Source organism: Ruegeria sp., from assembly GCF_965199275.1.
Lineage (GTDB): Bacteria > Pseudomonadota > Alphaproteobacteria > Rhodobacterales > Rhodobacteraceae > Ruegeria.
The window spans coordinates 1-57,671 of record NZ_CBDAQX010000032.1 but is presented as its reverse complement, the minus strand read 5'-3'; the positions used below and the strand labels follow the sequence as shown (position 1 = coordinate 57,671).

At 60.5% G+C, this 57,671-nt stretch carries 47 protein-coding genes and 1 pseudogene (1 of these 48 running past the window's edge); 26 read left to right on the top strand and 22 right to left on the bottom strand.

The window, feature by feature from the left end; all coding sequences use genetic code 11:
• The 6 genes from ACOERD_RS28395 to ACOERD_RS28370 form a co-directional block, all read right to left on the bottom strand.
• Positions 1–8,146, bottom strand: partial view of an Ig-like domain-containing protein gene (locus ACOERD_RS28395; RefSeq protein WP_419741247.1) — the 5' end (the start) only. 10,898 nt of this gene lie to the left of the window's left edge; 8,146 of the gene's 19,044 nt are visible here — the first part of the coding sequence; it begins with the start codon at positions 8,144–8,146; the stop codon falls past the left edge of the window.
• A 464-nt stretch (positions 8,147–8,610) separates the two neighbouring features.
• Positions 8,611–9,918 carry an HlyD family type I secretion periplasmic adaptor subunit gene (locus tag ACOERD_RS28390; protein WP_419741246.1) on the bottom strand — a complete coding sequence of 436 codons (1,308 nt, stop codon included), beginning with the start codon at positions 9,916–9,918 and terminating at the stop codon, positions 8,611–8,613.
• Between the two features lie 7 nt (positions 9,919–9,925).
• Positions 9,926–11,608, bottom strand: a complete 1,683-nt coding sequence (locus tag ACOERD_RS28385) for a type I secretion system permease/ATPase (RefSeq protein ID WP_419741245.1) — start codon at positions 11,606–11,608, stop codon at positions 9,926–9,928.
• Positions 11,609–11,630: 22 nt separating this feature from the next.
• Positions 11,631–14,540: a hypothetical protein gene (locus tag ACOERD_RS28380; RefSeq protein WP_419741244.1), complete on the bottom strand. Its 2,910-nt coding sequence runs from the start codon at positions 14,538–14,540 to the stop codon at positions 11,631–11,633.
• A 77-nt stretch (positions 14,541–14,617) separates the two neighbouring features.
• Positions 14,618–16,741, bottom strand: a complete 2,124-nt coding sequence (locus ACOERD_RS28375; RefSeq protein ID WP_419741243.1) for a UPF0149 family protein — start codon at positions 16,739–16,741, stop codon at positions 14,618–14,620.
• Positions 16,742–17,011: 270 nt separating this feature from the next.
• A complete protein-coding gene (locus ACOERD_RS28370) occupies positions 17,012–17,599 on the bottom strand; it encodes a lytic transglycosylase (protein ID WP_419741242.1) in 588 nt (195 codons plus the stop codon).
• A gap of 159 nt (positions 17,600–17,758) precedes the next feature.
• Between ACOERD_RS28370 and ACOERD_RS28365 the strand changes: the two genes are divergently transcribed.
• Complete coding sequence (locus ACOERD_RS28365; RefSeq protein WP_419737631.1) at positions 17,759–18,940, top strand: ISNCY family transposase; 1,182 nt, start codon at positions 17,759–17,761, stop codon at positions 18,938–18,940.
• A gap of 173 nt (positions 18,941–19,113) precedes the next feature.
• Here ACOERD_RS28365 and ACOERD_RS28360 read toward each other — a convergent pair whose 3' ends face one another.
• Positions 19,114–20,202 (bottom strand): ISAs1 family transposase, encoded by a 1,089-nt coding sequence (locus ACOERD_RS28360; RefSeq protein ID WP_419741241.1) that lies wholly within the window; start codon positions 20,200–20,202, stop codon positions 19,114–19,116.
• Between ACOERD_RS28360 and ACOERD_RS28355 the strand changes: the two genes are divergently transcribed.
• Positions 20,195–21,937 (top strand): IS1634 family transposase, encoded by a 1,743-nt coding sequence (locus ACOERD_RS28355; RefSeq protein WP_419737624.1) that lies wholly within the window; start codon positions 20,195–20,197, stop codon positions 21,935–21,937. The genes ACOERD_RS28360 and ACOERD_RS28355 overlap by 8 nt on opposite strands.
• Before the next feature lie 6 nt (positions 21,938–21,943).
• On the opposite strand, the gene ACOERD_RS28350 is transcribed toward ACOERD_RS28355, so the two are convergent.
• Positions 21,944–22,312 carry a transposase family protein gene (locus ACOERD_RS28350; RefSeq protein ID WP_419741240.1) on the bottom strand — a complete coding sequence of 123 codons (369 nt, stop codon included), beginning with the start codon at positions 22,310–22,312 and terminating at the stop codon, positions 21,944–21,946.
• Positions 22,313–22,599: 287 nt separating this feature from the next.
• Here ACOERD_RS28350 and ACOERD_RS28345 point away from each other — a divergent pair, with 287 nt between their 5' ends.
• The 4 genes from ACOERD_RS28345 (at position 22,600) to ACOERD_RS28330 (ending at position 24,577) form a co-directional block, all read left to right on the top strand.
• Positions 22,600–23,283 carry an AAA family ATPase gene (locus ACOERD_RS28345; protein WP_419741239.1) on the top strand — a complete coding sequence of 228 codons (684 nt, stop codon included), beginning with the start codon at positions 22,600–22,602 and terminating at the stop codon, positions 23,281–23,283.
• Between the two features lie 2 nt (positions 23,284–23,285).
• Entirely contained in the window at positions 23,286–23,630 is a 345-nt protein-coding gene (locus tag ACOERD_RS28340) for a hypothetical protein (RefSeq protein ID WP_419741238.1), read from the top strand.
• Between the two features lie 73 nt (positions 23,631–23,703).
• Positions 23,704–24,054 (top strand): MbcA/ParS/Xre antitoxin family protein, encoded by a 351-nt coding sequence (locus ACOERD_RS28335; RefSeq protein ID WP_419741237.1) that lies wholly within the window; start codon positions 23,704–23,706, stop codon positions 24,052–24,054.
• Complete coding sequence (locus tag ACOERD_RS28330; RefSeq protein WP_419741236.1) at positions 24,041–24,577, top strand: RES family NAD+ phosphorylase; 537 nt, start codon at positions 24,041–24,043, stop codon at positions 24,575–24,577. Before ACOERD_RS28335 ends, ACOERD_RS28330 begins: the two co-directional genes overlap by 14 nt.
• 361 nt (positions 24,578–24,938) lie before the next feature.
• Here ACOERD_RS28330 and ACOERD_RS28325 read toward each other — a convergent pair whose 3' ends face one another.
• The 6 genes from ACOERD_RS28325 to ACOERD_RS28300 form a co-directional block, all read right to left on the bottom strand.
• A complete protein-coding gene (locus tag ACOERD_RS28325; protein WP_419741235.1) occupies positions 24,939–25,229 on the bottom strand; it encodes a HigA family addiction module antitoxin in 291 nt (96 codons plus the stop codon).
• Positions 25,230–25,240: 11 nt separating this feature from the next.
• Positions 25,241–25,522 (bottom strand): type II toxin-antitoxin system RelE/ParE family toxin, encoded by a 282-nt coding sequence (locus ACOERD_RS28320; protein ID WP_419741234.1) that lies wholly within the window; start codon positions 25,520–25,522, stop codon positions 25,241–25,243.
• A gap of 127 nt (positions 25,523–25,649) precedes the next feature.
• Positions 25,650–26,123, bottom strand: coding sequence for a helix-turn-helix domain-containing protein (locus ACOERD_RS28315; RefSeq protein ID WP_419741233.1), 474 nt, complete (start codon positions 26,121–26,123; stop codon positions 25,650–25,652).
• A gap of 44 nt (positions 26,124–26,167) precedes the next feature.
• Entirely contained in the window at positions 26,168–27,205 is a 1,038-nt protein-coding gene (locus ACOERD_RS28310) for an Rpn family recombination-promoting nuclease/putative transposase (protein ID WP_419741232.1), read from the bottom strand.
• 786 nt (positions 27,206–27,991) lie between these two features.
• Entirely contained in the window at positions 27,992–29,023 is a 1,032-nt protein-coding gene (locus tag ACOERD_RS28305; protein WP_419741231.1) for a ProQ/FINO family protein, read from the bottom strand.
• A 210-nt stretch (positions 29,024–29,233) separates the two neighbouring features.
• Positions 29,234–29,629 (bottom strand): plasmid pRiA4b ORF-3 family protein, encoded by a 396-nt coding sequence (locus ACOERD_RS28300; RefSeq protein ID WP_419741230.1) that lies wholly within the window; start codon positions 29,627–29,629, stop codon positions 29,234–29,236.
• Positions 29,630–29,843: 214 nt separating this feature from the next.
• Between ACOERD_RS28300 and ACOERD_RS28295 the strand changes: the two genes are divergently transcribed.
• The gene (locus ACOERD_RS28295; protein ID WP_419737763.1) at positions 29,844–30,875 is read left to right on the top strand and encodes an IS110 family transposase; all 1,032 of its coding nucleotides are present in this window, start codon (positions 29,844–29,846) and stop codon (positions 30,873–30,875) included.
• Positions 30,876–30,881: 6 nt separating this feature from the next.
• Here ACOERD_RS28295 and ACOERD_RS28290 read toward each other — a convergent pair whose 3' ends face one another.
• Complete coding sequence (locus tag ACOERD_RS28290; protein ID WP_419741229.1) at positions 30,882–31,160, bottom strand: plasmid pRiA4b ORF-3 family protein; 279 nt, start codon at positions 31,158–31,160, stop codon at positions 30,882–30,884.
• A gap of 217 nt (positions 31,161–31,377) precedes the next feature.
• On the opposite strand from ACOERD_RS28290, the gene ACOERD_RS28285 reads away from it, so the two are divergent.
• Positions 31,378–31,656 (top strand): hypothetical protein, encoded by a 279-nt coding sequence (locus ACOERD_RS28285; protein ID WP_419741228.1) that lies wholly within the window; start codon positions 31,378–31,380, stop codon positions 31,654–31,656.
• A gap of 27 nt (positions 31,657–31,683) precedes the next feature.
• Here ACOERD_RS28285 and ACOERD_RS28280 read toward each other — a convergent pair whose 3' ends face one another.
• Complete coding sequence (locus ACOERD_RS28280; protein ID WP_419741227.1) at positions 31,684–32,262, bottom strand: hypothetical protein; 579 nt, start codon at positions 32,260–32,262, stop codon at positions 31,684–31,686.
• A gap of 341 nt (positions 32,263–32,603) precedes the next feature.
• On the opposite strand from ACOERD_RS28280, the gene ACOERD_RS28275 reads away from it, so the two are divergent.
• The 5 genes from ACOERD_RS28275 (at position 32,604) to ACOERD_RS28255 (ending at position 34,983) form a co-directional block, all read left to right on the top strand.
• Positions 32,604–33,062, top strand: a complete 459-nt coding sequence (locus ACOERD_RS28275; RefSeq protein ID WP_419738658.1) for a DUF6878 family protein — start codon at positions 32,604–32,606, stop codon at positions 33,060–33,062.
• A gap of 1 nt (position 33,063) precedes the next feature.
• On the top strand, positions 33,064–33,561 hold the full coding sequence (locus tag ACOERD_RS28270; protein ID WP_419738657.1) for a DUF6915 family protein: 498 nt from the start codon (positions 33,064–33,066) through the stop codon (positions 33,559–33,561).
• A gap of 108 nt (positions 33,562–33,669) precedes the next feature.
• Positions 33,670–33,927 (top strand): hypothetical protein, encoded by a 258-nt coding sequence (locus ACOERD_RS28265; protein WP_419738656.1) that lies wholly within the window; start codon positions 33,670–33,672, stop codon positions 33,925–33,927.
• 138 nt (positions 33,928–34,065) lie between these two features.
• Positions 34,066–34,407: a DUF2958 domain-containing protein gene (locus tag ACOERD_RS28260; RefSeq protein WP_419738655.1), complete on the top strand. Its 342-nt coding sequence runs from the start codon at positions 34,066–34,068 to the stop codon at positions 34,405–34,407.
• 273 nt (positions 34,408–34,680) lie between these two features.
• The gene (locus tag ACOERD_RS28255; RefSeq protein WP_419741226.1) at positions 34,681–34,983 is read left to right on the top strand and encodes a ParB N-terminal domain-containing protein; all 303 of its coding nucleotides are present in this window, start codon (positions 34,681–34,683) and stop codon (positions 34,981–34,983) included.
• On the opposite strand, the gene ACOERD_RS28250 is transcribed toward ACOERD_RS28255, so the two are convergent.
• Positions 34,943–35,515, bottom strand: coding sequence for a recombinase family protein (locus ACOERD_RS28250; RefSeq protein WP_419738674.1), 573 nt, complete (start codon positions 35,513–35,515; stop codon positions 34,943–34,945). The two genes, ACOERD_RS28255 and ACOERD_RS28250, sit on opposite strands and share 41 nt — an antisense overlap.
• A 195-nt stretch (positions 35,516–35,710) precedes the next feature.
• Here ACOERD_RS28250 and ACOERD_RS28245 point away from each other — a divergent pair, with 195 nt between their 5' ends.
• The 3 genes and pseudogenes from ACOERD_RS28245 to ACOERD_RS28235 all read left to right on the top strand — a co-directional run.
• Positions 35,711–37,288 carry a DUF4158 domain-containing protein gene (locus ACOERD_RS28245; protein ID WP_419741225.1) on the top strand — a complete coding sequence of 526 codons (1,578 nt, stop codon included), beginning with the start codon at positions 35,711–35,713 and terminating at the stop codon, positions 37,286–37,288.
• Positions 37,289–37,346: 58 nt separating this feature from the next.
• Positions 37,347–39,089: an IS1634 family transposase gene (locus ACOERD_RS28240; protein ID WP_419737624.1), complete on the top strand. Its 1,743-nt coding sequence runs from the start codon at positions 37,347–37,349 to the stop codon at positions 39,087–39,089.
• A 94-nt stretch (positions 39,090–39,183) separates the two neighbouring features.
• Positions 39,184–40,662, top strand: a pseudogene (locus tag ACOERD_RS28235) (Tn3 family transposase); the annotation flags it as partial.
• A gap of 40 nt (positions 40,663–40,702) precedes the next feature.
• On the opposite strand, the gene ACOERD_RS28230 reads toward ACOERD_RS28235, so the two are convergent.
• From ACOERD_RS28230 to repC, 4 genes are all read right to left on the bottom strand, one after another.
• Positions 40,703–40,954 (bottom strand): type II toxin-antitoxin system Phd/YefM family antitoxin, encoded by a 252-nt coding sequence (locus ACOERD_RS28230; protein ID WP_419737617.1) that lies wholly within the window; start codon positions 40,952–40,954, stop codon positions 40,703–40,705.
• A gap of 40 nt (positions 40,955–40,994) precedes the next feature.
• Positions 40,995–41,240, bottom strand: coding sequence for a hypothetical protein (locus tag ACOERD_RS28225; protein WP_419737618.1), 246 nt, complete (start codon positions 41,238–41,240; stop codon positions 40,995–40,997).
• Entirely contained in the window at positions 41,224–41,859 is a 636-nt protein-coding gene (locus ACOERD_RS28220; protein ID WP_419741224.1) for a Uma2 family endonuclease, read from the bottom strand. Before ACOERD_RS28220 ends, ACOERD_RS28225 begins: the two co-directional genes overlap by 17 nt.
• Positions 41,860–42,187: 328 nt before the next feature.
• Entirely contained in the window at positions 42,188–43,651 is a 1,464-nt protein-coding gene (gene repC, locus ACOERD_RS28215) for a replication initiation protein RepC (RefSeq protein ID WP_419741223.1), read from the bottom strand.
• Between the two features lie 491 nt (positions 43,652–44,142).
• Here repC and ACOERD_RS28210 point away from each other — a divergent pair, with 491 nt between their 5' ends.
• The 6 genes from ACOERD_RS28210 (at position 44,143) to ACOERD_RS28185 (ending at position 52,331) form a co-directional block, all read left to right on the top strand.
• A complete protein-coding gene (locus tag ACOERD_RS28210) occupies positions 44,143–45,324 on the top strand; it encodes an ISNCY family transposase (RefSeq protein WP_419737631.1) in 1,182 nt (393 codons plus the stop codon).
• Between the two features lie 673 nt (positions 45,325–45,997).
• Positions 45,998–46,936 carry a TcpQ domain-containing protein gene (locus tag ACOERD_RS28205; RefSeq protein WP_419741222.1) on the top strand — a complete coding sequence of 313 codons (939 nt, stop codon included), beginning with the start codon at positions 45,998–46,000 and terminating at the stop codon, positions 46,934–46,936.
• Complete coding sequence (locus tag ACOERD_RS28200; protein WP_419741221.1) at positions 46,936–48,450, top strand: secretion protein; 1,515 nt, start codon at positions 46,936–46,938, stop codon at positions 48,448–48,450. Before ACOERD_RS28205 ends, ACOERD_RS28200 begins: the two co-directional genes overlap by 1 nt.
• Positions 48,451–48,563: 113 nt before the next feature.
• On the top strand, positions 48,564–50,000 hold the full coding sequence (locus ACOERD_RS28195; RefSeq protein WP_419741220.1) for a hypothetical protein: 1,437 nt from the start codon (positions 48,564–48,566) through the stop codon (positions 49,998–50,000).
• On the top strand, positions 49,997–52,072 hold the full coding sequence (locus ACOERD_RS28190) for a hypothetical protein (protein ID WP_419741219.1): 2,076 nt from the start codon (positions 49,997–49,999) through the stop codon (positions 52,070–52,072). The genes ACOERD_RS28195 and ACOERD_RS28190 overlap by 4 nt, the downstream gene beginning before the upstream one ends.
• Before the next feature lie 97 nt (positions 52,073–52,169).
• Positions 52,170–52,331, top strand: coding sequence for a hypothetical protein (locus tag ACOERD_RS28185; RefSeq protein ID WP_419741218.1), 162 nt, complete (start codon positions 52,170–52,172; stop codon positions 52,329–52,331).
• Here the strand turns inward: ACOERD_RS28185 and ACOERD_RS28180 are convergent.
• Positions 52,326–52,886, bottom strand: coding sequence for a recombinase family protein (locus ACOERD_RS28180; protein ID WP_419737856.1), 561 nt, complete (start codon positions 52,884–52,886; stop codon positions 52,326–52,328). The two genes, ACOERD_RS28185 and ACOERD_RS28180, sit on opposite strands and share 6 nt — an antisense overlap.
• A gap of 128 nt (positions 52,887–53,014) precedes the next feature.
• Between ACOERD_RS28180 and ACOERD_RS28175 the strand changes: the two genes are divergently transcribed.
• The 4 genes from ACOERD_RS28175 to ACOERD_RS28160 all read left to right on the top strand — a co-directional run.
• Entirely contained in the window at positions 53,015–55,777 is a 2,763-nt protein-coding gene (locus ACOERD_RS28175; RefSeq protein ID WP_419741217.1) for a Tn3 family transposase, read from the top strand.
• Positions 55,723–57,180 (top strand): IS1634 family transposase, encoded by a 1,458-nt coding sequence (locus tag ACOERD_RS28170; RefSeq protein WP_419741216.1) that lies wholly within the window; start codon positions 55,723–55,725, stop codon positions 57,178–57,180. Before ACOERD_RS28175 ends, ACOERD_RS28170 begins: the two co-directional genes overlap by 55 nt.
• Positions 57,177–57,356, top strand: coding sequence for a hypothetical protein (locus ACOERD_RS28165; RefSeq protein WP_419741215.1), 180 nt, complete (start codon positions 57,177–57,179; stop codon positions 57,354–57,356). Before ACOERD_RS28170 ends, ACOERD_RS28165 begins: the two co-directional genes overlap by 4 nt.
• Positions 57,357–57,503: 147 nt before the next feature.
• Positions 57,504–57,671: Tn3 family transposase (locus ACOERD_RS28160; RefSeq protein ID WP_419741251.1), on the top strand; the 168-nt coding region annotated here is incomplete at its 3' end.

The window sequence follows — 57,671 nt, the reverse complement described above, 5'->3', positions numbered from 1 at the left end:
CGCCCGCGCGCGGGGTCTCGCCCGCCCGGCTGGCATTGGTGATGCGCACCGCACCAACCGTCGGCTCATCCACATCCGTGACGGTGATCTCGACATCCTGTGTCGCGCTTTGCGTCGTCACCCCGTCCGCCGCCGTGGCCGTGGCCGTCACCACCAGGGCATAGATGTTGTCCGTGTCCGCGTCCCCCGGCGCCTCGTAATCCGGCGCGGCCCGGAAGGTCACAACGCCGCTGCTGGCATCGATCGCAAACCGCGCCGCATCCGCGCCGCCGGTGATCGCATAAGACAGCGTGCCGGGATCGGCCGTCGCCACCGCCCCGTAGCCCGTCGCCACCCCGTTCTCCGGTGTGCGCACCGCCGCCGCGCTGGTAAAGACCGGCACCCCGACATTGTTGTCCGGGGTATCGACATCCGTCACAGTCACGCCAACGTCAGCTACCCGGACCTTGTCATAGCCGCCGCCGGTGACCGCGTGGGTGATCGTGGTGGCCCGGTCCGAAGCGTTATCGATATCATCGTTGACGCCGCTGACCGTGACGGTCTGCGTGGCGCTCCAGTTTTGGGGTGTAAAGGTCAGCGGCCCGCTCACCGTGGCGGCGGTGGTATCGTTGCTTGTCGGTGTGAGTGTCACATTTTCCGTGGGCTGGCTGGCCAGCCTGATCGTGTAGGTTGCCCTGCCGCCATCCTCTGCCACCGTCACTGATTGCGGCGCGACCGTTACGCCAAGCGGCCACGGAACCCTCACCGTATCCGCCGCTACGTTGGGATTGCCGTTGATGTCCCGTGCCGCATCTGCTGCGATGTCGAGCAGCACGTCTCGCCCGCCTGCAGGCGTGATCGTCACGGTCCAGGTGAGGTCCTGGCTGTGACCATCGCGTTGATCCGCCGCCGGCACCAGTGGTGCAGCCGTGCCGCCCACCACCGTGAGGTCGCTCGTCGTGAACCCGGTCACTTCCCTGGAGAAAACTACCCTCACGTCGAAGGGTGTCCTGTCCGTGACCTGCGCCGGCGCGCCTTCAATTGCAACCCTTGGCGGCGCTATGCCACCCAATGACAGCGGGAGGGACGGCTCATTACCGTTACCCTGCGCATCGTAAACCGCATTGGCGGGCAGGCGGATCGAGTAGGTCGCACGAGTGCCCGTAACCTCTGCCCGGTAGAGGAGCCCATTCCATCCCGGAACTTCGGTCAGATTTCTGACCTGCGCACCGTCCGCCTCAAAGTCGCCCACATCAAATCCAACCACCGGCTTGGAGAGGATAATCTCCATATCCCAGGGCATCCCGCTCGGCCCCGGTGATCCCGCCAACGTCACCGTCGGGCGGTTTGTATCCCCCGCACCGCCATAGCCTAATCTGTTGGAGGCGGCAGGGTGGTTCCCGAAGCGGTCGCGAAACGGCGGACGATCCTCCGCCATCATTATGGTGTATGGGGCGCTGCGGAACTCCACTGTGAATACAAAGCGGGTATAATATTTCTTGTTGTCGCCGGCGTAAGTCCAGGGCTCGCCGCGCGGCAACAACGGGCCGGGTCGAGAATATCCCGGGGTAACAACAAGATTTTTGTCCAGGGCCCGCGCAGCCTCTGTTGCGGAGGCATAGTGGTCGATCGTCACCGGATGCGAAAAGTTGATTGTGATCAGCGATTGCTGGCGTTGTGGTGCCAATCCCGCCGCCAGGGACGGTATCGGTCTCGCGCGGCCCATTTCATCGTCAATGACACGCACCGAAACATCAGACACCGCCACATCGCCATAGCCGCCACCGGAGACCGCGTGGGTGATCGTGGCGGTCCGGTCCGAAGCGTTATCGATATCGTCATTGATGCCGCTGACCGTGACGGTCTGCGTGGCACTCCAGTTTTGGGGTGTAAAGGTCAGCGGCCCGCTCACCGTGGCGGCGGTGGTATCGTTGCTTGTCGGTGTGAGTGTCACATTTTCCGTGGGCTGGCTGGCCAGCCTGATCGTGTAGGTCGCCCTGCCGCCATCCTCTGCCACCGTCACTGATTGCGGCGCGACCGTTACGCCAAGCGGCCACGGGACCGTCACCGGATCTGCCGCCACGTTGGGATTGCCGGCGGCGTCCCGTGCCACACCGGCCCCGACGCCGATCTCAAGATCTCCAGTGCCGTCCGGCGTGATCGCCACCGTGTAGGTTTTGACGTCAGAACCCTGGACCGGGGGACTGGCAGCGCCGTTGCTCACGTCGACATCGCCCGCCTCGAATCCGCTCACGGCCTCCGAGAATGTCACCGTCACGGTGAACGGGCGCGTCGTGGTCACCTCATCCGGTGCGCGCGTGATCGAAACCGTAGGCCTGGTGCTGTCCGCGGCATCATCATCGCGGATGGTGAGGGTAAGGCTTGCGATCTCTACCCCGTCATATCCGCCGCCCGTTGCGGTATGTGTAACGATCACCTCCCGCGCGTCGCCGGGATTGTCGACATCATCATCGACCCCGGTCACCGTGACCATCTGCGGCCTGTCCCAGTTTGCCGGGGTGAATATCAGCGCTGCCGGGGCCAGCGTTGCCGCGTCCGTATCGCCGCTGGCGGGCCGCACCGTCACATCGCCCGCAGGCCGGCTTGCAAGCACGATCGTGTAGGTTGCCCTCCCCCCGGCCTCGTCCACGTCCAGCGTGTCCTGCGACAGCGTGACGGGACGCGTCACTGCTGTGACCTGCGCCACCCCGGCACTGTCATTGCCCGCCGCGTCGCGCAGGGCGCCTGCCCGGATGCCGGTGCCGAACGCGCCGTCGGTCACGGGTGTGAGGGTAATCGTGTAGGGCCCGTCCCCGCTGATCTCGGCGGTTGCATTGGTCAGCTCGAGATCGTCCGTTTGCAGGGCTGCGCCGGCAGCAAGACCGTTGGCCTCCGTCACCCGCGCCGTTGTAACCCATGTTCCGTCTGACTGGCGCAGGAGGGCGGAGAGCGTGATGGCGGGGGCGGTTGCATCGTAGCGTCCGATGATCTGGCGGATGGCGATGTTGGAGTTGCCGGCATAATCTGTGAGCGCATCGTCAAGCAGCCCGGCGGCGATCTCTCCATCTGTCCGGGGCGTGAGCGTAAACCTGTAGCCGCGCCCCCGAAGGTTGGGCAGCCTGGTGAAGTTTGTCACCTCTGCGGTATCGCCGAGCACCGCACGCACATCCTCTGCATCGAACCCCACGACCGGTTCGTCAAAGATATACGAAATAGCAAAGGGCCTGTTGGCAAGGGCGGGACCGGTGATCCGCACTCCCGGCGCCTGCCTGTCAATCCCTACAGTCTGTCGCGGGACGGCCTGGCTGGGGTTGCCCGCTATAATGTCCAGCGCCGCCCCCTCGCGCAGGGCCAGGCTCATCAATCGGGTGCCCGTCGGTGTGATTGTTGCGGTGAAGACACGGTATGGTGTGGTCTCGACAAAATCCGAAACCGTTGCCCCCGTCAGGCCTGCGCTGACATCGGCGCTCTCAAAACCCCTTACATTTTCGTCGAAGGTGAAAGTGACGGTAAAGGGGCCCTTGACGAGAAAACGGTCGCTGCCGGGTTCCAGTGACCGGGGGATGCCCGAGAGGGTGGCCCGGGGAGCGGTGATGTCTGATGGGTCAAACACCCCGAACGGCTGGCCCCGGGCACTGTCATTGCCTGCCGCGTCCCGCAGGGCGCTTGCCTTGATAGAGGCGGCAATAGGTGTGTTGTCGAAAACAGGCCGCAACTTGATCTCATAGGGCCCTTTGCCAGAACCCGTCATTTCTGCCGAGGCTAAGGTGAGCTGCAGATCCTCCATCTCCAGCACCGCGCCAGGGGCCAGCGCATTGGCCTCTGTGACGGTGATCTTGCTGATCCAGCTTCCGTCCGACTGGCGGTGCGGGGGACTCGCCGCGATTACAGGCGCGATGTTATCGAGGATGTAGCTGTTTTCGTTCGTGCCTGTGGGCCTTGTGTCCGTCAGGCGGTTGCCGGCCGCATCGGCGATGTCCTGTCCTGGTGCGAGCGCGAGCGTCACGGTTGCGTTGAGGTCGGCGAGATCGCTGCCTGCGACCGTGAGATCCCAGGTGGTCGCCCCGGCCCTCGACCACACCGCGGTCACGGTTGCGGTTGTGCCCCCGACCGTGAAATCCTCCGGCGTGACATTGTCGACCGCCTCGGAGAAGGTGATCCGCCAGACCAGAAGGTCTGCATTTGTCGGCGAGGCCGACGGTGCATGGCGCAGGATCGAGGTGAGGGTCGGGGCGGTGCTGTCTGATGGCAATGCAACCAATACACCTGGGCGTGAGTGCACCTTACCAGAAACATTACCGAGACTGTCCGTGACCTGGACCTCAACTGTAATCTGCCTGCCTGCATCCGCAGCCGTTGTCGTATAGGTTGCTTCCGTCGCACCGGGGATCGGCTGGCCATTGCGGTGCCACTGGAGGGTCACAGTTGGCTCTTTCTCGTGGTTATTGTCCTCGTCTGTAAACCTTACCAGAACGGACAATTCGTCATTTATCCGGATCGGCGATGACAGGCCATGCTGGTTCAGGATGGTCATGTCACCAAAAACCGTCGGGTCATCGGCGTCGGTGATTGTGACTTCGACACTCTGTCGCGTCCTTTTCGCAACGCTGCCATCCAGCGCCGTGGCCGTCGCTTCCACCTCGAAGCGATAGGCATTGTTGCTGTCGCCATCCATCGGGCGTTCGTAGTTGGGCGGCTCCCTGAAGGACACCATGCCGCTGGTGGCATCTATTGAGAACAGGGCTGCATCGGGACCAGCCGGGATCGCATAGGTGATCCTGTAAGGCCACGTGCCCCCTGACACGTCTGCTGCAGCCCTGTAGCCTGTCGCTGTCGTGTTCTCCGGCGTTCGCGCGACCGCTGTGCTCGTAAACAGCAGGATCGGACCCAGTTCCTCGGCCCGGACCGGGTCCACCGCGGCGCTGTCATTGCCTGCCGCGTCGCGCAGGGCGCTTGCCCGGATGGCGAAACTGAACGCACCGCCCCTAATAGGCGTCAGCGCGACCTGATAGGGGCCCTTGCCCGCGCCTGTCACCTCTGCGGTTGCGTTGACGAGCTCAAGGTCGTCCACCTCCAGCGCCGCGCCGGGGGCCAGCGTATTGGCTTCCGCGACGGTGATCTCGCTCACCCAGCGCCCGTCCGACTGGCGCTCAAGGGGGCCTGATGCAAGAACAGGGGCAATCGTGTCACGGGTGTATGTTGCATCATCCGGGCGACTGTCCGTCGGATCAGGGTCGTCCAGAGCTGCGCCTGCCAAGTCGGTAATATTGCGCCGCGCGATAAACTTCTTCGAGAGGTCGATTCTGATATCTCCGTTGAAATCGCGCAGAGAGGCTCCGGACATTGACACCTCCCACACCCTCGCTAGCCCCGCACTGTTTTGGCCAACAGGGTCAGTCCTCATGTTCAGACGCCGGCTATCCAATACTCCTCCACCATAGCTTATCACGAACGCCCTTTTCCGGAAGCCCTTGACCGGATTGTTGAATGTGAGGCGCCAGGTCAGCCGCTCCGCGCCGGTCTCCCTTTCCTGTGGTTCATGGCGGGTGATCGAGACAAGCCGTGGGGGGGCCAGACCCGCCACCACAACCGGGTCCACCGCGGCGCTGTCATTGCCCGCCGCGTCGCGCAGGGCGCTTGCCCGGATGGCGAAACTGAACGCACCGTCCGCGCGCGGTGTCAGCGCGACCTGATAGGGCCCCTTGCCCGAGCCTGTCACCTCTGCGACTGCGTTGACGAGCTCAAGGTCTTCCACCTCTAGGCGCGCGCCGGGGGCCAGCGTATTGGCTTCCGTGACGGTGATCTCGCTGACCCAGCGCCCGTCGGACTGGCGCTCAAGGCGGCCTGGTGCGAGAACAGGGGCAATGCTGTCGCGGGTGTATGTTGCATCATCCGGGCGACTGTTCGTCGGAACAGGGTCGTCCAGAGCTGCGCCTGCCGCGTCGGTAATATTGCGAGACGAGATGACCGTATTCGAGAGGAATAACCTGATATTTCCGTTGAAATCGCCCATATTGGCTCCGGAAGCCGACACGTCCCACACCCTCGCCCGCCCCGCACTGTTTTGGCCAACAGGGTCAGCCTTGAGGTTCAGGCGCTGGACATCCAATATTTCTGTATTTCCAACACGGTCTGTCACGATCGTCCCTATCGGGGGGCCATCGACGGGCTTGTTGAATGTGAGGCGCCAGGTCAGTCGCTCCGCGCGGGTCTGCCTTTCCTGTGGTTCATGGCGGACAAGCGAGACAAGCCGGGGGATCACCCGGTTCGTGGCGGTCGCCGCGACCTGCGCCACCGCGGCGCTGTCATTGCCCGCCGCGTCGCGCAGGGCGCTTGCCCGGATGGCGAAACTGAACGCACCGTCCGCGCGCGGTGTCAGCGCGACCTGATAGGGCCCCTTGCCCGCGCCTGTCAGCTCTGCGCCTGCGTTGACGAGCTCAAGATCCCCCACCTCCAGGCGCGCGCCGGGGGCCAGCGTATTGGCTTCCGTGACGGTGATCTCGCTGACCCAGCGCCCGTCCGACTGGCGCTCAAGGGGGCCTGGTGCGAGAACAGGGGCAATGCTGTCGCGGGTGTATGTTGCATCATCCGGGCGACTGTCCGTCGGCGCAGTGTTGGCCAGGGATGTGCCTGCCGCGTCGATAATATCGCTGCCCGTCCCCGAGAGGAAGAGCCTGATATCTCCGTTAAAACCGGTGAGGGCTTTTCCGCCAGCTGTAAAGTACCACGCCTTTGCCGGACCCCTGATCTTGTGGTCAACAGGGTAAACGTTGGGGCTCAACCCTTTTACATCCAGATCCGAACTGTACTGGGCGGAGAAGTGCCTTTTTTTGAGAGCATTTTTGAGACCATCGACGGGCTTGTTGAATGTGAGGCGCCAGGTCAGTCGCTCCGCGCGGGTTATTCTGTCCTGCGGAGAGGCGCGGGTGATCGAGACAAGCCGGGGCGGGGCCAGATCCGCCACCACAACCGGGTCCACTGCGGCACTGTCATTGCCCGCCTCATCCCGCAGGGCCCCTGCCCGGATGCCGAAACTGAACTCCTGCTTTGCCACAACCGGCCTCAGCGTGACCTGATAGGGTCCCTTGCCCGAGCCTGTCACCTCTGCGGTTGCGTTGGCGAGTTCAAGATGCCGCAGCACCAGCCGCGCGCCGCCGGCCAGCGCATTGGCCTCCGTGACGGTGACCGTGCTTCTCCAGCTTCCGTCCGGCTGAAAGGTGGGAGTGCCTGGTGCGAGAACGGGGCTCGCATTGTCGAACGTGTAGGTCCGGTGTATCGGCGCATTTGAGATCGAAGTTGGAGCCCGGTTGCTCAGGGCGTTGCCTGCCGCGTCATTGATTGTCGCGTTGACTTGGATATCGAGTTGCAGGTTTCGATTGTAATTGGCCAAAGCGCGCCCCGAAAATCCCACATCCCAGGTCGCGGCAAGACCTGTGCCCGTCGGGGATACAGGTCTGGTGTCTATCCAAAGCCCCCCCTGCGAAAAGCTTGGATCCCAGGGATTGGGAACGAAATCGAGAGGGTCCACGTCCCGGACCGGCTTGTCGAAGGTCACACGCCAGATGACTCTGTCCGCACGGGTTACGCCTTCCCGCGGTGAATGCCGGTGTATCGAGACCACCTTCGGTCCCGACGCTGCGTCATCTCCAAAAACTCCAATTTCGGCTATGTTGAGATATTTTCGACCGGGTCCGGGAAGTTGAACCCTGACATATCGCCCGAGCGTGTCCAGCTTCAACCGGGTCGGACGCTGCATCCGCCCGGGAAAGTGTTTCACATACACGCCCGGGGTCTTTTTAAGTATCTCAATTTTGTTGCTTGGGAAAGGTCTCTCGGAGACCAGGACATAAAAGTTGGTCATACGGTCCACGCAGCATGTGTCCGTCCTGTTGTAAAGCAGTACCTCGGTAATCCGCTTGCGACTGCCGAGATCCACCTGCAACCATGGTTCAAAATCGTTGTTGGTATGCGCGACAGACTTGGCTCCAGTGAAACCGTTTGCATCGCCATCGAATGCGCGATGGGCTCCGTTGGCCCCAAAGGTGGAAGACAGGCTTCCCACCACGCCCGGGTCGCGGGCGAGGTTTCTCACCTGTGCATGAGCCAGCGTTACGGTCAGGAGGAGTGCGGCAAGCATCCAGGCAAGCAGTGAAACCAGCACCGCCATTCGCCGCGCCCGGGTACGCCTCCCGCCCGTTGATACGCTATGCACTGCGCCCGGCGTCACGCCTGCTCCGATGCAGAGATTGGAGCCTCACCGATTTCCGGAAATTCTCTAATATATTGATATATAATTGTTTTTTTAAGTGGGGGGGGGGGTAATTCTTTCATGGCATCACCCGGGTGGCACCATTGCCTGTGCCACATTACAGTAGCTCCTGGTAAGATTGAGGCTGCCTTCGCTGCCTTGATGCTCCGCATCGAACGCATCCACAGCCGCCGCACTGAGTCCAGCATGTGCTGTAATGAGCAGGTATATGATATATCCTGAAGCAAGAGGCGAAGATACCTTTTTACAGGCCAGAAGACCGCGTGCGTGTCTCTCTGGCTTCATACCGGCGTGCTGCCGGAAATAAGCGTTTGCGGGTCTGTATCGTTGTCGCCAAGAATACAGAAATTCTGGTCCTCATTTTAGTCTTCCCTGAGCGCATGCGTGATCTGGTCCGTCACCGGCTGGACCAGATAGGACAGTATAGTGCGGTTTGCGGTCGTGATAAATCCCTCGACCGGCATACCGGGTTTCAGGGTTCCTTTGCCGATCTTGTCTTCCTCGCCGGGCGCGAGCCGCAATCGCACGGCAAAGACCTGCGCCCCCGTGATTTCGTCGCGCGTGGTTTCTGCGGCGGCGGAGAAGACATTCGCTTCCAGTTCCGGTGTCGTGCGCTGGTTGAGGCCGGATAGTCGCACGACGGCCTTCTGGCCGATATGGACCTGATCGATATCATCCGGAGCCACCTTTGTTTCAATGACAAGGGCGTCTTCATTGGGCACGATCTGCATGATCGGTTCGGCCGGGCTGATGAAGGCACCTTTGGTGTAAACGGCGAGCTGGTGGACATACCCGGTTTGCGGTGCCCTGATCTCCATGCGTGACAACCGGTCCAGCAATGCCATCTTCTGTTCGCCCAACTGCGCGATTTCCCGTCTGGCCTGCTGAAGCGCCTCCAGGACCTGCGCACGATGGTTTTCCTGAACCTGCAAAGCCATCACACGTCGCTCGCTGATCGCCAGTCCAGCCCGCGCCGCTTCAGCGAGCAGTACCCCGCGCTCGGCCACAAGCCGGGTTTTTGTGCGCCGCGCGGCCAGAACCCGATGAAGCGGCACGAGAGACTGTTCCATCAGTTTCTCAAGACCTGTCAGTTCCTGTTTGACCAGCGTGATTTCCTCGGCTTTGGCCTTGGCCTGAATCTCAAGGCCGTCAATCTGGCTTCGCAATTGCCTGATCTGTTCGTTGAGCTGCGTCATGCGCCCGGCGAGGCCGCTGCTTCTGGCATCCTTCAATGCGCGCTGGCCGGTGAGGACGCTGGCCAGTTCAGCTTCCGCGGATCGCTCGGTCAGTTCACGTGGGAACACGATATCCGGTGTTCCGTCACGCTCCGCCACAAGTCGCGCCTGGGTTGCCAGCAGATCATCAAGCTGTTTGCTGATGGTTGCGAAGGTGGCCCGTGTGAGAGCGTCATCGAGTCGCAACAGCCGCTCACCGGCTCTGACCAGTTCGCCTTCCTTCACGAGAATTTCCGCAACAATGCCCCCTTCCTTGTGCTTGATGGTCTTGACATTGCTCTCCACGACAACGGCACCCGGCGCGATTACGGCACCGGATATCTGCATCCACGCAGCCCAGCCGACCATAAAGGCCAGCAGGCCGATCAGAAACAGACCAGCCCCCCAGAGATGTCGTGCAATGCTTGTCCTGAGTGTCCTGTCGGTTGCCTTCATGGTTTCCTCATACTGCCCGCACCGACGTCGTGCCGTGTGACAGCACGCGTGACAGCACTTCCCGCTTCGCGCCGAAATCCACGATCCGGCCATGGCTCATGGCCAGAACCAGATCGACGCCAGCCAGAGCACTCGGCCGGTGGGCAATGACAATCACGATGGACCCGGCTGCCCGCATGGTTTGAATGGCGTTGGTGAGCGCCGCTTCGCCGGCGGCGTCAAGGTTGGAGTTCGGTTCATCCAGCACAACCAGGAAGGGATTGCCGTAAAGGGCACGGGCCAAAGCGATCCGCTGTATTTGCCCTCCCGACAGACCTTTTCCGTCGGGACCTGTTTCGGTGTCATATCCGTCTGGCAGTCCTGTAACCAGGTCATGCGCATCGGCAAGCCGTGCGGCCTCAATGATGTCAGCGGCCTGTGCGCCGGCTTCAAATCGGGCGATATTCTGCGCAATCGTGCCGGCAAAAAGCTGTATATTCTGCGGCAGATAACCGATGAAAGTGCCGCGTCGCGCCCTCGGCCACTGATGAAAATAGGCGCCGTCCAGCCGCACGTCTCCGCCCAGGGCGGGATAGACGCCGACAAGCAATCTCGCCAGGGTTGTCTTGCCCGCGCCCGAAGGGCCGATGACACCGAGCCCGTCACCAGCTTCAAGGGCAAAGCCGATATTTCGGAGCACGGGAGTGCTTTCGGGGCCTGCCATCACGGCGTCCAGCGACAATGTTTTCGAGGGCAGCGGCAGTTCCAGGCGCCTGGGTTCCACCGGATGGTTCTGCAGTGCCTCGCGCAGACGCCGCACGCCCTGACGTGCCGCAAGGAAGCCACGCCACTGACCGACGGCCTGTTCGACCGGTGACAGGGCCCGCGATGTCAGAATGGAGGCTGCAATCATGATGCCAGGTGTGATTTCCTGGCTGATCGCCAGCCATGCACCCGCACCCAGAACACCCGATTGCAGCATGAACCGGAACGTCTTGATGCAAGTGCCAAAGAAGCTGGTCAGGTCGGCCGCCCGCCGCTGCTTCTGGAGAAACGTACCGTTGTCCTTGTCCCAGCTGGTCTTCAGTGCGCCCATCATGCCCATGGCGGCGATGGCTTCGGCATTGCGCCTGGCCTGCTCGACCATGCGGCTGCGCGACAGGGCGTGGTGGTTCATGTCAGCGGCTGGCTTGCGTGACATTGCTTCGTTGAGGCCGATCAGGATGCAGATGACAACCCCACCGCCTGTCGCAATCAGCCCCAGGACCGGGTGGAAGATATAGATGATGCCGAGATAAAACGGCATCCAGGGAATGTCGAAGATGGCAGATGGTCCGGGGCCGGCGAGAAACTGCCGTGCGGCCTCAAGATCGCGAACCGGATCCAGCCCCTCGGCCTTACGCCCGGCATGAACCGGCAGAAGCACAGAGCACTCATATCCCGCCGCTGAAAGCTGTGTGTCGAAACGCTGGCCGATGCGCAACAGTACGCGTGAGCGGATGGCTTCGAGAAGCCCGTAGAAAGCATACAGGCCAATCACCAGCCCTGCCAGCACACCGAGGGTCGGAATCGAGTTGCTGGCAAGCACCCGATCATAGATCTGCAGCATGAAAAACGGACCCGTGAGCATGAGCAGGTTGATCGGCAGGCTGATCAACCCGACACCGAAAAAAGCCTGCCGCAGTGTCCTGAAGCATCGTTCAACAAGCATGGTCTGGCATCCGGGCACTTGCTTACATGAATGCAAAGTCATCGGCCGAAAAATCCGAAGACATCACATTTTCCACCGTGATCGTGTTTTCGGCACCGAGGCTGATGACTGTGTCACTGCCGTTTGTTGCCTGGCTTATGTCAAGGTCTGCAAATGACGTAAAGCCACTGATGCTCTGGAAGCGTATTATTTCGCCGTCAGAAAAGTGGCCATTACCGAATCCGTCGATCGTGTCGCGCCCAAACCCGCTCTCAAATACAAATGTATCATTTCCGCCCCCGCCGTAGAGCCTGTCATCGCCCGCCCCACCGTTCAGCGTGTCGTTGCCACTGCCGCCCCGTAAAAGGTCATCGCCTGCCCCACCGTTCAGAATATCATTGCCTGCGTCGGCATGATCTACTCCGATGCGCCGCCCATCGCCATAGAGAATGTCATTGCCCGCGCCGCCGTTCAGGGTATCGTTGCCCGCGCCCGCGCGAAAAAAGTTGCTTTCATCGCCGCCGCTCAGCGTGTCGGCGTGGCTGCTTCCCAATACATGCTCAAAGTTCGAAATCACATCGCCTTGGGCATCGCCACCGGATGCAGTCTGACCCCCTCCTTGAGCGGAAAGGTTGACCGTCACACCGCCTGAAGATCGGGAATAGTTCAAGACGTCATTGCCACTGCCACCGTCCATCGTGTCAGCGCCCGCACCACCATAAAAAACGTCATTGCCCCCTCCTCCAGTCAGCGTGTTATTGCCACTGTCACCGGAAAGATGATCCCAGTAATCACTGCCCAGGACCGCTTCAATATCCATCAGGGTATCGCCCTGTGCATCCCCGCGCAGTCCGATTCCCTTGGCAAGGTCGACCGTCACACCGGACGGGGAGCCGGAGTAATCAACCGTATCACGACCGCTGCCGCCGTTTATGGTATCGGCCCCGGCCCCACCGATCAAAGTGTCATTTCCGCTGCCGCCATTCAGCGTGTCGTCGCCCGCTCCGCCACTCAGGGTGTTTTTGCTGGTTGAACCGGTCAGCGTGTCATTGTGACTGCTACCGATGACGGCCTCAACAAGGCTGATGGTATCGCCTTGTGCGTCACCGCCAGACGCGGTGCCCCTGGCAAGGTCGATCGTCACACCGGCCGGGGAGCCGGAGTAATCAACCGTATCACGCTCGGTGCCGCCGTTTATGGTATCTGCCCCGGCCCCACCGATCAAAGTGTCACTTCCTCTGCCGCCGGTTAGCGTGTCGTCGCCCGCACCGCCGTTCAGCGTATCGTTGATTCTTCCGTCATTTCCGGTCAGGTGATCGTTATGATCGCTGCCCAGAACGGTTTCCACATTCACGATGGTATCACCATGAGCGTCACCGCCAGACGCGGTGCCGCTGGCAAGGTCGATCGTCACACCGGCCGGGGAGCCGGAGTAGTCAACCGTATCACGACCGCTGCCGCCGTTTATGGTATCTGCCCCGGCCCCACCGATCAAAGTGTCATTTCCGCTGCCACCGTTCAGCGTGTCGTCGCCCGCCCTGCCGTTCAGTGTATCATTGATTTTTTTATTACTTCCGGTCAGTCGGTCATTGTAGTCGCTGCCCAGAACGGTTTCCACATTCACGATGGTATCACCATGAGCGTCACCGCCAATCCCGGTTCCCCTGGCAAGGTTGACCGTCACACCGGCCGGGGAGCCGGAGTAATCTCCCACATCGGCCCCGGCCCCGCCGTCTATAGTATCGGCCCCAGCTCCACCGATCAAAGTGTCATTTCCGTCTCCACCACTGAGCGCGTCGTTGCCGGTGCTGCCATTGAGCGTGTCATTTCCACCTCCACCGCTGAGCGTGTCCTCGCCGCTGCCGCCGTTCAGCGTGTCCTCGCCGTTTCCGCCATCAAGTTTATCATTGCCGTCCGCGCCATTGAGCGTGTCATTTCCGTCTCCGCCACTGAACGTGTTATTGGTACCTGAACCGTTCAGTGTGTCATTGTGACTGCTGCCGACGACGGCCTCGATATCCCAAAAACTGTCGCCCTGCGCATCCCCGCCAGACCCGAATCCAGCAGCGAGATTGACCGTCACCGCGCTTTGGGAACTGGAATAGTCCGCTGTATCAAAACCGTTGCCACCACGCAGAAGGTCTCCGCCAGGACCACCATTCAGCGTATCGTTGCCGTCGCGACCGTGTAGCTGGTCACCAGCACTGCTGCCGTTCAGCGTATCGTTGCCGTCACCTCCGACCAGAACACCACGGTCACTGCCGGTAAGGTTCAAGGTGTCGTCTCCGGCGTCTCCATAAAGCACATCAAAGCCACCACCACCAGCATTCAGAATGTCGTTGCCATTGCCGCCGTGCAACTTATCAGCGCCAGCCCCGCCATTGAGCGTGTCATCGCCATCACCACCGTAGAGCCGGTCACGGCCATCGCCCCCATTCAGCGTATCTGCGCCGCCCTGCCCATAAAGAACATCTGCACCCTTGTCGCCCGTTAAGACATCGACACCATTCCCCCCATACTGCATCGTGGGCAAACCGTTCTTAACCGCAGTGAGATAACCCGCAATTGCCTCTGTAAATTGGGGAGGGTTGATAATACCATCTCCCTCAAACTTGAGATTTGGTATCTTTGCATCTGTAGGAATGTCCACGCGCGGGCCTATTGTACTTGAAAATATTGCATACGGCGTCCACGGCGCACGCCCATCGGCATTTACCTGTAAATCCCATGACCTGCTATTCTTGAACCAGCCCTGGAAAATCAGCGCCCCCTGGGGCACAAGCATGCCGCCGTCGTCAACAAGGGCCAAAACCAGACTGCTTCCCAGACGGGCGAACGCGGCATTGTACGGGGTGGTATCGGCAGCCAGATTGACAATGTAGCTATCCCCGGCACGCGGAGCGAGTGTGCGTCCGGTGCTCGTGTAGTTCAACGTCAGTGTGTAGCGCGCCATTTCTTCATCCCTTTGCCCAAATCACGATTTCGTTACCCGTTATCACCCTAAGCTGCAATAATATTCTCGACAGGGGGTTACTTTTGTCTTTTGGCACCCGCGATCAGCCAGCTGCGCAAGGCGTCCTCCTTCCCGGTTTTGAGATGGCCCTTTGCCGCCTGTTCGAGCAGGGTGCGCATGGTCTTTCCATTCTCGCCCATGGGGGGTGCAGGCCAATACGGTTTGTGGGCGTCCCAGGCCGTCAGATATCCGTTTGCCCAGCTTGAGAAGGAGATCGGGTCTGCAGGGAACAGTGCCCGGGAAGGGGTCTGACCGCGCAGCAGGGAAAGATGATGATTATAGGCCAGAACAACCATGTCGAGGACTTTTTGCAGATCGTCGTTGAGGTCCATATCCTCGGTCAGGATATTGAGCATCGTGACGATCCATGTTGCCGGGCTGATGAACCTGGGCGCGGTGCAAAGCCCCGTCAGAAACCCCTCCACCCACGGCAGTGTGATCCGGGCCGGGCGCAGGAGCCGCTCGAGCGCCTTCCGTTCCTTTGCGCCGAAAGGGGCAACCTGGGCATAAGAGGCCGATGGCAAGTGTTTTTCTGTCACGGTGAGGCCGTCTCCGTCTGCCCATAGGGGAGACGCATCCTGATGTATCCAGGCGGTCAGGCTCATGTCGTGGACAAACTGCATGATCGGTGTCTTTTTCAGGGGCCGGCTTTCGAGTATGGCCTGGGCCACTGCGACAAACTCGGGTCCTGCCGAATCCCGGGCAGCCATCAACAGGGCGGCATTGCGGGCGAAGATCATGGCCCAGAAGTCGCGGCGGGTCTCCAGATACTGCCAGAGCCTGCGGGTCATGGAATTGCAGGTCGTGGCGCTTTCAATGGCGTCCAGGGCGGCGTCGCTGTCTTCGAACCAACTGCCCGAGACCGGGAAGCGATCGGGCCAGTGCTCACTTGCCATGATCAGGCTGCCGCTTGCGCGAACCGAGAGTGCGGATACCGCACCTTCGGGATCAGCGGCGGCGGCGATATCTGCAATATCCGCCGTCTGCGGGCGCAGTTCGGCAAAGCCTGCTGTCTCCAGAACATCCAACAAGCCCGCCGCCGGCATGATGCCGTTGGATTGCCCGTCGGCAAGCGCCCAGCCCAAAGCGGTGAAGGCATAGTCCGGGGTAACCTCAAAAGCCTGCGCCTGCCCGGCAATTCCCGTGATCATCTGCTTTTGCTCTGTGGCGCTGGTGCAGGGGATCGTGAAAGCTTCCTTGACGCCAAATCCCTGTTTGAGAAGCACCATGGCCAGCGTCCGGCGGCTGCCGGACTGAATGGCCATGGATATGCTCTGCGTGCCGTTGCCATCGACCATGCAGGAGACAACCCGATGGATTTTGGGTTTTGCGCTTTGCCCGGGGGCCTTTGTGCCACTTTTGAGGGCGGCGCGGATGATCCCGTCAAGACCGTGCAGGGTATCGGGGTCCTGTATCCAGCTTCGGATCAATGTCATGCGAAAGAACAGGTTCTGAGACAGGTTGCCTGCCTTCTGGCGCAAGGCGAGACCCGCCCGCGCCCCTTCCCTTACAGACGCATCTGTCGACAGCAGCAATGCAACGGCCGCCTCGCCACAGAGCGGCTCTGCCTGCGCGGCCAGTTTACGGATGAAGACAGAGCGCGTGCCTGACGGCAAGGTCGGCAGCAACTCATCCAGCAATTCCAGCAGGGCCGATACCGATTGCTTTCCGATCTCGGTGAACCGCTGGAATATCTCATCGAACATCTCGTCGGAGAGGTCCGGGAGGGCACCTGTGTCCGCGAAAGCATTCGGGCCTTCCGGGGTGATTGCGTGCGCGAGGGTTGGCGGCGGCGTGAGGCCCGCGCGCACCCAGGAGGAAGACAACGACAAGGCAGCACCCGATGTGAGTGCGGTGTCCAGCCCTGCCACCGCGTCGCGCATGGCATCAAGGAACGCGCGTCCTTTGCGCTGGCCGTTCTCGTCGGCCATGCGCGCTTCATCCAGTGCAGCCGTCAGCACCGCCATCTGGCCATCCGAGAGCTGGCCCCTTCCGGCTTCCCGGATCAGCATGGCGCAGTTGTCTGGCCTTGTGAGCAATTCCTGGCCAAACCGATGCAAAAGCTCGGAGCGCTGCAAAGTTGGCTTTACTGTCTCAACCGCCTGAACCATGTCCGCAATATAAACGTCCACCCCGACCATCCCTCATTCATTGCCTGCCCTGCAAAGCAGAATACGGCCGCGCCGCCAACCCAAAACCTTGATCCTTAGAGCGCATCCCGGATCGATCGAGGCGGCTTTCTCGGCCTCACTGATTCCAAAATCTGCTGTAATGTTCAATACCCGTCAGAAACTCATGCTATCAGTGGGAATATTTGCGACACCAGGATTTACGGGCTGACACTCCATCGGGCAGAACTGCGAGCGCGCGCCAGACGCAAGGGATATCGCCTTTGTCCCTGCCGTGTCGGTTCAAAGTGTCGCACCGCAGCGACCGAGCTGGGACTGATACATCATTGAGCGCTCCCCCACGTCAGAGGCCACCCGCAGCAACCAGGGCTTGGAAGTGTAGCTGCCCCGGGCATAGCCGCTCTGACCCTCGTGATAGGCGAGATACTGTCGCCGGGCATCCGTCAGGGGTATGCCGTTGCGGTCGCGGGTATTGTTCATGTACCAGCCCATGAAATCGGCAGCGTCGCGAATGCGATCACGCCTGGCCGTCCGGCGACCCGTTTTGCGACGATATTCATTCCAGGTGCCGTCCAGCGCCTGGGCGTACCCATAAGCCGAACTCTGGCGCCCCCTGGGGATCACACCCAGAACATACCGCCTCGGCGGACGGGCATCCGCGATGAACTTGCTCTCCTGGTAGATCGTCGCCATCTGAACATATACAGGCACACCCCAGCGTCGCTCCGTGGTCCTGAATGCCTTGACGTAGGCAGGATGGTGCCGAAGGATCGCACAGGCGTTGTCGAGGTCACGCGGGGGCCTTGAACCCGGAGGGCCGCAGGAGGTCACTGCAAAAAGCAAAGCGAGAACCCAAAAAACTCTGCCCATGATATTCCTATTTAAGCAACTTCCGTTGAACCCAAACCTATCCGCAAATACCCAGCCACGCAATCTCAAACTAATGACTTGTGTCGCTAACACGCGATATGTCCGGTGTATGTAACATGCGATCTGTCCGGTTCTATTCTGTCTCTGAGAGGAGGCGTTATGAACCGAGCAGAAGTGTTACAGGAAGTTCGACTGATGAAGTTTGAAGATGTGTATTCGCGGCGAAGCGCGAACAAGCTGACGCAAGAACAGGCGGCTGAGATACTGGGTGTATCCGTGCGCACCGTCAGGCGTTGGGAGGATCGATTTGAGGCGGATGGTGCAGAAGGTCTGTACGACCGTCGGCTTGGCAAACTGGCCAACAATCGTGTTGCCACGGATAAGGTCATGGAGATGCTTGAACTGTTTGATACCAAGTACTGGGATTACACGCCGAAGCATTTCCACGAGAAGCTGGTGGCCCACCATGGTTTCACACAGAGCTACAACTGGGTGCGGCTTACACTGCAGCGCCACGGCCGGGTTCAGGCAGCACCCCGACGAGGTGCCCATCGGCGCAAGCGGCCCCGCCGTCCGATGGTTGGCATGATGTTGCATCAGGACGGCTCCAGCCATGAATGGGTTCCGGGTCAGTGGTGGGATCTGATCGTCACCATGGACGATGCCACCAACCGGGTTTATTCGGCATTCTTTGTCGAGGAAGAAGGGACGATGAGCAGTTTTCAGGGGCTGACAGAGGTGATCGAGGCGCAAGGTCTGTTTTGCTCGCTCTATGCCGATCGGGGCTCTCATTACTGGCATACGCCCGAAGCGGGCGGCAAAGTGGACAAGGACAATCTGACCCAGGTCGGGCGCGCCTTGCAGCAACTCGGCATTGAGCTGATCCCGGCCTATTCACCGCAGGCCCGTGGACGGTCTGAACGCATGTTTGGCACGTTCCAGAACCGATTGCCGCAGGAACTGCGGTCCCATGGGATCACAACCATTGAAGAGGCCAATCAGTTCCTGAAAGAGGTCTATCTTCCCGAACACAATGCCCTGTTTGCAAAGGAGCCGGAGGATACGACCTCGGCCTTCGTGCCGTTTACAGGCAATGTGCGCGACACCCTGTGTGTGCAGGAAGACCGCGTCGTCGGCAACGACAATACGGTGCGCTACAAGGGCCTGGTCATGCAGATCGCGGCAGACAGGCACCGTCATCATTTCGTCAAGGCGAAGGTCAGGGTCCACGAATACCCCGATGGTCAACTGGTCATCTTCCACGGCCCGAGATGCATTGGCCGCTACCAGCCTGACGGATCACCCATCACACAGGAGGATAGCAAACACAAAGTCGCGTGACCCGCTTCGACGTGGCGCGAACGCGGTGGCCCAAATCTACGGTCGCCTACGGCTCCCTCCGAATTGGGCCACCGCGCAATCAACTGAAGCGGACAATTGGCATGTTACCTACACCGGACAATTCAGAATGTTCTCGACATCTCAAACTAATGACTTGTCAGGGCAATCGCGCTTCAAAGCCCTGCGATTAGAGTGCGCAGAAAGTCGTTACTCCAGCCTGCCTTTTTGAACTTCACGCGGTTTGAGCCTTTCGCGGTATTTGTCTTGATGATGCCCAATGCGATCCGTCGTAACGCGGCGAAGTTTGCGGGCGCGTTGTCTTTCCGCGCGCGGTGATGATCGTCGTTCATCACAACATCCAGTGACCAATGCAAGCTGTTCTCGATTTCCCAGTGGCCACGGATCAGCGTGGCGGCTGCCTGAGCGGTGAAGCATTTTGACAGGAGGTACACCCGCTCGGACTGCTTGGTCGTGTCGCCTGCTGTGCGCCTGGAAACAACATGAACGAATGCGCCAAGGTGCGGCCATTGATGGGTGTCGACGAGATAGTTTGGCACGTCGTAGACGCGATATGACCGCTCCTCAACCCGGCCATGGTCACCCTCTACAGAGATGTATTCATCAATGTATTCAATATTCTGGTCAGCCACGAAAGCCCGCACGTCGGCTTGCATGTCGCCCTGATTGCCCTTGAGCTGCATGCAATAGTCACCGCCTTCCTGCACGATCAGGTCACAGGTTTCCCGCTGGCAGTGCAAGGCATCGGCCGTGATGGTGATGCCACGAATGTCCAGCATCTCAATCAGCTCGCGCAGAGCCAGAATCTCGCCGCCGCCCTTGGCACTTTGCGTCACTCCAAGGCTCAGACGTGCGCCATGAGCAAAGGCAGTGACGACGTTCAGGTTCGATTGGGAGGCCGCTCTGTCAAAGCTGCGCCGCATCTCCTTGCCGTCTATGGCGATCGCTGGATGCTCGGCATGGGCCGCAGCAAAGTCGCTTCTGAACTTGTCGAAAAAGGCCTGTAGGCTGGTTGGCTTCATCAAGCGAAAGAGCCGCGAGTAGGCATCATGGCAGGGGATGCCGTGGGGCAAATCGAGAAATTCACGAAGGAATTCCTCCTGACTTCCGACCTTTTTGTTGATCTGACTGGGTTTTTGGTTTGTTTTCAGGTGTGGTTGCTCAGAGGCGCGTTGTAGTGCCCCATTATTATAAAAAGTATTGACATGGGCCTTCAGATGGCTAACCTCTTCGCCCATGTTCATCCGCACCAAACATGACGCAAAGCTCAACCGCACACGGATCCAGATCGTTGAATCCGTCCGCACCGGCTCCAAGGTACGCCAGAAGATCCTGCGCCATGTGGGTGTGGCCCATAACGACAGCGAGATTGAGGATATCAAGCGTCTGGCGGGCCGCTTGATGGAGCAATTACGCATTGATCGCTCGCCGCAAATGGAACTGTTCACGCCCACGGAATATGCCGATCTGCAGGCGCTGGTGCGCCGCGCTCCGCGGCCGGACAAGCTTGGCGTTGATCTTGCCGAGTGCCGTGAGGAGGCGCGGGTCTCTCTGGGTCTGCGGGATGTCATGGGGACGATGTATGACCAACTGGGTTGGGGGGCCCTTCTGGGGGCGGCGCGTAAAAGTGCCAATCGCATTGTGAAAGAGCTGGTTATGGCGCGGATCGCACAGCCCGAGAGCAAGCGCGCGACCGTGGAGGCGTTGGAGAACCAGGCAGGCATCACGCTCAATCTGGACGTGGTCTATCGGAGCATGGATTACATCAATACGCCGGTGATAGACGGGATTTGCAAAACCTCTCACGCGGCGGCAGAGAAGTTGCTGGGCGGGCCAGTGACCGTGCTGTTCTACGATTGCACGACCCTGGCCTTTGACACCGAGCGCGAGGACCCGGCCGAGGATGCGGACGGGGTCGAGCAGGATCATCTTCTGGCCAAGGGCTTCAGCAAGGATGGCAAGCATCACCGCGCTCAGGTCATGCTGGCGCTGATCGTCACCTCCGATGGGCTGCCTGTGGGCTATGAACTCTTCCCGGGAAACACCTGGGAAGGTCATACGCTGGAAGCTGCGCTGAAGGCGTTGGAGGGACGCTTCGACGTGGCCAGGGTCACGTTCGTGGCCGATGCCGCCATGCTCAGCAAGGACAACCAGCAGATGTTGCAGAACAAGGGTCTGCCCTACATCCTCGGCTATCGCATGAAGTCCGCCCCGGCCGCCGTGAAGGCGAACATTTTGAGCCCGGAGGGACGCCAGCCTTGGGCTGGACACGGTTCTGAAGAGGCAACCGAGAAGGGCTGGTACAAGGTGATCGACCAGGAGGGAGCGCGGGTCATTGTGACCTGGTCACCCACCCGGGCACGCAATGATGCCCACAAGCGCGACAAGGCAATCGAAAAGCTGCACAAGAAGCTCAAGCGCTCTCGCAAACCCGGCAGCTTCAGCAGCCGGGGATATGGCCGCTTCCTGGCCTTCCCCGACAGCGGGGACGTCACGCTGGATGATGCAAAGATCAAGGCAGCGGCACAATGGGACGGGCTGCATGCCATTGTTGTTCATGGTGCGGACGAACTGGAGGCACAGGACGTCATTGCCCGCTATCACCAGTTGTGGGAGATCGAAGCCTGCTTCCGCACCAACAAGCACGATCTGAAAATCCGGCCCATCTATCACTGGTCGCCGCGTCGGGTCCGGGCCCATATCGCCATCTGCTACATGGCCTTCTGCTGCCTGCAGCACCTGCGCAAGCATCTGGACCTGCTCGGACACCCGATGAGCCCGGCTCGTATCCGCAACGAGTTGAACGCATTGCAGCTCTCGATCCTGCGCCACAAAGGCACCCCTGACCGCTACGGCATGCCAAGCCATGCCACGGTCGATGCCAGACGCATCCTCACCTGCGTCGGCCTGACCTGGAACGAAGCCCCTTTCAAGATACCCCCCGGGCGCACCCGAAAAACTGGCCAGACCAAAGCCTGAGCTCCCTCAACACTCCGAAACAATCGCTGGCGAAAAAAGTCCGTGTAGTGCCTTTTGGCAACCAAGGCATAATAATATCAATGACTTATACGAAAAAATGTCGGAAGTCAGGAAAAAGGCCTGTAGGCTGGTTGGCTTCATCAAGCGAAAGAGCCGCGAGTAGGCATCATGGCAGGGGATGCCGTGGGGCAAATCGAGAAATTCACGAAGGAATTCCTCCTTCATCTGCCCAAAATGCTCCATATCGACCGCAGTCTCCCCGCCAGACAGCGCACACAACAGGCTGATCGTCATCAGGTCACAGAACTTATGCCGCGGCGCGTTACCTCCACGTGGATCGTCTTCTTCACTGAAATAGCTGGATAATGTCGGCATCTCGAAACTCCATCGCATGATGAAACCTCAAGAATCCAATTCGACTCAACTGTCAAAGCTTAAGTGCGATTCCCCTGTGGTTAGAATCGTAGATGAGTGAACGCACGACATTGTTCATCTGAAGGTTCGGCTTCTGGGATTCAGTCTCATAATCGAAAACACTATCTGGTAGCTACTAGTTAATATACTATTTAGTAGCTACCAGATATCCTAAGGTACTAAAAAGATAACCCTAGCTATCTGGTAGTTATCTGGTACTGTATTAAAAATTGTGAGGGAGTAGTCATATGCCGGTCATTTCATTCGCCAATCCCAAGGGCGGGGCGGGCAAAACCACTACTGCATTATTGCTGGCAACCGAACTTGCCGCACGCGGCGCGGACGTATCAGTGATTGATGCCGATCCAGAACGTTGGATTTCGCAATGGGGTGCGTTGCCTGGCAAACCCGACAATATCGACATTCTCAGTGATGTATCCGAGGATTCTATTGTCGATCAAATCGAGGAAGCCAGCGAGCAATCACAGTTCATTATTGTTGATTTGGAAGGTACAGCAAGCCTGATGGTTGCCAATGCCATTGGCATGTCTGAATTGGTACTAATACCGACGCAGGGCTCTTCAATGGATGCGAGGGGAGGGGCTAAAACAATTCGTCTTATCCGCAACCAAGAGCGCATGGCTCGCCGACCAATACCACATAGCGTGGTACTGACGCGCACCAGTGCGGCCGTTACGTCCCGCTCTTTACGTAACGTTCAATCTCAGTTGGCGAAGGCGGGTATTGACGTGTTTGAAACTGCGATCGTTGAGCGCGCTGCGTTCCGGGATTTGTTCGACTATGGGGGACCGTTGGAACGGCTTGATCCTAGCTTGGTTAGAAACGTCGATAAGGCGCGGAAGAATGCCGAAAGCTTCGCAGGAGAAGTGATTGCCAAGCTCAAATCCGCTCAGATGGCGGAGGCGGTGTAACATTGGGCAACGAACGTGCGAACCTAGGCTTTGTTGACGAGTTGGAGAGCTTCAACCCGTCTGAATGGGACAAGCCCAAAAAGAAACCGCGTCCTGCACCCGATGTGGCCCAAAAAGCGGCCACCGCCACTGGCTTCAAAAGCCGAGAACCAACAGAACCGGAGATAACGCCTGCCCTGCAGCGCCGTCGCCGAACTGGACGAAACACCCAATTCAACATCAAGGCCAAGCCTGAGACCATTGCGGCGTTTTGCGCGGTTGCAGACAGCCAAGGGTGGGGGCTTGGTGAAACCCTTGAATATGCGGTCACGCTCCTTGCAGATAGCTATGGGGCTGACAAAGGGTAGTTGGCGAGCTGACATTTCGCTTGAAACACATAAATTATGTCGATATTTAATGTGGTAATTTATGAGGTTTGGGATGCAAATGTTAGAATTTATCAGTGGTGAGGTATTCTCGCCTGTCCGTATTGCGGAAAGCCTGAGGACCACCAAAGGCGAGATTGCCAGTACCTTGGGTCTGGGTAGAGATGCGTTTTCGCGGCGATCTCGGATAGAGGCTGTGAAGACTCAGACGCGCTTGCGGGAAATGCTTGAGATATTGAATCGAGTCGAACCACAAGCAGGTTCGGCCCTGGCGGCCTATGCTTGGTTTCGATCAGAACCACTGCCGGGGTTTGGTAATCAAACTCCGGATCAATTAGTGCGAAGGGGTCGGGCTCAAATGGTCCATACCTATTTGGATCGGGTCGTGGCAGGTGGATACGCTTAAACTTCTGGCGATTACCTATGTTGGTACGGTTTTCCGTGCGCACAATCCACGCTGGTCCTGGTCTCCTTTGTCAGGCGATGGTGCGGCGATATGTGGTGGACGTTTCAATGCAATAGGCATGCAGACGCTTTACACCTCGGAGCACGCGTCAACAGCGTTATTGGAAGCAAGTCCCCTGGGCCGACCCTTCCAGCCTCTCACGCTGATCAGTTATAGCGTTCAAGCAGAGATCATTGATGCCTGTGATCGCGATGTTTTGGCCGAGTTTGACGCAAGTGAGGCTGTTCTGGCTTACGCGAATTGGGAGGAAGACATGCTCTCAGGCCGGACACCTCCACAACATGAACTTGCCAAGCGGCTGATAGAGCAGGGTGTACAAGGAATGCGTGTGCCAAGCTTTGCACGCAATGCGACTGCACGCGACATCAATCTGGTTTTCTGGGATTGGAGTACGGCAGGCGCGACGATACGGGTAATTGATGATGAAGGTCGCTTGCCCCGTGATCAGAGTAGTTGGTTATAATTCTTGATAAGCGATACTTATCAAAGGTAAAGCAAGCCCTGTGACAGACCTCCCGGTAACAGCCACAATCCCCCCTTTTTGCGCAGCCCAAACAGAAAACCCCAGAAAACAAAGGGGCCCGAAAACAAAGGGGCCCGAAAACAAAGGGGCCCGAAAACAAAGGGGGATGACCCGGATCCGGCGCGGCCCCGATAACAGGCACCGCAGGGAGGCCTTGCGATGCGGGCGCGTGGTTTCAGGGGGTGCGGCTTCAGTGTTCGCGGGGCGCATCAGGGCCGGGCGCAAACTGCGTGGCCAGGATCAAAAACTCCTCAAACAGGTTCGCAATCTTTTCCAACACCTGTCGCTTCGTGGCGCCGGATCAGGCCGCTACAAGCGGTTCAATGTCCGACACATCGACAGTTTTGCGGGCAGAGGCCATGTCAAAATTCGCCTGCATGCTGATCCAAAATTCAGGGGTTGTCCCAAGAGCCTTGGACAGGCGCAGGGCGGTGTCAGGGGTCACGGCGGTTTGTTCCTTCACCAGCCGTTCTATGCGCGTGCGCGGCACGCCGATCACCCTGGCCAGGCCAATCGCAGAAACGCCAAGCGGCTCAAGAAATTCGTGCTTGAGGATTTCGCCGGGGTGGCAGTGGTCGGTCATAAGTCCCATCGCATTTCCTTTCAGTGGTAGTCCGTAAACTCTACATCAACAGGACCGCTTTCGGTCCAGACGAAACAGAAGCGCCATTGGTCATTCACCCGGATCGAGTGTTGCCCTTTTCGGTCGCCTTGCAGCGCCTCAAGCCGGTTGGCCGGTGGCACGCGCAAATCCTCAAGTTTGTTCGCCGCATCGAGCATGGTCAGCTTTCGGCGGGCAACCTTCATAATACCGGCGGGGAAGCCTTTCCCGACTCTGTTAGCCAGTATGTCCTGGATCAGCCTACCCTTGGTGCTTTTAATCATGTCGCACATGTATCTTGAGGTGATACATGCGTCAAGTCGTGATTTATATGCAGCTATGGTCCGTTTAGGCCCTTTGGGGACGGGCCCGCGCCGTACGGGCTGCCAGGATGTGGGGTCCTCTGTGGCCTCATCCGTCCCCTGTCGGTGACTCTGCCGCGCTCCGTTTTGCCGCGCGGCGGCGGGTCCTCAAAATGGTCAGGATGGTTGTGGGCCGCACCAGGAGCCGGCGCGCGATCTCGTCGATATCAACCCCGGCTTCATGCCAGGCCTCGATCTGCTCAACCCGTCTGCGCCGCCGGGCTTCGACCTCCAGCTCCTTTGCTGTTTTGGGCCGCGTGCCGGGATCCATCCAGGCGGGGTTGCCCCAGATCTTCCGGGCGGCGGCGTTTTCGGCGCGCGCAAGCGCCTTCCAGCGCGCCAGCGCCGTGTTCGGTGGAGATTGCGGTGCGTCAGAAGAGCCGGGCTGCTCCGCATCGCCCGCGCGCCTCTCCTGCTCTCGCCGTGTTTCTTCCTGCGCGGGCCTCAAACAGCCCCGTTGCCGGGTGTTGTTGTCGTTGCTGTTGCCGGGTCGCGATTGCCCGGACATATCCGGGACGCTCACCCCATCCCCCTGCGCAGCAGCCCGGAGGCTCAGGGGGCGCGGCTTCAAGGGTCGCGGCCCCGATGCGGGCCGGGCGCAAACACCGCCTCCAGCGTCGGCGCCTCCAGCAGGCGGTCGGTCCACAGATCGAGATCGGCCACAGAGCCCGCCGCAATCCGCGCACGCGCCGCCTCCTCCAACACCCCGAACCGGCGCGTCAGAAGCCGCGTCAGCGCTTTGGCTTTGCCCGTGGCCAGGCCTTTTGCCTCGCCTTCGGCCAGGCCTTTTGCCTCGCCGGCGGCCAGTCCTTCGGCCAGTCCTTCGGCATGCCAGGCCTGTGCCATGGTTCCCATGAGTGTCGCGCCTCCATCGTCCCGGGTTTCGGCCAGCACGGCGGTCATGTCGCGGTGCGGCAGATCATATCTTTCGGCAATATACCGAAACACCACGCCTTCGAGCAATCCCCCTTCCGGCAGGCCGGACAGGATCAGCGTCAGGATCTCGCGGGTGGCCTGTTCCGAGCGCAGGGCGTAGCGCAGGGCGGCCAGGCCTGCGCGCAGTTCTGCATCCTGCGACAGCGCCGCCACCGGGCCGTGGCCGAGATCGTTCAGCAGGTAGCAAAAATCCGGCACAAACGGGCTCATGTCCGGATCGCTGGTGATGGTTTCGGCAAAGCTCTGTGGCACAGCCCAGGCCCGTGCACCGTGATAGAAGACCATCGGCACGATCACCGGCAGGGACCGCAGGCGTGCGGCGCGGGTTTCGGCGTAGCGTGTCCAGATGCGCACCATATATCCCAGCAGTTGCAGGGGCGTGCCCGGATCGGGTTCGGATTTATGTTCGAGCAATGTGTAGATCAGCGCAGGCTGTCCGCCCGCCATGCGCATCTCGAACAGGCGGTCGCTTTGGCTGGCGCGGGCGGCTTCATCGACATAGGTGCCATCCAGCAGCTTTGGCGGGTCCTCCGTGAGCCGGGCGGCCAGGGCGGGGGGCAGGTTTTCCCGGATCAGCGTATCGGCCCGTCCGGGATCGTCCAGCAGGACCCGGAACAGGTCATCATGGCGGATCTTTGCGGGCGGGTCTGGCAGGGCTTTGTCCGGCATATCGGGGTCGCATCCCGTTTGTTGCGTGGTGGTTTGGGGTGTCTGTCTGTCATGCCGGGCGGGGCAGGGCAAGCGCCAGGCGCAGGTCCCCAACCGATTGAGGCGGCCTTCGCGGCCCCGAGACGCCGCGCGGATGCCGGGATGTGGGCGCATCTGTCCTTTGTTGCCGCGCACGGATTTTGCGGGCTGAACCCTCAGCCGGCGCTGCCCGGGCCGCGCTGTCGCAGGCTCCAGTGTCCGGCCACGAGGCGGTCCCCGGCCTCAGCTTCGATCAGCTGCACCTCAGGGGGGCTGGCCGGTCTCTAGGCATAGGCCGCGCCCTGCGCGCCCGTGACACGGGCCAGTACAAACCAGCCGCCAGGGTCCAGGCACACGGCCGCAAGCCCCAGGCGCGCGGCACAGGCTGCGATATCGGGCGATTGATGCTGCCCTGCCGGCTTGGGGGCTGGTCCCGGCCTTGCCCTGCGGCGGGCCTGCCGGCGCGGTTTGCAGACCGCGTTGGTGCGGGCCTTCACCGGGCCACTCCCATACCGTCCGGCCGGTGCCGGGCGGCGGCGCTCCCGCTGGAGAACCGGTTTAAGATTGCCTGTCCTGTCCTGTTGCTCCGGGTCTCTGCCATGGGCGGGGATGCTACACTCTGCTCCGGGGACGGGGAAGTGCTATAGCGCAGGGCTCTGCCCCTTGTCCACGCCGCGCGTATGCCGCGATGTGGGGCCCGGACCTGCGCAGAAGGCGCGGGGTTGCGTCCCGCACCCCGCCCCGCTGCGCCTCCCTTTGCGCCCGGGCTCAGGATGCCGTTTCCGGGGGCGTGTCTGTGGGCGTTTCCGGGGCTGCGGGCGGTGCGTTTTGTGCGTTTTTTTGCTTTCGGTCCTCAGATCTTTGCCGGAGCTGCCGGATGGCGTCCTGGCGGTACTCCTCCTCGATCGGTTCGGCGGGTTCCATGTCGACGGTGAACCGGGTTTTGGTGTTGGCGATGGCCCGCAGGTACTGCGTGGTGCGGCAATAGCTTCTGAAGGCCTGATGCAGTTTGCGTTTGCCATCTGCGTCCTGTGCGAGACCGAAGCGGTCTACCAGATCATCGTAGCTGCCGATCTTGAGGGGAATGGCGCGGCTCTCCCTGAGAAAGGCGGGCAGCGCATCGGAGCCCGGCTCGATGGAGAGGGCGCGACAGAACCCGCCGATCAATCGGTCGCGCTGCTCGGGGAAAAGCTTTTGCATCTCCTGCGGTGCACGCCGTGGCGGGCGCCCCGCATCAGGGCCGGTGTCCTGTGTTCGGGTGGTCGCGGCGGGCGGGGTCTGTTCGGACGGCTTTTGTGCGCCGGAGGGCGGCCCCTCCTTGTGCCGTGCGCCAGAATTTCCACCGGCGCGCGTGCGCTCTGGCCGGCGTGGGCGACGTGGCGGCAGTCCGGCCAGTTCCCGCCCCCTGTCGCGATCGGTCCGGTCGGGTGTTTCGGCGGGGTCCATGTCGATGGTGAAGAGGTGCTCGCAATGCAGCAGGGCATGGCCGTATTGTGGGGACCTGCAATAAAGGGCCAGGGCGCTTTCGAAGGCCACGCGGTACGGGTTTGCGCTGTCGCGGGGCACGTTGAACCGCGTGGCCAGCTCCTCGGGGCTGCCGGGGGTCAGGGCCACCGCCACCGGCAGCTGGAACACTTTGGGCAGCGCGTCGGCGGGTTTGAGGCGCAGGGCGTAGCGCAGGGTCTGAAGGATGGTCCGGCGCCGCCTTTCGGGAAAGCAGCGCAGATGCATCTGCTCCCTGGGCGTCTTTGCGCGGCTGATGCGGGGTTTGGGCGCGCGCTTGGTCATGGTTTTTTTCATGGGCCCAACATACTATGCGGCAGAGGGATTTAAAGGGGGCGCGTGAGGCCGCGCAATCAACTGAAGCAGACAATTGGCATGTTGCCACACCGGACAGTTCAGAATGTCTCGACCGCGTCCTTTTCGCTTGATGCCCTTGAGCATGCGGCCATTTTGGGTCCCGGGCGTGTTTTCGGGTGTCTCTTTGGCGTTAAAGAACTGGCGCGGGCGTCAATCATGGCAGATGTCTCGACGGAAGCGATAGTCACCCTTTGATACGCGTAACGCTTTGGCGATGTCCTTGTTGACCTGATCGAGATCGACGCGATCAGGATTGAACCTGCGGCCTGCCCACCCCCGCATGGCCTTGTGGTCTTCGTGCCCGGGGTCGCGCCAGGCCTCAAGGAAGCAGGCATAGCCTGAAGGCCCACCTGAGTCTTCAGGAGGTCCTGACCGTGCAGCGGCGATACAACGGGGATATTTGGCCTTCTCCTCACGTGTGGCGCGTTCCAGTCGCAGCACGTGACGCCAATTGTCCCCAAAGTCGTACTCATAGAGGGTGGTGAGAGGGGGGCGTCGGGCCTGTAGGGAAAGTGGAGGGGGTATGAATGATTTGTGATCGGCCAAACGCCCTGAATCTGTTAGAGGATTCGGGGAGGCGGATAGGTCTCAGGCTGGATGTTTTCGTAGGGCATTGTGACCCTGTAGTGGAGCTTAGCCTTCGCCTGTTTCCGAACAGCCCCCATAGGGCCCGGTTTTGGCCGGTGATCCTGCATAGGAGCTTGGTTTGGCCGTTCACGCCCCATTGGGGGCTCCGCCTCCTTGAGCAGGGAGTATAGCCATGGCTTACATAGGTGTCGATCTTCATACGAATTCCTTCACGATCTGTCGGCGTGAGACGGACGGATCGGAAACATTCCAAACCTTTCAACTGTCCGCGCAGGCGCTTGAGCAGTTCTGTCAGAGCCTTGATGCGGATGACGAACTGGCGGTCGAGGCCACCGGCAACACGGCCTGGTTCTGCGGTGAGGTGGAACCCTGTGTCGGCCGGATCGTTGTGGTCAACCCGCGCCAGTTTAAAGTGATCCGCACATCGGTGAAGAAAACCGATCGCAACGATGCCCGCGCCCTGGCGTTTTTCCTGTCGAAGGACATGCTGCCGGAAACCCGGCTCAAGTCCACTCAGGAAAGCGAACTGGCCTCGCTGACCCGGACGCGTGACATGCTGGTCAAACAGCGCACCATGCTGCTGAACGGCATCCACGCGATGTTTGTCCGCCACGGCATGAAGCTGAAGAAGGAAGGGTTGTCCAGCAAGAAGCGCCTGCGCGACCTGGATCTCAGCCGCTTCACACCGCTTGAGCAGGTCGAACTGGCGGCATTGCGGGACCAGGCGCTCGGCCTGACCGAAACCCTGAGCCGTCTCGACAAGGCCATCGAGGAGGCCGCCTCGGCCATGAAAGGCTTTGAGGGGCTCACCAGCATCAAGGGGATCGGTGCGCGATCTGCCGCGGTCCTGCTGGCGGGGATCGGCAGGGTTGAAGACTTCTCCGACGCGGACAAGCTGGCCGCCTATGTCGGCATCGTGCCCAAGGTGAGCAACTCAAACGAAACCGAACATCACGGGCGGATCACGAAGCGCGGCAACAAGCTCATGCGCACCACGCTGGTGCAATGTACGCTCATCGCGATCCGCTATTCGGGATATCTCAACAGCCATTATCGGCGCATCAAGGAACGCCGTGGCGCGGGCAAGGCGATCATAGCCACTGCCCGCAAGCTGCTCAAGATCATCTATGACACGCTCAAGAACGGCTGGGTCTTCGACGATTTTGTCGAATTTAAAATCAAACAAAATCAATGTCATGCTTGACAATCATCATAGGAGATCACCCATCCTGACCTGCGTTGCTTCGAATATCCGGCTGTCGAACAAACCGTCCTCATCAAACTCCGGAGCGCCGTAGATGAGACCGCCAATATTGAACCGGTGCAGATGACTGTCGGTCCACCCGAAGGCGACCTGAAGAACCTCGTGGAGTTGGGCGAGGTTGAGCGTGACCGGCAATTCCAGAATGCGACTGATCCTGGGCTCGATGTCGAGGATATGAACTTCGGCGCGCACAATGACGCTGTTTGGGCCAAAAGGATCAAGCATATCCCGGATCATGCCTCACCTGGGGATCGCAGGCAATGGATGGGGCGCCAAAAGACATACGCTCTCACTCAATGCGGGCCGGGTGTTGCACGTCAGACTGGAAACGGGGCCCCGGGCTCCTGGTTCAAAGACAGGGTAAGCGGAGATGCAGAGAGTGGACAACAGGCCGTTTTCGGCTGCAAGCTGATATCCTGGACCCTGGACCGGAGGATGACCCATGCCGTTTGCGCGCAGGACGCCGAAAGAGCCAATGGACCTGCCCCCGGTCACTGCGGCGTCCGGGGGCCCGGAGATGCGCATCGAGGGGCGGCGGCTTTCAACGCTGGGCATGCGCTGGCTGAGGGTGACCTGCGCCTGCGGTCACGAGGGCAGGGTGGCGGTGCCGGAGCTGGCGGATCGCCATGGCGGCGACACCCGGGTGCGTCAGGTCGCCGAAAAGCTGCAATGCTCGCAATGCGGGCAGGCGCGGGTGCGCCGGATTGCGCTGTCGGATTGATCCCGGCGGCGGCGGTTTCAGGTCTGATCAGAGGGATGGTGCCCTGACGATATTGGCGGTCAGGTCGAGATATTCGGGCTTGTCACGGCAAACCCAGCTCACCAGTTCGCCCTCTGGGGGTGAGGGGTTGCGCAGCAGGGTGCGATGCCATTCCAGGTAATCGATGGTGGTGGTGGTCGCGCCCAGCATGGCTGGCAGGTTGGCCCGGAAGCCTGCCAGGTCGAAGGATCCGGGGCCCGGTCGGAAGGCCGTGGCCCTGTGGTCGGGGCCGATGCTGATGAAGAGGTAGTCGCCGGTTTCTGCCATGGTGGCCAGGATCGGGCGCATGACCGGGTTTGCCGGGTTGATCAGCGTGGTAAAGCAGGCGAAATCATAGAAATGGAACCCGAACTGGCAGAGCACGGTGCGCCCCGTTCCCAGGAGCCCGTGTCCGAAGGCCATGCCCTTCTGAAACACCGGGGCGGGGATGTCCCGGTCCGGCTTGAGGGCAACCAGCCCGAGGCGGTGGCCATTGATTTCTGCAAGGCCCAGTGCGGCGCAGGGTGCGGGGGCGGCGCTGAAGTCTTCCTGAAAGGGTCTGTTCAGGATCAGGTCCGGCTGTGACATCGGGCGGTTGCTCCTTTTTGAAAGCTGTCCCGCGATAGCAGCCCCTCCCGGTGCGGTCCAGCGCCCTGTGGTAGGGCCCCCGTTATCCCCCGTTATCCCCGCGTTTTGTGTGGCACCGAGGGCTTTGCCGAATCGCACTCTGCGCTGACAGCCTTGTCTGCGCAGAGGGGATGGGTCTTGTGACATGACCGGGAGGGCGTGGCGCATCTGAGGGTGCGTTTTTCCGACGTCCTCTCCCGTCACCGCGTCCCCCCAATGGTGCGCTTGTGGTCTGCGGTGCGCATCAAAGCAAAGAGGACTTCGGGTCCGGGTGTCATTGACTGAGATGGAAGGAGACTGTGATGACATCCGAACGCCACCAGAGACAGCCCAAAGGCGAGGTCAAAGCCACCGGGACCACCGAGGTGATAATCCCCAAAGCGCCAGACTGGGCAAAGATCAATGCCAGATGGGAAGCGGAACGCGAGAAGACGCGCGAGAGGCTGAGGGTCGTGCGCGCTGAGTTGCTGGCCGCGCTGCGGGCGTTGGGTGTTCAGGAGATCGAAGGCCAATATGACGGCTATGCCGATAGCGGCAATGTGCAAGGCATCGCGGTGACGCCGGTTGGTGTGACCCTTGGCGGTCTTGAGAACCGGCTTGAGGATTTCATCTGGGGGATGGCCCATGATTTGCATCCCGGCTTCGAGATCAATGATGGCGGCGAGGGCGCACTGATCTGGAATGTGGTGGAAGACCGCATTGATGTGGCGCACGCCGAGCTCTACACCGCGCGCAATGAATACAGCCACGAGGACATCTGACATGGCCCATCCCGATCATCACTCCGAAAGCTCGGCCCGCAAGTTCGGGGGCCGGGCATCGGATTACCATGCCATTCATGACTGGATGGATGCGTCCAAGGCCCATGAGGCGCGGCCCATACACAGGGCTTTGCGGCATCATTCCTTCGGCATCTTCGAGGCGCAGCGCGTCTTTGGCCGGTCGATCATCAACAGCGATGGCCGCCCCGTTCCGGTGCGGTTCATCGCCGAGCAGCATGTGCGTGAGGACTGCCGCCGCATTCCATCGGTCTCGGACTGGTTGCGCGGCATCCCTGTGGAGCCATGGATGGTCAACGGGGTGATTCTGCCGGACGTGGAGCCTGTGAGTGTGGACCCGCAGGGCGACTGGCGCGCGGCGGTGGCGGCGGGTCAGACGGTGCTGGGGTTTCAGGACTGGCTGGCCTGCCAGGCGCAGCGGCTGGCCAGTGATATGGACCGCGACGAGAGGGACGCGATACCGGCGACTACACCGGGCTAAACATCAACTTATCGCTCTGCTCAAAAACGGGTCGCCTTTTCCGGTGAGGAGAGACGGCCCGTTGCCCTGTGATCATGACCAGGGGATTGCAGAGAAAGGATTGAGATGATGTCAGATGCGAAAACACCGATACAGCCACAGCCAAAGCTCGCGACAAGCACAGGGCCAAACGCAGGCTCGGCGCGCAGCTGGCGGGTGTCCTGGGAGATCGACATTGAGGCGGAGAGCGCTGTCGCGGCAGCGGCTCAGGCGCTGCTGATCATGCGCGACCGTGATCCTGCAAATACGGCGGTGGTCTTTGGCTGCATCGACCCGTCTGGCACGTCCCATGTTGTGGACCTGCTGGCCGAGGCCGAGACCGCCTGAACGGCCTGCGCGGATCGTCGGCAGATACGCCAGAATGGCAGTGTCGCGCCGGGCCGCGATGTCATGTCCGGGAGAAGGAGCAGGCTTCTTTTCAGGGTGATCCCATTTGAGGGATCGGAAAGCCTGAAAGGAAAACCGATGGAACTGGTTACGAAGGAACAGATGGACGTGCTGCTGGCGAACGGGCGCAGGATGATGGAAGACGACATCTCCACCAGCGTCTGGCCTGTGCTGAAGCTGTTTACCCCGGATGCGCATGCGACATGGCTTCTGGCCTGGGTGGAACCGGACGCGCCGGATATTGCCTGGGGCTTATGCGATCTGGGATATCCCGAGATCGGGGCTGTATCGTTGCACGAGATCGCTGCGGTGCGGGGTGCGTTGGGATTGCCGGTGGAGCGGGATGTGTATTTCACGGCGCACATGTCGCTGAGCGATTATGCCTCGGAGGCGCGCGAGAAGGGCCATATCGCCGCCTGACGCTGCCTGATAGGGACGGGCGCAGGTCGTCGACGGCCTGCGCCCATTGCTCTCGTTGTGATGGTTTGCCAACGAACACGCTAACGAACACCCCGGATGCCTGTCCCTGATCCCTCGCTCGATTTAACCCGTGTGTACTCTTCTCCAACCCTGTCTTATGCCGCCGCCGCTTCGACGAAAGTTTGAGTAGGCGGCTGGATTTTTGTGATCCGGGTTTGGGTGAAAGGAGTTCACTCGGGCGATCGGATCGGGACTTCATCGAAAGGAAGACCGATGACGAAGATGATCACATACACGCCTGCAGATATCCCGCTGGGCCAGCTGGCGCTGCACCCGGGTAATGTGCGGGCACACAATGAGACGGCCTATACGGAGACATCCGTTGCGGCGCTTGCGGCCAATATCTGCGCGGTGGGGCTGTTGCAGCCCTTGCTGGTGCAGAAGCTGGGGCGCGGAGAGGGAACGGCCGGTTACGGCGTACTGGCCGGAGGGCGGCGTCTGGGGGGTCGATTACGGCTCAGTGATAAATCGTACGCTAAGCGCTCTGGTCTCTCTGCAATGTGCGATAGACGGTAGCCCTTGAAACGGAGAATATCTCGGCGAGATCGCTGATCGAATGGTCTCCGGTTTTGTGCATCTTGTGAAGCTCTTTCTGTTGTTTTTCAGTTAGTTTTGGCTTCTTTCCTCGCATTTTCCCCTTTGCCTTGGCGATGGCCATGCCTTCACGGGTGCGCATTTTGAGCAGATCTGCCTCGAACTCGGCGAATGTGGCGACGATGTTGAAAAACATCTTCCCCATCGGGTCACTGGGATCGTAGATAGCTGCTCCCAGGGCAAGTTTCACGCCTTTAGCTTCGAGTTGATCGCTGATGGCCCGAACATCCGGAACAGATCGGGCAAGACGATCGAGCTTCGTCACGACCAGAGTGTCGCCTTTTCGCACGGCGGCCAGCGCTTGTTCAAGTCCGGGCCGCTCCCGATTGGTGCCGGTCAATCCGTGATCCGTGTAGATGCGGTCCTTGCGAACCCCGAGGTCACTCAACGCTTGCCGCTGCGCGGTCAAGTCCTGACTGTAGGTCGAGCAGCGCGCATATCCGATTTTTTCCATTGCTCGACTGTACGTTTGAACCCCCTTCACTGCAACTTTTATCGGACGGGTTATTTGCGACACTCTGAGACCTTGTTTTCATGGGTGCGGATTCCGAGGTCTGAGTTGTGCGCTGAAGGTAGGTCTATCGAACAGGCAAAAACATAACGAAGGCCCGGGATCTGACCCTCAACACTCTCTCTGAAAAGGTAACACATGGCCCATAGAACTGTTCTGACGAAACGTCAGCGTGATACTCTCTTCGACCTGCCCACTGACCGGGCATCGCTGGAATACCACTACACGCTCGCAGACGATGACATCGCGTACATCAAAACGCGCAGGCGCGCGCAAAACCAGATCGGCTTTGCGCTCCAGCTTTGCGCGTTGCGATATCCTGGACGTCTTCTGAAACCGGGAGAGGTGATCCCGGAAGCCGTATCCAATTACATCGCAGCCCAACTCGGGCTGAAACCTGAAGATCTCTTGCCCTACGCTGTCCGCGATGTAACCCGTCGAGAACATCTCGGTGCCTTGCGCAAAATCTACGGCTACAAGCCGTTCGCTGGCAAGCGCGCGAAGCAGATGCAGTCCTGGCTCGGTCAGCAGGCCGAGGCCGCCGAAACCGGCGAAGGGCTGGTGCGGGTCTTTGTGGAGGAATGCCGAAACCGGCAGATCATTCTGCCGGGGATCACGACCATTGAGCGGCTGTGCGCCGATGCCCTTGTGGCGGCCGAGCGGCGGATTGAGGGCCGGATTGCCGCGCGCCTGGACAGCCGGATGCGCCGCCGCCTAAATGATCTGCTGGGCGCGGCGGAGAACGGCTGGCAGAGTGTGTTCTTGTGGCTGCGCGGTTTCGAGGTTGGCAAGAACACGGCCGATATGAACCGCCTGCTTGATCGGGTGGACGCCCTCAAGGCAATTGAGCTATCGCCTGACGTCCTCAATGACATCCCGCCACACCGGATCAAAATCCTGCGCCGCCAGGGCGAGCGGTACTTCACGGGCGGCCTGCAGGACATCAGCGGCAATCGTCGCCTTGCCATTCTGGCCACCTGCGTGGTGGAGTGGTCGGCCTCCATCGCAGATACCGTTGTCGACACCCATGACCGGATCGTAGTCAAGATGTGGCGGGAGGCGAAGAAACTCAGCACGCTACACTTCGAACAGGCGCAGGCAGATATCGCCAACACACTGGTCGGGTTCCAATCATTGGGAACGACCTTGCTGATGGCCCGGGGCGATGAGGCGGCCCTGCGCGGTGCCGTCGATGCATCCTGCTCATGGGATGGATTGGAAACACTCGTGGCGATGGCGACCCAGTTGATCAAGCCCGCCATGGCCGAGCCAATGGATCACATCGAAAAGGCTATTCACTGTTTCAAACTCTATGGCAAACGCATGTTGAGAGCGCTGGATATCAGGGGTGCCACCGTGGCCCAACCGCTGCTCGACGCTGCGACGGTCATCCGGGAAGACGCAGATATCCCGACCAAATCCCGGGCCTTTCTTCCAGCCCGCTCAAAGTGGGACAAACAGCTGCGCAAGCCGGAAACCAACGAGCAGCGGCTTTGGATCGTGGCGGTGATGTGCCGCTTGCAAGAAGCCTTCCGGTCCAACGATATCTGGCTGGATCATGCCCGCCGATATGCCGATGACAGGAAAGTCCTGGTGCCGCTGGAAGCGGCGAAGACGATGCCAGGTCTTGATCTTCCCCTGACTTCCGACCTTTTTGTTGATCTGACTGGGTTTTTGGTTTGTTTTCAGGTGTGGTTGCTCAGAGGCGCGTTGTAGTGCCCCATTATTATAAAAAGTATTGACATGGGCCTTCAGATGGCTAACCTCTTCGCCCATGTTCATCCGCACCAAACATGACGCAAAGCTCAACCGCACACGGATCCAGATCGTTGAATCCGTCCGCACCGGCTCCAAGGTACGCCAGAAGATCCTGCGCCATGTGGGTGTGGCCCATAACGACAGCGAGATTGAGGATATCAAGCGTCTGGCGGGCCGCTTGATGGAGCAATTACGCATTGATCGCTCGCCGCAAATGGAACTGTTCACGCCCACGGAATATGCCGATCTGCAGGCGCTGGTGCGCCGCGCTCCGCGGCCGGACAAGCTTGGCGTTGATCTTGCCGAGTGCCGTGAGGAGGCGCGGGTCTCTCTGGGTCTGCGGGATGTCATGGGGACGATGTATGACCAACTGGGTTGGGGGGCCCTTCTGGGGGCGGCGCGTAAAAGTGCCAATCGCATTGTGAAAGAGCTGGTTATGGCGCGGATCGCACAGCCCGAGAGCAAGCGCGCGACCGTGGAGGCGTTGGAGAACCAGGCAGGCATCACGCTCAATCTGGACGTGGTCTATCGGAGCATGGATTACATCAATACGCCGGTGATAGACGGGATTTGCAAAACCTCTCACGCGGCGGCAGAGAAGTTGCTGGGCGGGCCAGTGACCGTGCTGTTCTACGATTGCACGACCCTGGCCTTTGACACCGAGCGCGAGGACCCGGCCGAGGATGCGGACGGGGTCGAGCAGGATCATCTTCTGGCCAAGGGCTTCAGCAAGGATGGCAAGCATCACCGCGCTCAGGTCATGCTGGCGCTGATCGTCACCTCCGATGGGCTGCCTGTGGGCTATGAACTCTTCCCGGGAAACACCTGGGAAGGTCATACGCTGGAAGCTGCGCTGAAGGCGTTGGAGGGACGCTTCGACGTGGCCAGGGTCACGTTCGTGGCCGATGCCGCCATGCTCAGCAAGGACAACCAGCAGATGTTGCAGAACAAGGGTCTGCCCTACATCCTCGGCTATCGCATGAAGTCCGCCCCGGCCGCCGTGAAGGCGAACATTTTGAGCCCGGAGGGACGCCAGCCTTGGGCTGGACACGGTTCTGAAGAGGCAACCGAGAAGGGCTGGTACAAGGTGATCGACCAGGAGGGAGCGCGGGTCATTGTGACCTGGTCACCCACCCGGGCACGCAATGATGCCCACAAGCGCGACAAGGCAATCGAAAAGCTGCACAAGAAGCTCAAGCGCTCTCGCAAACCCGGCAGCTTCAGCAGCCGGGGATATGGCCGCTTCCTGGCCTTCCCCGACAGCGGGGACGTCACGCTGGATGATGCAAAGATCAAGGCAGCGGCACAATGGGACGGGCTGCATGCCATTGTTGTTCATGGTGCGGACGAACTGGAGGCACAGGACGTCATTGCCCGCTATCACCAGTTGTGGGAGATCGAAGCCTGCTTCCGCACCAACAAGCACGATCTGAAAATCCGGCCCATCTATCACTGGTCGCCGCGTCGGGTCCGGGCCCATATCGCCATCTGCTACATGGCCTTCTGCTGCCTGCAGCACCTGCGCAAGCATCTGGACCTGCTCGGACACCCGATGAGCCCGGCTCGTATCCGCAACGAGTTGAACGCATTGCAGCTCTCGATCCTGCGCCACAAAGGCACCCCTGACCGCTACGGCATGCCAAGCCATGCCACGGTCGATGCCAGACGCATCCTCACCTGCGTCGGCCTGACCTGGAACGAAGCCCCTTTCAAGATACCCCCCGGGCGCACCCGAAAAACTGGCCAGACCAAAGCCTGAGCTCCCTCAACACTCCGAAACAATCGCTGGCGAAAAAAGTCCGTGTAGTGCCTTTTGGCAACCAAGGCATAATAATATCAATGACTTATACGAAAAAATGTCGGAAGTCAGGAAAGTCCTGGTGCCGCTGGAAGCGGCGAAGACGATGCCAGGTCTTGATCTTCCGCTGGATCCCGAGGTCTGGCTTGAGGATCGCAAGCATCGGTTGCAGGTTGGTCTGGAGCGGCTTGCGGAGGCTGTCAGGGACGGCACCCTTCCCAACGGCCTCATCGAAGCCGGTGAGTTGCGCATTGAACGCCTCAAGGCGGATGTTCCGGCGGAAGCTGCCGATCTGGTTCTCGATCTCTATCGGCGCCTGCCCCCTGCGAAAATCACCGATATCCTTCAGGACGTGGCCGAAGCCACAGGCTTCACGGACGCGTTCACCCATCTGCGCACAGGCGCACCGTGCAAGGACATCATCGGACTGCTGACCGTGCTTCTCGGTGAGGGCTTGAACGTTGGTCTGAGCAAGATGGCCGCCGCGACCGCCGACCATGAGTATTCCCAGCTCTCCCGTCTGTCGCGTTGGCATGTCGAAAGCGATGCGATCAACGAGGCGCTGGCCATCGTTCTCGACGCGCAGTCCAGGCTTCCCATGGCCCAATACTGGGGTTCGGGTCAGACCTCATCCAGCGACGGGCAGTTCTTCCCGACCACGCGCCAGGGCGAAGCAATGAATCTCATCAACGCCAAGTACGACACGCATGTTCCGGGGCTGAAAGCCTACGCCCATGTGTCCGACCTGTACGGGCCGTACTGGATCAATTCGATCCCGGCCACTGTGAACGAGGCACCATATATTCTGGACGGATTGTGCCTGAGCGAGATCGGCAAGAAGATCAAGGAGCACTACGCCGACACGGGTGGGTTCACTGATCTCGTATTCGCCGCCTGCGCGCTGCTGGGCTATCGCTTCATTCCCCGGATCCGCGATCTGAAATCCAAGCGGTTCTACGTCTTCGATCGTAAAAGCGTTCCCAAGGAACTCAAGTGCCTGGTCGGGGGCAAGGTCCGGGAACAAACCTTCATCGACAACTGGGGCGATGTGCTGAGATGCACGGCCACGATGCGGTCCGGGAAGGTACCGCCAAGCCAGCTGCTGAAGCGATTGTCAGCCCGGCCGCGCAAGAACGATTTGGCCATCGCGATGCGGGAAATCGGACAGATCGAACGGACACTGTTCATCATCGAATGGACCCTTGATATGGACATGCAGCGCCGCTCTACTGTCGGGCTCAATAAAGGCGAAGCGCACCATGCGCTGAAGAATGCCTTGTGGATCGGCCGTCGGGGCGAGATCCGCGATCGGACCACGGAAAGCCAGCATTTCCGCCTGGCTTGCCTCAATCTGCTCACGGCGATCATCATATTCTGGAATACGGACCAGATCGGCAAAGCCATCCTGCAGCGGCAAAGCGAAGGCCTGGACACGCCCGAACACCTGCTCAGGCACATATCGCCCTTGGGATGGGAGCACATTCTGCTCATAGGTCAGTACATCTGGCGAGAAATGAGGCACAAAATCGCTTAGCGTACGATTTATCACTGTCCCGTAATCGACCCCACTAACGTCACTCGACAATATCTCGCTCTTCGCCCGCTCCCGCATCCAACTGAGCGATAGACGCCCTCAAGCGCGATGCGTTGTTAGGCGTGGACAGAAGATGCATGGTTTCCTGGATCGAATTCCAGGTATCCAAAGATACCATAACCACGGACTCGCGTTTTTTACGGGTTACCACAATTTCCTCGGCGTCATTGATGACGCGATCCATGACACCTTTGAACTCTTTTCGGGCATCGGTGTAGGTCATGACATCCATGCGGTGCGCTCCTTTTGTTGTACCATATATTGTACAATCGTTACTGAATGTCAAATTCGACCTGCTGCGCGTTGCGGCGGTTGCGTGCGGCGGTGATTTCGGGGGCTCGAAGCGGCCCGGGCGCTGGTATGTTCCGCCTGACCTGCTCGGATGCGCCTTGCGCGGCTGTTTTCGATCCGGGCCAGTTTTTCCAAAAGGTCAGCGCCGTTTCTTGCGCTTTTTTCTGCTTATGTCCCAAAATCAGTGAGCAGTGTGTAGAGGCCTCACCGTTAATCGCTCCCATCATGACCCGACCCATCCCCGGTTTCAACGTCGTCGGACACAGATGTCTCCGGCCAGAGCGCATCGAGCGGGAAGGTGATGGCGTCGAAGGGGGGCTGTGAGACGGGCGCATCATCGGCGAGTGTGACCAGCAGCACCCAGTGGCCGTCGCGCAACTCCAGCACTTCCAGCGTTTTGGCTGCGGGGTCGACAAGCCAGAGGTGCTGCACGGCTTCGCGGGCATAGATGCCGGCCTTTTCGTGCCGATCGATCCGCCGCGTTGAGGGCGACAGCACCTCGCAGGCCCAATCCGGTGGGACGCTACAATAGGCCGCATCCGGGTAGTCCGGCATGGTTTCGCGCCGCCAGCCTGCCAGATCGGGCACCAGGATATCCTCGCCCAGATGCAATTCCGGCTCATCAATAATCCACCAGCCGCCGGGACCACCATCACCAAACTGGAAGGATGTTCCGATTTTCATGCCCATACCCGAACTTGCCCATGCATGTCGCATGGCGGGTCTTGGCTGGGTATAGAGCGTTCCTGCCAGCACTTCGGCGACCTTGTTGGGGGGCGCATCGAGGACGTCCTGATAGGTTGCCCTGCGTCGGGGTGTCTGGATGCTGCGGTCCTGTGCGGTCATTGCATTCATCTCCTGTTGCCCCCATCATAGAGGTCTGCTTGGTTCCTGTCACTTGCGTTTGCGGCTCTGCGCGCTGTTTCGCGCTCTGGCGCGCCGCGCTTCTCAGCGCTCTATCGTCGACGCACATCATCTCGCCACATGATCGCTTCTCGACAGCTTTTCCACCCCTTCGGAACCTGTGAGCGCCCGCCCTGCGCACTGTTCGCCGCGCTTCTCGGCACTCTGTCGTCACGCCCCCACATCAAGCCACCCCCTTTCCCCGCCACATTGCGCCGCTCCATCCGCCCGCACACCTCATCGCCCCCCGCACCCCGTCCCACAAGTCCTCTCACTGCAGAGCCCTTCCTTCGGGATGCGCCTTTGGCTGTTTGCCTTGTCTGTCGCGTTCCCAGATACCGAGGATAGCGCGTGTGAGGTTGAGCTCACCTGTTATGGCGCGCCGTGTACAGGCGCGCAGTGTACCGCCCGGGTTTATGACGGGTGTGACGGGATGGAACCTGTTTCTGTCGATGACGAGCAGGGCGATGAAGGCGATTTCGTCACCCATGACATCTGTGGCCTCGAGCCATGCGGATATATTGATGCCGAGGTCGCGCAGCAGGTAGGGCAGGCAGTCGCGCCAGTCTTCCAGGACCTCAAGATACATGGCTGCGTCTTCGGATGCGAGGTCTTTGAGTGTATTCTGGTTGAGTTTTTGCCGGATTTCGGGGTTGATCCACAGGCTGGCCTTGCGATCATTGTTTCTAAAGCAATCATTGCGCCCGTCAGGGTGCAATGCCAAACCGGTTCTGTCGCCAGCGCATGCTGGCGTCATCATCTTCGACTGCAGGTCGTTACAGGATTCAAAAGGTTTGGGTTCAGGTTGTATATGGGGCCGGAACTGGAGTTCCGGTGCGGCGGAATTATCCTGTTGTTTTTCCACGTTTTCCACAGATGGAGATTCTGCACCCTGGTGCGCCTCTGATGCGTGGGTTTCTTCCGGGCTGTCCGCGGGCAATGGCGTGTGATCAGCGGGGCAGGGCTCCCGGTCCGGTTGGGCGGCGCCCGGGGTCGGGGCAGGGGGCTCCAGCGTGAGCGGTGTCAGGGCGGCGCGAATGCGGTCCTCAAGATCAAGCAACCTGGTATGTATGTCTTCAAGCACCGCCTCTTCAAGGGTGCGCAGGCTCGGCCCGGTATAGGCCTCTTGAATATCCGCGTAATCCGCCTCGGCCCGGCTGCGGGTCTCCGCGTCAGCGATGCTTTCGATCAGCTTGCGCAGCCGGTGTTTTGCCCGGCGCACAGTCAGAACATAGTCCTGACGTTGCGCTTCCAGAGTTTTTGCCGCCGCCAGTTCGCCAACATAGGCCGCGTAATTGGCAATCATCGGCTCCAGAGAAATCCCGCATTGCACCGGCGCTTTATGGCCCTGGCCCGACCGGCGGCCGCGATAGCCGTTATCCGCCGTGGCCCGCGCCAGAAACCCGAGCGCCTCAAGATGCTTTTCGATCTTGCGCAGATACCGCTCACCGATGCCCAGCTTGCGGGCCACATCGCATTGCCGCCGCCAGTTCACCGGCGCACGGGTCAGATCATGCCAGGCTTTGCGGTCCGTTATATCCGCATATTCCCGCAGGACCATCACATGCATCGCATTGCCGCCCTTAAGCCGCAACACCTCAACGCCCGCGCAAATCGCCTGCGCCTTGGTGACATCCGCCGGCAAGGCGTAATGCTCACCTTCGCGGGGAATGAACGCCTGGATTTCGGACGCCCGGGCCGCATCATAGCTGCCGGTGAATTCTGGGTAGTGCATCTGTTTTCCGTCTCCGTCAGAAGCACGGGCGGCGGGATATTCCCCGGGCTCCGCCCCTGCGTGAAGCAGGCTGAACCAGACGGCAGGACAGGGTGATTCTCCCCTCCGGACCGGTCCGAACCCGCGTTGGAGCGCAACAAAATGCAAAAAACACGACATCCCCGTTGGCCAAAGCACAAATTTGCCTTGACCTTCCGATGGATTTCCATGTAGCGAAAGGAAGCTTTAATTCTTTCGCTAGGTATGGAAATCCTCGGGGGCCGCGTTGCATCACTGCTGCGCGGTTTTTCGATTCTATGGCCTTATGTGCCAGGCCGGGCGTTCTGATCGGGTGAACTGCTCCCCTTATCTTGTGGTCATTGTCATAGGTGTTACCCGCATCTTGCGCATCGGGCAACAAAAACACAGGCGCGTGTCGCTAACACGCGATATGTCCGGTGTATGTAACATGCGATCTGTCCGGTTCTATTCTGTCTCTGAGAGGAGGCGTTATGAACCGAGCAGAAGTGTTACAGGAAGTTCGACTGATGAAGTTTGAAGATGTGTATTCGCGGCGAAGCGCGAACAAGCTGACGCAAGAACAGGCGGCTGAGATACTGGGTGTATCCGTGCGCACCGTCAGGCGTTGGGAGGATCGATTTGAGGCGGATGGTGCAGAAGGTCTGTACGACCGTCGGCTTGGCAAACTGGCCAACAATCGTGTTGCCACGGATAAGGTCATGGAGATGCTTGAACTGTTTGATACCAAGTACTGGGATTACACGCCGAAGCATTTCCACGAGAAGCTGGTGGCCCACCATGGTTTCACACAGAGCTACAACTGGGTGCGGCTTACACTGCAGCGCCACGGCCGGGTTCAGGCAGCACCCCGACGAGGTGCCCATCGGCGCAAGCGGCCCCGCCGTCCGATGGTTGGCATGATGTTGCATCAGGACGGCTCCAGCCATGAATGGGTTCCGGGTCAGTGGTGGGATCTGATCGTCACCATGGACGATGCCACCAACCGGGTTTATTCGGCATTCTTTGTCGAGGAAGAAGGGACGATGAGCAGTTTTCAGGGGCTGACAGAGGTGATCGAGGCGCAAGGTCTGTTTTGCTCGCTCTATGCCGATCGGGGCTCTCATTACTGGCATACGCCCGAAGCGGGCGGCAAAGTGGACAAGGACAATCTGACCCAGGTCGGGCGCGCCTTGCAGCAACTCGGCATTGAGCTGATCCCGGCCTATTCACCGCAGGCCCGTGGACGGTCTGAACGCATGTTTGGCACGTTCCAGAACCGATTGCCGCAGGAACTGCGGTCCCATGGGATCACAACCATTGAAGAGGCCAATCAGTTCCTGAAAGAGGTCTATCTTCCCGAACACAATGCCCTGTTTGCAAAGGAGCCGGAGGATACGACCTCGGCCTTCGTGCCGTTTACAGGCAATGTGCGCGACACCCTGTGTGTGCAGGAAGACCGCGTCGTCGGCAACGACAATACGGTGCGCTACAAGGGCCTGGTCATGCAGATCGCGGCAGACAGGCACCGTCATCATTTCGTCAAGGCGAAGGTCAGGGTCCACGAATACCCCGATGGTCAACTGGTCATCTTCCACGGCCCGAGATGCATTGGCCGCTACCAGCCTGACGGATCACCCATCACACAGGAGGATAGCAAACACAAAGTCGCGTGACCCGCTTCGACGTGGCGCGAACGCGGTGGCCCAAATCTACGGTCGCCTACGGCTCCCTCCGAATTGGGCCACCGCGCAATCAACTGAAGCGGACAATTGGCATGTTACCTACACCGGACAATTCAGAATGTTCTCGACACAAAAACACAGGCGCGCACCCCGCAAGGCCATCAGAAACCGAAGCGATATGCGCCGCAAAACGCGGCCCTGCAAGCAAGGGGCCTGTGCGCAGGGGAATGCGTCGGGCGGGGTCGAGGGTGGTTGATTCGCATCCGCAACTCTGCCAAGGTGAGCGCCATGAGAGCTGTTCTGCAGATAAATCCCGGCACCCGCCCGATGGAAAAAACCCAGGTGGACAGACCCCGGATGGGCAGAGTTCAGATGGATACCGGCCTGATGGGTGCCAGGCATATGGGCAGAGTCCGGCCTTCGCGCCGATGCGCCGATGCGCCGATGCGCCGATGCGCCGATGCGCCGATGCGCCGATGTCTGCGCGCGCGCGACGCATAGGTCAAGAGGCAAAACGCCGAACCCTCAAAACAAGTCCCGGCCCCTCTCAGGCAGCCCGGAAAGCGCGGGGTCAGATATCGTGATGCCTCTGCGATCATGTCCTCCTCCCGCGCTCTTCCTAGGCCGGAATCACATGCGCTGTCCATGGCGCTGTCTATGGGCTGTGGTTTTTGCCGCGCTCACCACAGTTTCTGCCGTCCTGCCACAACCCGGCCTGGCGCAAGACATCATCCGCTGCCCGGACTGGCAGTCGCTGGTTGCCCCGGTTGCGCTGCGCGCCAGCACCGAGCGGGTCGCGCCCGGCGCGTTTGAGGCAAAGCTCACGCGCCCGGGCCGGACTGCCGCCCCGTCGCCAGATCTCGCAGATCAGCGGGACGGGGCAGGCCGCAGGCGGGCGGTCCCATTACCGTCCGCCTGCACCCATACCATCCGCGCCGGCGACACGCTGGGCCGGATCGCGGCGCGCAACCTGGGCAGCGCAAAACGCTGGCCACAAATTGCCCGCGCCAATCCGGGGCTCGATCCCAAGCGCCTGCGCATCGGGGCAGCGATCCGATTGCCCTGTGGGGCAGGGGCCGGGCAGGGGGCATCAGTGGGACAGGAGAAGTCCAGCACAATACCCGCCAGCACGCCCGGTGCGCCGCTCAGCGGCACCGGGTTCCTGGCCGCCCTTTTTGGCACCAAAGCGCCCGCGCGCTCTATAGCCCCGGCACAGACTGACCCGGAGACAGAACCACCGACAGGGCCGGGCAAGGCAGGGCGGGCCGCATCCCCGGCAGATGGGGCACAGGTGTCAAAGCCTGCAAAAGGGACCAAAGCCACAAAACCCGCCAAAGACGCCACACCGCCGCCCGCGCCGCTGCCGGTCTGGAGCGCGCGGGCTGGCGAGGATTTCGAGGCGGTGCTCAGGCGCTGGGGCAGGGCGGCGGGATACCGGGTGGTTGTCAGCACCAGTGACGCCTGGATCCTGGCGGTGCCGGTCCGGCTGCAGGCCGAGTTTGAGGCCGCGTTGAACCAGCTCGTGCAGGGCCTGGGCTCTGACGGCACCGCACCCCCGGTGCGGATTTACTCCAACAGGACAATCCGGCTGGGAGGTCTGTGATGGGGCGGCGCAGATCATCCGGTCCGATCCGGCTGGGGCCGCTCCTTCTGCTTGCGCTTTGCGCCTGCGATGTCAGCGAGCAGGCCGGGCGCGATATCGAGGATGGAACACGGCTGACCCGTGAACAGCTTGATGCACAGCGCGCGGCACAGCGCGGGGAAGTCCTGGGCGTTGACCGCCCCTATTACGGCGGCGCGCTCAAAGTCACGCGCGGCTCGAGACAGGGTGATCCGCTGCCCCGACAGCTTGAGGGCGCGCGCGGCGTGAGCCTCAGGCTTCCCGGGCAGGCTGACATCCGCGCCATTGCCGCCGCGATCACATCGGCCAGCGGCCTGCCGGTCAATATCCGCACGCGCTACATCCTCACGGGTGGCGATGTGGTCGAAGTGCCCATCGGCTCCCGGATGCGGATCGATTACGAAGGGCCGCTCTCGCGCCTGCTCGATCAGGTTGCCGCGCGCATGGATGTGGCCTGGACCCATGAGAAGGGCAGCCTCACCATAGATCGCATGGTCAGCAAAACCTACCGGGTGCCCCTGCCGACAAGCACCAGCGCGTTTGAGAGTAATTTCGGCGGGGCAACCGGGACCCAGGAGGGCAGCACAAACATCAGGCTGGAAACCAGGCAGAACAGCGATCCCTGGGCCGAACTTGAGGCGCGCCTCGCGCCGCTCACACCCACGCCCGCGCAACTGACCGTGTTGCGCTCGAGCGGAAGGATCAGCGTCTTCGGCCCGCCCTCGGTACACCGCACGGTGCAGAAGGTCATGGACGATCTGGACGCCATCTACGGACGCAGGGTCGGTCTGGAAATCGGGGTGTATTTCATTGACAGCGATGCTGCGGAAACCTTTGGCCTTTCAACGGCCGGGTTTCGGATCGGTCAAACGATCGCGCAGGCCGGCTCCACAATTGTCATCGGCGGGCAGGACGGGCGGGGGCGGCTCAGCCTGAGGGGCGCAAACGGGTCGCAGATCAGCCTGGACGCGCTGGCCCGCGACCGGGCCGTTGTGGATTACCGCCTCGCCAGTACCATCGCGCAATCTGGCGTCGTCGCCCCCATCGCCATCACCCGGCAGGAAAGCTACGTCAAAGAGGTCAAGGTCGAGCGCGACAAGGACGGCACCAGCATCGACATCACACCGGGCGAGGTCGAATTCGGCATCAGCGTCCATGCCTTGCCGCGCATCATTGATGACGACCGCATCCAGCTCTTCCTGACCATTTTACAATCAGAGCTGGAAGACGGAGATATCCCGTCCGTGGAATACGGGGATGGACGTATCGGCCTGCCGGTTCTGGACAAGCGCATCATTCAAAACCAGTCGATCCTGTCTCCAAACGAGGTCCTGGTCTTGTCCGGCTACGAACAGAACCTGTCCGTCAGCGGACAGAGCGGCGTCGGGCTGTTCAAGGCCATCGGCCTGGGCGGCAAGCGCGAGGCCCGCACCCGCAAGGTCCGCATGGTCATCCTCGTGCGCCCCTCCATCATCCCGCAACGGGGGCGCTCATGACTGTCTCGCCGGGCAGGGAGTGCCGACAGAACCAGTACGGGGAACAGTACGGGGACCAGCAGAGAGACCAGGCGCACTCTGACGCAGGGGCGTCTGAGGCGGGGCTGCGCCCCATGAGCAACCATCCCGACACGCCCGCCCTGCCGGTTCCGGCACCCCCGGCGCATCTGGTCGCCCTGGATGGCACACAGATGGTCGCGGGGCTGACCTGGGAGATCGCCAGTGGACCGGAGCTGCCCGTGTTTGGGGCAGGGGCCGCCCCCATCCTGCGCTTGCCCACCCGGCGCGCCGAACTGACCGGCACCCACACGGATTTGAGGGATGGTGCCCGTATCACCTCCCTGCTGCTGGCCATGGCCGCAAGCCTGAGACGGCGGGCCCCGAAGGACGCGCGCGGCATCTGGCTGTTCATTGCGGAATTGCCCGGCCCCGTGGGAGACAGGCCCATCTGGATCGGGCTCGCTGATCTCAGCGCAGCGCAGGATGAAGACAGCGGCGCGGGTCCCGGGACACTGCCGCGTGCGGGCCGTGAAGAGTGCTTCAGGGACGCCGATGCAGCCCTTCGCGCGGTGCAGCGCCATCTGGCCACCACCGAAATCGCCGGGGTGGCAGGGCGCTGGATATGCCGGCAAAACACGGGCCATAACGACACGGGGCATAACGACACGGGCCAGAACAACACGGGGCACCACCACATCCTGCAGGCCCTGGCGCAGATCGCACCCGCCTTGCCGGTGCACGATCTTGAACCGGACGCGGTGGTGGCAGAGGGTCTGGTGTGTTTCGCGGCGCGTCCGCAGGTGCCGCTGACCCTGCTCGGAGGCCTGGGGGCCGGGGCGGCGCTGCTGCTGGCAGCTTTCCTGGTCCTGCCCCTCCTTCAGGACGCGTTCCGGGCCGCCCCACCGCCGCCACCCGAGATGGTTTCCATCACCATCGCCCCGCACGCGTTTGCCACCACCTGCCGTGCGGCACTGGAAAAGTGGTGGCCGCGCGTTATCGGATGGGAAACAGGCAGCCGGGGCTGCGCCCTTGCAAACCATCTGCCCGCCACACTGGACCTGCCGGATCCGGGCGGGCAGACCCGCGTCTTCGAGCCGCTGGTGATCTGGGCGCAGTTTACCCCCGTGCGTGACCGCAACCCGGTGCTGGCCCGCTCCGCGGCTGAGCGGGTTCTCAAGAGCTGGCACCATGAGGCAAGGCTCGATCCAGGCAGCCTGACCCTTTGGCAGGTCGAGACCCTGCCCGTTGCGCAAGCGGACCCCACGCTCCAGGCGGCACCTGCGCTGAAAGACGCTGCCGAACAGCTTGCAGGTGCATGGGCCGAAGCCCCGGACGCGGTCGCGGCGCGGGAAGGCGCGGTTTCGATCACGGCACCGCCCGGCATATCCAGGGCCGATCTGTTTGCCCGCTCAGCCGGTGTGCCGGGATTTTTCCCCATCCGCTTCGTTCAATCCGGCAGCAGGTGGGGCACGCTGGATCTCGCACCGATCCCCTCAAAACCCGTGCCGGCCTCGCTCCTTGATCCCAACAGATCGGAGGGCACGCAATGATCCTCCGTCTCTCATCTGTTCCGGCACCTGGCCTTGCCGCCCTGCTCGTCAGCACGCTTGCCCTGGGGGAAAGCCTGTCGCCCATGGCGGCCTCTGCGCAAACCGCGCCACCAGGCGGGACACTGGGCGGGACACCGGGCGGGACACTGGGCATTGATTGCGACCAGCCGCGCCGGTCTGTCGCGGGCAGGCTGATCCTCGACAGGGATGGCGCGCACAGGATTGCCTGCGAGGCGGATCGGGCAACCGCACTCAACTATGCGCGGGTCGTGCGCGAGACCCGCAATCGCCTGCGCCTGGCCCTTGATGCAGCCCCGCAACCGCTCTGGGACGATCTTGTGACCCACCTGCGCAATGACGGCGCGGGAACAGAAAGGCAGGGGTCGGGGGACAGGGTCTCGGACTGGAGCTACACCACCCGCGATATCGACGCGCTGCCAGCGGGCAGCGCCGCAAGGCGGGCTGCGGACTATTGGAAGGACGGTGTTCTGAACCGCAGCGCTGTCCCAAAAGACTGGCGCCCGATCGTGAAGACGCGCGCCTGTGGTGTGGAGATGGAGGGCGACAGGCCCGTGCCCGGCATCGGGGCTGCGGTTTTTGTCTGGCTCGATCGCGACAGGATCAGGGAGCGCTGGTCGTCGCAGATGGTCCAGCGCACTGTCCGGGCCTGGCTCGAACGCGGGCAAAGCCGCGTTTCGATGATCGAAGAGATCCCCGACATCCTGACCGGGGCCCGCACGCTGAAAGATGCCAACGGACAGGAGCGGGTGCTCAGCGCCGACCTGCGCGCCTGTATCGATCAGGACCCGGCAATCCCCGAGGGCGCACTGGTCATGCGGGCCTCGCTGACCTGGAAAAGCAAGCGCGGCGAAACCCTGCGACCCTGCACTGATCCGCTCAGGGTTGGCGTGCAAAGGCTGGGATGGGAACGGCATAACGGTCTTTATATCGTGCCGCTTCAGGCCATCCGCGCGGATGGGTCCCCCCACCCGCAGCGCGGCAGGCCGCTTCTGGCACAGTTCGCCGACCCGCGGGACCGCCCGGTTCTGGTGGATGAGACCGTTTCCATAGATTATCCGATCGTCGAAGGTGAAGAGGATAATGAGGCCGCCAATCAGGCTGAGGCGACATTCCTGGTGCGCAACAGCTGCCGTGTGCCGCGCGTGCGCGATGTGATCCGGGCCGAAGACTGTAAAGCGATTATCAACGGCACCGAGGTTGAGGGCAAGCATATCAGGGTCTTCCGGTTCCGGGAGGTTCAGGATGATCCCGCCGATCCCACCCGCGTCTATCTCAGGCCGGTGATGCGCGATCCAAGGAATGCCGCAAACGGGCTCGGTGTGGTGGTTGCAGGCAATGGACACCCGATGTGGGAAGAAAGCACGATTGGCTGCGGCGACCATGTACCGGCAACCGAACTGCCGGACATTCCCGATCCTGTTGTGGACACCGTCCCCGCAACGAGTTGCAAGCAGCACTGGGGAAAGAGCTACGAGGGTGCGCGCACCGGCTATGTCCAGACCATCACCTATCCCGCAGGCTGGTCTCTGGATGACGTTGTCATCCGCACGGTGCGGGATGATTGCTTCAACACGATCCCGGTTCAGAAGACGCAAACCACCCCCGCCGGCACCTGCCCCCGGGGCCAGATCGGCTCGATCACCAAAAGCCGCCGCCTGACCTGGTTCAACCGGGCCTGGGCGGTGCAGGACCGTGTCTATCCCCGCTTTGCCCGCCGCCTGCCGGACAGGGCCAGCCTCGAACATGCCATCGCACAGCTCCGCACGGATCAAACCGGGCTGGCCTGGTACGACCAGGTGCGCGCCGAAAGCTGGAGCACCTCCAACACCTGTCGGCGGCCACCCCCGAAGCCTTCTTCGGGAGGGGGCGACGGGGGTCGTGGTGAGGGCGGCTCGGGCGGGGGTGCCTATGACACAACCGGGGACGGGCGGACCGATTCATACAGCCCTAATGACGATGGCAGCCATTACGGAAGGGCCCACGATACAGGGATGGACGCCCACGGACCGGGTAGCCCCGGTCGGGGAAGTCAATCAGGACGGGATGGCTGACATGCCCCATCGATACTCAGAACCGGAACACCATTTTCCTGCGGAAAGCAAGGGATGGCTTTTTGACCTTAACAGTTCACCGGAAAGGACCCATGTGATGAGACAGTATATCCTTCAGGCCCTGGCGGCAGCGGTCTTGCTGGCCAGTGCGGCAACACCCGGCATGACCCATTCGGATCGCGGCGAGAAACGCCCGCAAACCTACGCTGAACTCTTCATTCCGGCCTGTACGCATGAATGGAACGGTGAGGGGTCATAAGGCATTTTTTTCGTTGAGACATCGGTAAATGGTTGCAGGATGGACTTTGAATGCTCTGGCGACCTCTTTGACGGATTTTCCATTTTCGAGAAGTTGACGGACTGTGTCGCGTTGTTCACTCCCCAATTTAGGAGGGCGTCCAAATATGACGCCACGTTGCAATGCAGCCTTTCGACCGTTTTCGGTTCGACCTCGTATAAGTTCACGTTCGAACTCTGCAATGCCAGCAAACACGGTCAGGATCATGCGGCCTGAGGGCGAGGATGTATTGGCCCAGGGTTCGGCAAGCGATTGAAGTCCCGCGTCTTTTTCTCCGATAACTTCTGCGACGCGTAAAAGTTCAGACGTTGAACGCGCCAAGCGATCAAGACGCGTCACGACAACCGTATCCCCTTTTCTGAGTTGGTTTAGCAACCTTTGCAGTTCAGGCCTCTTTATGCGTGCACCGGAACCCTTTTCCTCGAGCACCGTCTCGCATCCGGTCGCTTCCAGTTCGGCCCGTTGCAAATCAAGTTCCTGGGCGTTCGTTGAGACGCGCGCGTAACCAAATTTCATGCCGCCCCTTCCGAAGTGTCGCAAAAGTTGTCGCAAAAACCGTTTCTTTCGCATCTGTATTTTGCGATAGATAAACCATTGATTCTTCGTGGCCGGATTCGGTCTCGCGAAACTTGAGAGATTTGCGAATGCCGACGCGGTTTTTGAGTGACGCGCAGCGGGCGCGATACGGACGCTTCGACGGGGTTCCCAGTCGAACGCAGATCGCGCGATATTTCCACCTTGATGCGACTGATCGGGACATTATCAATCAGTTGCGTGGCAGCCATAATCGTCTGGGCTTTGCGCTTCAACTCGGTATCGCTCGGTTCCTTGGCGTACTTCCGACAAGGTTCGAGGATATTCCCGATGTCGTGGTTGAAGCGGTGGTCGCACAGCTCGGACTGACCACGATGCCGTCTTTGACCGCCTATGCTGTTGGGCGCCCAAAGAAGCGCCATGCGGCCTTGATCCGGAAAACCTACGGCTTCCGAGACCTGGCCGATGATGCCAGCGCTCGCTTTCGTTTGACGCGCTGGCTTTACACTCTGTGTTGGTCTGGCGATGATCGGCCGAGCCTGCTGATTGACCGGGCCACGGCGTGGATGTTGGCGCGCAAGATACTGCTGCCTGGTATCAGCACTTTGGAGCGCCTTGTTGCCCGCATTCGGGATCGTGCGCATCGGCAGTTGTGGATGCATCTGTCCGATGCGTTGTCGGATATGCAGCGGCAGAAGATCACCGCCTTGCTTGAGGGCGAAGGCGGGTCGCTGCGCAGGCTGGATTCGTTGCGGGCGGCTCCCACAAGACGGTCTATGACAGAACTGCTGCGCCACTTTCATCGCCTTGATGACATTCGCGCCTACGAACTGGCCCCGCATTCGCCTGAAACGGTTCCGAATGCACTCATCCAGCGCCTGGCCAAGATAGCTAGAACCATGCGGCCATCTGCAATCGCGGTTGCCAAGGAGCCGCGCCGAACCGCGATTATCGCCGCGCTGTTTCACACGTTGGAGGCCGTTGCCATCGACGATGCGGTCGAGCTTTTTAGTGCCTTGCTGGCGGATACGTTTCGAGAAGCCAAGGCAGCTCGCAAGCGAAAGAGATTGCGAAGCTTGGGCGATCTGGACGCTGCTGCTCTGACCTTGCGTGACCTGGCCCGGCGCGTCATGACCGATGGCGACGATGATACAGATATGACTTTCCGGTCCTGGCGCGATGCCATCTACGACGAATTGAATTATGCCGCCCTCGTTGAAGCCACTGACCGTGTCGATGTCTTGGCCAAACCACCAGAAGACAAGCCGCTGGAAGAACTGATCGTAAAGTGGCGCACGACGCACACACTGTTTCGCAACCTCCTCGAACGAATAGAATTTGAAGCTTCGCCCAAGGGCCAGCCTATCAAAGCGGCGATCGATTTTCTTCGCGGCATCGAGAACTGGGCAAAAGCTGATATGAACGATGCGCCGACTGAAATCCTGCGTGGAGTCTGGCGCAAATACGCGCTCGATACCAATGGAAAAGTCTCCGACAATAAAGCTTATGTTTTTGCTGTATGCGAGGCTTGGCAGGGGGCACTTAAGACCCGAGACATCTTCGTGCCCGCTGGCATGAGGTTTGATGATCCCAGACGTGGCTTGCTGAGCGGCGAAGCGTGGCAGGCGGTGAAGCCAACTATATGCCGCACACTTGAACGTTCGCCAAATGGAGAAACGGAACTCGCCGTTCTTGCTGACCAACTTGACCAAGCCTATCGGCGGGCGGCGGAAACCTTCGAAGTAAATCCGGCAATTCGAACTGAAATCAAGAAGGGCAAGCCACAGCTCGTCATCACGCCACTCGACCGCATCGAAGAATCCGACAGCCTGAAGAAACTGAAGTTCGCGATGCGGACCAGATTGCCAAAAGTCGATCTCTCGGATGTGCTTCTCGAAGTCGCCAACCGAACCGGTTTTGCGCAGGATTTCACCCATGTCACTGAGCGGCGCGCGCGCGTCGATGGCTTCCAGACAAGCCTGTGTGCCGTATTGCTCGCCGAGGCCTGCAACATTGGCTTCGAGCCGATCACGCAGGCGAGCTTTCCGCCACTTCGGCGCGACAGGCTTTCCTGGATCAGCCAGAACTTCATCCGCTCCGAGACAATCACGGCAGCAAACGCTCGCATCGTTGCCGCCCACAATGAACTGCCGATCGTCCAACATTGGGGTTCTGGTGATGTTGCCTCCGCAGACGGAATTCGCTTTTCCGCTCCACCCACGGTCATCCATGCCGGCCCTAACCCGAAATACTTCAAGACTGGCCGCGGTATCACGCTTTATAACCTTGTCTCCGACCAGTTCACTGGCCTCAATGCCCTTGTTGTGCCCGGAACACTGCGCGACAGCATGTTCATCCTTGCGCTTTTGCTCGACCAGGAAACCGATCTCGAACCCGTAGAAATCATGACCGACACGGCGGCCTACTCCGATATCGTCTTTGGACTCTTTTGGTTGCTTGGCTATCAGTTCAGTCCTCGGCTCGCGGATATCGGTCAGACCCGACTTTGGCGCATCGACCGCAAAGCAGACTATGGTCCGCTTGATTCGCTCACGCGCAACAAGATCAATGTCCGCCTCATTATAGAAAATTGGGAAGACCTGTTGCGTCTGACCGGATCGCTGAAGCTTGGACACATCAATGCAGGCGCAGTCATGCGTACACTTCAGGTGCGCGAACGCACCACGGCACTCGCCAAAGCCCTTGGAGAATTGGGCAAGATCATCAAGTCGCTGCATATCCTCAGATTCATCACTGACGAGGAAACGCGGCGGGCACCGGCTCCAAGGTACGCCAGAAGATCCTGCGCCATGTGGGTGTGGCCCATAACGACAGCGAGATTGAGGATATCAAGCGTCTGGCGGGCCGCTTGATGGAGCAATTACGCATTGATCGCTCGCCGCAAATGGAACTGTTCACGCCCACGGAATATGCCGATCTGCAGGCGCTGGTGCGCCGCGCTCCGCGGCCGGACAAGCTTGGCGTTGATCTTGCCGAGTGCCGTGAGGAGGCGCGGGTCTCTCTGGGTCTGCGGGATGTCATGGGGACGATGTATGACCAACTGGGTTGGGGGGCCCTTCTGGGGGCGGCGCGTAAAAGTGCCAATCGCATTGTGAAAGAGCTGGTTATGGCGCGGATCGCACAGCCCGAGAGCAAGCGCGCGACCGTGGAGGCGTTGGAGAACCAGGCAGGCATCACGCTCAATCTGGACGTGGTCTATCGGAGCATGGATTACATCAATACGCCGGTGATAGACGGGATTTGCAAAACCTCTCACGCGGCGGCAGAGAAGTTGCTGGGCGGGCCAGTGACCGTGCTGTTCTACGATTGCACGACCCTGGCCTTTGACACCGAGCGCGAGGACCCGGCCGAGGATGCGGACGGGGTCGAGCAGGATCATCTTCTGGCCAAGGGCTTCAGCAAGGATGGCAAGCATCACCGCGCTCAGGTCATGCTGGCGCTGATCGTCACCTCCGATGGGCTGCCTGTGGGCTATGAACTCTTCCCGGGAAACACCTGGGAAGGTCATACGCTGGAAGCTGCGCTGAAGGCGTTGGAGGGACGCTTCGACGTGGCCAGGGTCACGTTCGTGGCCGATGCCGCCATGCTCAGCAAGGACAACCAGCAGATGTTGCAGAACAAGGGTCTGCCCTACATCCTCGGCTATCGCATGAAGTCCGCCCCGGCCGCCGTGAAGGCGAACATTTTGAGCCCGGAGGGACGCCAGCCTTGGGCTGGACACGGTTCTGAAGAGGCAACCGAGAAGGGCTGGTACAAGGTGATCGACCAGGAGGGAGCGCGGGTCATTGTGACCTGGTCACCCACCCGGGCACGCAATGATGCCCACAAGCGCGACAAGGCAATCGAAAAGCTGCACAAGAAGCTCAAGCGCTCTCGCAAACCCGGCAGCTTCAGCAGCCGGGGATATGGCCGCTTCCTGGCCTTCCCCGACAGCGGGGACGTCACGCTGGATGATGCAAAGATCAAGGCAGCGGCACAATGGGACGGGCTGCATGCCATTGTTGTTCATGGTGCGGACGAACTGGAGGCACAGGACGTCATTGCCCGCTATCACCAGTTGTGGGGAGATCGAAGCCTGCTTCCGCACCAACAAGCACGATCTGAAAATCCGGCCCATCTATCACTGGTCGCCGCGTCGGGTCCGGGCCCATATCGCCATCTGCTACATGGCCTTCTGCTGCCTGCAGCACCTGCGCAAGCATCTGGACCTGCTCGGACACCCGATGAGCCCGGCTCGTATCCGCAACGAGTTTGAACGCATTGCAGCTCTCGATCCTGCGCCACAAAGGCACCCCTGACCGCTACGGCATGCCAAGCCATGCCACGGTCGATGCCAGACGCATCCTCACCTGCGTCGGCCTGACCTGGAACGAAGCCCCTTTCAAGATACCCCCCGGGCGCACCCGAAAAACTGGCCAGACCAAAGCCTGAGCTCCCTCAACACTCCGAAACAATCGCTGGCGAAAAAAGTCCGTGTAGTGCCTTTTGGCAACCAAGGCATAATAATATCAATGACTTATACGAAAAAATGTCGGAAGTCAGGAATGCAGGCGCAGTCAGTCATGCGTACACTTCAGTGTGCGCGAACGCACCACGGCACTCGCCAAAGCCCTTGGAGAATTGGGCAAGATCATCAAGTCGCTGCATATCCTCAGATTCATCACTGACGAGGAAACGCGGCGGCGTATTCTGATCCAACTTAACCGTCAGGAGCTTCGCCACAGCCTGGCCAGGCGCGTCTGTTAC

What these genes read in the sequence shown, in the direction of transcription:
- ACOERD_RS28250 (WP_419738674.1), bottom strand. Translation starts at nt 35,515, where the DNA reads ATGGAAAAAATCGGATATGCGCGCTGCTCGACCTACAGTCAGGACTTG.
- ACOERD_RS28270 (WP_419738657.1), top strand. Translation starts at nt 33,064, where the DNA reads ATGGCCCATCCCGATCATCACTCCGAAAGCTCGGCCCGCAAGTTCGGG.
- ACOERD_RS28305 (WP_419741231.1), bottom strand. Translation starts at nt 29,023, where the DNA reads ATGAAAAAAACCATGACCAAGCGCGCGCCCAAACCCCGCATCAGCCGC.
- ACOERD_RS28255 (WP_419741226.1), top strand. Translation starts at nt 34,681, where the DNA reads ATGACGAAGATGATCACATACACGCCTGCAGATATCCCGCTGGGCCAG.
- ACOERD_RS28225 (WP_419737618.1), bottom strand. Translation starts at nt 41,240, where the DNA reads ATGATGGGAGCGATTAACGGTGAGGCCTCTACACACTGCTCACTGATT.
- ACOERD_RS28355 (WP_419737624.1), top strand. Translation starts at nt 20,195, where the DNA reads ATGTTCATCCGCACCAAACATGACGCAAAGCTCAACCGCACACGGATC.
- ACOERD_RS28320 (WP_419741234.1), bottom strand. Translation starts at nt 25,522, where the DNA reads ATGATTAAAAGCACCAAGGGTAGGCTGATCCAGGACATACTGGCTAAC.
- ACOERD_RS28230 (WP_419737617.1), bottom strand. Translation starts at nt 40,954, where the DNA reads ATGGATGTCATGACCTACACCGATGCCCGAAAAGAGTTCAAAGGTGTC.
- ACOERD_RS28365 (WP_419737631.1), top strand. Translation starts at nt 17,759, where the DNA reads ATGAACCGAGCAGAAGTGTTACAGGAAGTTCGACTGATGAAGTTTGAA.
- ACOERD_RS28210 (WP_419737631.1), top strand. Translation starts at nt 44,143, where the DNA reads ATGAACCGAGCAGAAGTGTTACAGGAAGTTCGACTGATGAAGTTTGAA.
- ACOERD_RS28345 (WP_419741239.1), top strand. Translation starts at nt 22,600, where the DNA reads ATGCCGGTCATTTCATTCGCCAATCCCAAGGGCGGGGCGGGCAAAACC.
- ACOERD_RS28310 (WP_419741232.1), bottom strand. Translation starts at nt 27,205, where the DNA reads ATGCCGGACAAAGCCCTGCCAGACCCGCCCGCAAAGATCCGCCATGAT.
- ACOERD_RS28275 (WP_419738658.1), top strand. Translation starts at nt 32,604, where the DNA reads ATGACATCCGAACGCCACCAGAGACAGCCCAAAGGCGAGGTCAAAGCC.
- ACOERD_RS28180 (WP_419737856.1), bottom strand. Translation starts at nt 52,886, where the DNA reads ATGAAATTTGGTTACGCGCGCGTCTCAACGAACGCCCAGGAACTTGAT.
- ACOERD_RS28280 (WP_419741227.1), bottom strand. Translation starts at nt 32,262, where the DNA reads ATGTCACAGCCGGACCTGATCCTGAACAGACCCTTTCAGGAAGACTTC.
- ACOERD_RS28390 (WP_419741246.1), bottom strand. Translation starts at nt 9,918, where the DNA reads ATGAAGGCAACCGACAGGACACTCAGGACAAGCATTGCACGACATCTC.
- ACOERD_RS28175 (WP_419741217.1), top strand. Translation starts at nt 53,015, where the DNA reads ATGCCGACGCGGTTTTTGAGTGACGCGCAGCGGGCGCGATACGGACGC.
- ACOERD_RS28265 (WP_419738656.1), top strand. Translation starts at nt 33,670, where the DNA reads ATGTCAGATGCGAAAACACCGATACAGCCACAGCCAAAGCTCGCGACA.
- ACOERD_RS28220 (WP_419741224.1), bottom strand. Translation starts at nt 41,859, where the DNA reads ATGACCGCACAGGACCGCAGCATCCAGACACCCCGACGCAGGGCAACC.
- ACOERD_RS28375 (WP_419741243.1), bottom strand. Translation starts at nt 16,741, where the DNA reads ATGGTCGGGGTGGACGTTTATATTGCGGACATGGTTCAGGCGGTTGAG.
- ACOERD_RS28240 (WP_419737624.1), top strand. Translation starts at nt 37,347, where the DNA reads ATGTTCATCCGCACCAAACATGACGCAAAGCTCAACCGCACACGGATC.
- ACOERD_RS28380 (WP_419741244.1), bottom strand. Translation starts at nt 14,540, where the DNA reads ATGGCGCGCTACACACTGACGTTGAACTACACGAGCACCGGACGCACA.
- ACOERD_RS28350 (WP_419741240.1), bottom strand. Translation starts at nt 22,312, where the DNA reads ATGCCGACATTATCCAGCTATTTCAGTGAAGAAGACGATCCACGTGGA.
- ACOERD_RS28385 (WP_419741245.1), bottom strand. Translation starts at nt 11,608, where the DNA reads ATGCTTGTTGAACGATGCTTCAGGACACTGCGGCAGGCTTTTTTCGGT.
- ACOERD_RS28360 (WP_419741241.1), bottom strand. Translation starts at nt 20,202, where the DNA reads ATGAACATGGGCGAAGAGGTTAGCCATCTGAAGGCCCATGTCAATACT.
- ACOERD_RS28335 (WP_419741237.1), top strand. Translation starts at nt 23,704, where the DNA reads ATGCAAATGTTAGAATTTATCAGTGGTGAGGTATTCTCGCCTGTCCGT.
- ACOERD_RS28185 (WP_419741218.1), top strand. Translation starts at nt 52,170, where the DNA reads ATGAGACAGTATATCCTTCAGGCCCTGGCGGCAGCGGTCTTGCTGGCC.
- ACOERD_RS28295 (WP_419737763.1), top strand. Translation starts at nt 29,844, where the DNA reads ATGGCTTACATAGGTGTCGATCTTCATACGAATTCCTTCACGATCTGT.
- ACOERD_RS28245 (WP_419741225.1), top strand. Translation starts at nt 35,711, where the DNA reads ATGGCCCATAGAACTGTTCTGACGAAACGTCAGCGTGATACTCTCTTC.
- ACOERD_RS28325 (WP_419741235.1), bottom strand. Translation starts at nt 25,229, where the DNA reads ATGGGACTTATGACCGACCACTGCCACCCCGGCGAAATCCTCAAGCAC.
- ACOERD_RS28290 (WP_419741229.1), bottom strand. Translation starts at nt 31,160, where the DNA reads ATGCTTGATCCTTTTGGCCCAAACAGCGTCATTGTGCGCGCCGAAGTT.
- ACOERD_RS28190 (WP_419741219.1), top strand. Translation starts at nt 49,997, where the DNA reads ATGATCCTCCGTCTCTCATCTGTTCCGGCACCTGGCCTTGCCGCCCTG.
- ACOERD_RS28260 (WP_419738655.1), top strand. Translation starts at nt 34,066, where the DNA reads ATGGAACTGGTTACGAAGGAACAGATGGACGTGCTGCTGGCGAACGGG.
- ACOERD_RS28200 (WP_419741221.1), top strand. Translation starts at nt 46,936, where the DNA reads ATGGGGCGGCGCAGATCATCCGGTCCGATCCGGCTGGGGCCGCTCCTT.
- ACOERD_RS28285 (WP_419741228.1), top strand. Translation starts at nt 31,378, where the DNA reads ATGCCGTTTGCGCGCAGGACGCCGAAAGAGCCAATGGACCTGCCCCCG.
- ACOERD_RS28370 (WP_419741242.1), bottom strand. Translation starts at nt 17,599, where the DNA reads ATGGGCAGAGTTTTTTGGGTTCTCGCTTTGCTTTTTGCAGTGACCTCC.
- ACOERD_RS28195 (WP_419741220.1), top strand. Translation starts at nt 48,564, where the DNA reads ATGAGCAACCATCCCGACACGCCCGCCCTGCCGGTTCCGGCACCCCCG.
- repC (WP_419741223.1), bottom strand. Translation starts at nt 43,651, where the DNA reads ATGCACTACCCAGAATTCACCGGCAGCTATGATGCGGCCCGGGCGTCC.